This window comes from Kitasatospora sp. NPDC054768 (genome assembly GCF_053612025.1).
The window spans coordinates 1-42,034 of record NZ_JBSHBN010000076.1 but is presented as its reverse complement, the minus strand read 5'-3'; the positions used below and the strand labels follow the sequence as shown (position 1 = coordinate 42,034).

Here is a 42,034-nt window from a genome sequence, read left to right as displayed (position 1 = left end):
GGCCCCCCACCCCGGCCGGGCGCCGCCCGTCCCCGCTCCCGGTATCCGCGCGGTCCCCGCCTGCGGCCCCCGCCGGGGCCCGGGCCGACCGTTACGGCTGTCCGGGCCGCCCGAGCAGCCCCGCCACGTGCTCCGGCGTGGCCACCGGGCAGACCTTGTGCACGAAGTCCCGCCGCAGCGCGTGGTACGGCTCGCCCGCCCGGTAGAAGTTGGCGTGCATCCGGCGCAGTTCCTCCGCCCGGTACTCGGCCAGCGGCTTGGCCTCCTCGTCGACCGCGCGGCGGCGCTTCTTGTCCACCAGCCGCCCGGTGAGGTCCGGCGCGGCGGCGATCCGGGCCGCCTCGCGCGCCACCCAGCGGCGGAACCCGGCCGCGTCCCCGCCGACCGTGCGGTCCACCAGGCCGATCCGGCGGGCGTGGTCGGCGCCGACCGGCAGCGCCTCGGCGGTGAGCCGCTCGGCCTGCTCGGCGCCGACCCGGCGGGGCAGGGTGTACGTCCAGTACTCGGAGCCGTACAGGCCCATCAGCCGGTAGTGCGGGTTGAGCACCGCCGACTCCCGGCACCACACCTCGTCGGCGGCGAGCGCCGCCATCAGCCCGCCGGCGGCCGCGTTCCCGGCCAGCGCCGCCACCGTCACCTTGTCCGTCGTGGTCAGCACCGCCTCGACGAAGTCGTCCATCGCGTTGATGTTCTCCCAGGACTCCAGCGCCGGGAAGGGCGCGCCCTGGATGACGTTGAGCTGGATCCCGTTGGAGTAGAAGTCCCGGGGCGCGCCGAGCACCAGCACCGAGGTCGGCCGGTCGGCCGCCTCCCGGTAGGCGGTGAGCAGCCGACGGCACTGCTCGGTGCTCATCGCCCCGCCCGCGTGGGCGAATTCGAGGAAGCCGACCTCGCCCTCCTCCCGGTAGCGCAGCTCCGACCAGGTGTCCCGGCGGCCCGCCCGCTCCGGGCTCACCGGCACCTCGCGGACCCGGTACAGCTCGTCGGCGAGCACCGTGGCGGCCGGCAGCTTGAAGGTGACCGGCCCGCCGGGGGTGCGGCGCGGGCGCAGTTGCGGTATCCACACCGCGCCGTCCACGGTGGCCCGGCAGATCGCGCCGTCCCGGGTGGCCAGCACGGCGCCGGGCACCGGGCCGCGCAGTTCGTCCTCGGGGTGGCCGCCGTGCAGGAAGAACTCCCGTCCGTACAGCTCGTCCAGGACGCCGGGCTGGGAGTCGGCGGCGCGCAGCCTGCGCAGCACGGTGGCGGTGTCGTCCCGCTCCCAGTCGATCCGGCGTTCCTCCTGGCGCAGGAAGGGGCGCGCTTCGCCGTGCACGTCCGGCCGGGCGTAGTCCAGCGGCTCGGGGGTGAACAGCCCGCCCTCGTACCGCTGGACGGCCAGCAGGACGGCCTCGGTGGCGGCGTCGGCGAGCTCGCCCCGGTACAACTCGCTCTTGCCGCAGGCGGGGACGGGAAACTCGACGGACGCCCAGATGTCGCCGGCGTCCATCTCCGCGACGGCCTGCAGCACGGTGACGCCCCAGCGCTCCACCCCCTCGGTGATCGCCCGGTCGAGCGAGGAGGGGCCGCGGTCGCCCTTGGGGCCCGGGTGCACGATCAGGACGGTCCGGGTGGACCAGATGTCCTGCGGGACGGCCTTGGTGAGCATCGGGCAGACGATCAGCTCGGGGTCGGTGCGGGCCACCGCCGCCCTCATCCGCTCGTCGTCGAGGGCGAGTTGGACGGCGACCTGGTGGCCGCGCTCGCGCAGGGCGGTGTGGACGCGCTGGGTCAGGCTGTTGAACGCGCTGGCGATCAGGAGAATGCGCAAGGAGGGCCTCCGGCGGGAACTGGGGTCGCGCGCAGGCGATGAAACCAGGGCATGGACACGTAATGATTACGGTCCGTACCTGGGCGCTCTACCCTCACGCACCCCGCACACCTGCGCCCCGCGTTTCGCCGGATCTCCCCAAGTCCCCGCTCCGGTCGAGTACTCTTCCCCGCCCGGCCCGGCTCAGCGCGGGAACGCCCTGCGGGCCCGCCAGGTGGTGTGCTCCCGGGAGACCGCGTCCTCGGCCTCGGCGGCCAGCCGGGCCCAGTCCGCCTCGGCGTCCGGCGCCCGGAGGTCGAGGTCGGACAGCTGGTTGCCGACGTTCTCCAGCTCGCGCGCGGCCAGTTGGTAGGCGGCGGCCAGCGGGCCGAGCTGCTTGAGCTGCGTCCAGGCGATGATCGCCGCGGCCGCGGCCGAGGTGGCGCCGAACAGGTGCACCGGCAGCGCGCCGGTGGCCTGGGCGACGGCCGCCGCGGCACCGACGATGATCAGCACCGCGACGCCGAGCCCCCAGGAGACCGCCTGCGAGTCGCAGGCCTCGGCCCGGGAGCGGTACCAGGTGCGCTGGCCCTCGACCCGGGTGCGCAGGTAGAGGGTGCGCCGCGCGGTCAGGCTCTCGGCGCGCCGGCGGCGCATCTCCGGGGTGATCTCGGCGACGCTGCCGGGCGGCACGATCTCCGGGTCCTCGAAGGCCCGCAGCACGTCCTCGACCTGGAGCAGGTAGCCGCGGTCGACGTCCGCGGACTCGGCCGGGCCGTCGAACGGCCAGGCCCGGACGGTGTACTTCCAGGCCAGCGTCTTGACCGACTCGGCCGCCGCCCGGGCCTGGTACCAGCGGCCCTGCGGGTTGCTGCGGCGCAGCCGGGACCAGAAGTAGCCGGCCACCAGGAAGGCGGCGACCGAGAACAGCGGCCAGACGTCGAAGTCACCCTTGTCGTCCGGGCCCGGGAACGACCCGATCACAGCGGCGACCACCAGCATCGCGATCAGTCCGCGGTACCAGCGCAGCGTCTCGCGCTGGCCGTCCAGCGAGGCCTTGTCCGTCGTCCGGAACAGCTCCGGAAGCAGCTGTGCCTCGACGCCCCCCGGCGGATCCTGTTGCACCATCGGTCGAGTCCCCTCCCCCTTCTCCGTCCAGGCAGTATTCCCACCGCCAACTCGCCTACACGAGTGCCTTTTTGACAACTTCTGACGGCCGGTCGTTGCCCGCCCTCCCGGTAACCGGTACAAACGGTTACATGCCGCTGCACTGGAAGCTCGTCATCGACTGCGCCGATCCGCACCGCCAGGCCGCCTTCTGGGCCGCCGCCCTGGAGTACAGGCAGGAGGACCACGGCGCGCTGATCACCCGGCTGCTCGCCGCCGGCGCGGTCGGCCCGGAGGACCTCACCGAGCTGGACGGCCGCCCGGCCTGGCGCTCCCTGGCCGCCGTCCGCCACCCCGAGGACCCGTTCGATCCGGCCTCGGACACCGGCCTCGGCCGCCGTGTCCTGTTCCAGGCCGTCCCCGAGCCCAAGCGGGGCAAGAACCGCCTGCACCTCGACGTCCACCCCGGCCCGGGCGAGCGCGAGGCCACCGTCGCCCGCCTCGGATCCCTCGGCGCCGCCGTCCTGCGGCACGTCGAGGAGCCCGGCGGCTCCTGGACCGTCATGCGGGACCCGGAGGGCAACGAGTTCTGCGTCCACTGACCGGACGGCCGCCCGCGGGAACGCCGGAGCCCCGCCCTCCCGGAACCGGGAGGACGGGGCTCGGTCGGCGTACGGCGTCAGAGCAGGCCGAAGGCCGGCATCAGGTAGTAGAAGGCGAACACCGTCGCCACCGCGTACATCGGGACGGGGACCTCCCGGCCGCGGCCGGCGGCCAGGCGCATCACACAGAAGACGATGAAGCCCATGCCGATGCCGTTGGTGATGCTGTACGTGAACGGCATCATCACGATGGTCACGAAGGCCGGGATCGCGATCGTGTAGTCGGCCCAGTCGATCGCCTTGATCGAGTTGGCCAGGATCAGGAAGCCGACGGTGACCAGGGCCGGGGTGGCGGCCTGGGCCGGGACCATGGTGGCGAGCGGGGTGAGGAAGAGCGCCACCACGAAGAGCAGGCCGGTGACGATCGAGGCGAAGCCGGTCCGGGCGCCCTCGCCGACACCGGCGGTGGACTCGACGAAGCAGGTGTTGGCGGAGGCCGAGGTGGCACCGCCGGCCGCGGTGGCGATGCCGTCGACCATCAGGACCTTGTTGATGCCGGGCAGGTCGCCCTTCTCGTCCAGCAGGTGGGCCTCGTCGGCCACGCCGAGGATGGTGCCCATCGCGTCGAAGAAGCAGGACATCAGCACGGTGAAGACGAAGAGCAGGCCGGTCAGCACGCCGACCTTCTCGAAGCCGCCGAACAGGCTGACCTTGCCGACCAGTCCGAAGTCCGGCGCGGAGACCGGGTTGCCCGGCCAGGTCGGGACGGTGAGGCCCCACTTGGCCGCCGGGACGTCGGCCACCTTGTCGATGACCGCGGCGAGCGCCGTGGAGACCGCGATGCTGATCAGGATGGCGCCGGGCACCTTGCGGATCAGCAGGACCAGGGTGAGCAGCAGGCCGACCACGAAGATCAGCACCGGGAAGCCGAGCAGGTGCCCGTTGCCGCCGAGCTGGAGCGGGACGGTGGTGTGGGCGGCGTCCGGGATGCGGCTGACGAAGCCGGAGTCGACCAGGCCCACCAGGCTGATGAACAGACCGATACCGATCGCGATGGCCTTGCGCAGGCCGAGCGGGACGGCGTTCATGACGCGCTCGCGCAGACCGGTGGCGACCAGCAGCATGATCGCGAAACCGGCCAGCACGACCATGCCCATGGCGTCCGGCCAGGTCATCCTGGGAGCGAGCTGGAGCGCCACGATCGTGTTGACGCCGAGGCCGGCGGCCAGGCCGATCGGGACGTTGCCGATGACGCCCATCAGCAGGGTGGTGAGACCCGCGGTGAGGGCGGTGGCGGTGACCAGCTGGCCGCTGTCCAGGTGGGCCCCGGTGACGTCCGTGCCGCTGGCCAGGATGATCGGGTTCAGCACCAGGATGTACGCCATGGTGAAGAAGGTGGCGACACCACCGCGGATCTCGCGCGGCAGGGTGGAGCCTCGCTCGCTGATCCGGAAGAAGCGGTCGACGGCGCTCGTGGGGGGCTTCGGCGCGGCGTCGGCGGGTTCGGGCGACTCGGTGGTCGGCTGGACCACAGGCATGCGTGCGTCCTCTGTGGGGGAGCTGAGGAGAGGGTGGGGGACGCCCGGGGCGACGGTGGCCGGGCGCAGATCTTTAAGTATGGTTTCCCGATCGCACACGCGCTATCTTCGCGCGTAGAGCCTGCGGGGGGCCTGCGGGGGGTCCCGGCACCCGCGCAGCCGCCCCACCGCACCGTACGCTAGACCCCATGCCCAAGACGCCACTGCACCCCTCGCCCCCTCCGCTGGAGGCCAACGACGTCGCCATCGTCGGCGGCGGCACGGTGCTGTGGTTCATCGCCTTCCTCGCCCTGCTCCCCTTCCAGGGCAGCCTCTCCGCGCACGGCCACGGCACCTGGCCCTGGATCTGCCTCTCCGGCGGCCTGCTCGGCCTGATCGGCCTCTGGTACTGCCGCGCCCGGCGGGACGCGATCGCCCGCAGCCGCGCCGCCGAGGCGGCCGGACCGGCGCCGGGGCACACGGCCGAACGGGCGACCGGGGACGACGGCCAGGGTCCGGCCACCCGGTCGGACTGAATGGTCCTTTAGTAGCACGCACCGGACATAAGGCGCCCGTAGAGTCGGTGCCATGACGCAGCCTGCCCAGCCAGCGGAAGAGCGGCCGACCGACGAAGACCGCCCGGACGGAGCGCACCCCCTCGGCCTGCTGCCCGGCCGACGCGGCGGCCTGACGGCCTCCGAGGTGGCCGAGCGGGTCGCGAAGGGTCAGGTCAACGACGTCCCCGTACGGTCCAGCCGGTCCACCCGGGAGATCGTCCGGGCCAACGTCTTCACCCGCTTCAACGCGATCATCGGCGTGATGTTCGGGATCATCCTGATCGTCGGTCCGATCCAGGACGGCCTGTTCGGCCTGGTCATCGTGGCCAACACGGCGATCGGCATCATCCAGGAGCTGCGCGCCAAGAAGACCCTGGACAGCCTGGCCCTGATCGGCGAGGCCCGACCGCAGGTCCGCCGGGACGGCGCCGTCCAGCAGATCGGCGTCTCCGAGATCGTCCTCGACGACACCGTGCTGCTCGGCATCGGCGACAAGGTGATCGTGGACGGCGAGGTCACCGAGGCGGACGGCCTGGAGGTCGACGAGTCGCTGCTCACCGGCGAACCCGATCCGGTCCTCAAGCAGCCCGGCGCCCAGGTGATGTCCGGCAGCTTCGTGGTGGCCGGTGCCGGCGCGTTCACCGCCACCAAGGTCGGCCGCGAGGCCTACGCGGCCCAGCTCGCCGAGGAGGCCAGCAAGTTCACCCTGGTGAAGTCGGAGCTGCGCTCCGGCATCGACAGCATCCTGCGGATCATCACCTACCTGCTGATCCCCACCGCCCTCGGCCTGATCATCAGCCAGCTGGCCGTCGAGGGCCGGGACTGGCGGGAGGCCGTACGGCGCATGGTGGCCGGCATCGTGCCGATGGTCCCCGAGGGGCTGGTGCTGCTGACCTCGGTCGCCTTCGCGATCGGCGTGGTCCGGCTCGGCCGCAAGCAGTGCCTGGTCCAGGAGCTCCCGGCGATCGAGGGCCTGGCCCGGGTGGACACCGTCTGCCTGGACAAGACCGGCACCCTCACCGAGGGCGGCATGGACGTGATCGACCTGCGGGTGCTCTCCGACGGGGAGCCCGGCGCCGTCGCCCCGGAGACCGTCCAGCACGCCCTGGCCGTGATGGCGGGCGCCGACGCCCGCCCCAACCCGTCCATGCAGGCGGTCATCGACGCGTACGGGCGCGGCGACGACGGCGCCCGCTCCGGCCACGACGGCTGGCGGGTGATCGAGGCGATGCCCTTCTCCTCCGCCCGCAAGTGGAGCGGCGTGCAGTTGCTGGAGCCGCAGGGCGGCGAGGCCAGCTGGCTGCTCGGCGCGCCCGACGTGCTGCTGCCCGCCGGACACCCGGCGCTGGCCGAGGTGGACGAGCTGGGCGCCCGGGGCCTGCGGGTGCTGCTGCTGGGCCGCACGCCCGTCCCGCTGGACTCCCCCGACCCGGCGGCCGACCTCACCCCGCTGGCCCTGGTGGTGCTCCAGCAGCGGCTGCGCTCGGACGCCGCCGAGACCCTGCGCTACTTCGAGAGCCAGCGGGTCCGGGCCAAGGTCATCTCCGGCGACGCGGCGGTCTCGGTCGGCGCGGTGGCCGGCCACCTGGGCCTGCCCGGCGCCGACCACCCGCTGGACGCCCGCTCCCTGCCCGCCGACCCGGAGGAACTCGCCGAGACCGCCGACCGGACCAGCGTCTTCGGCCGGGTCACCCCGCAGCAGAAGCGCCAGCTGGTCGGGGCACTGCAGTCCCGCGGCCACACCGTGGCGATGACCGGCGACGGCGTCAACGACGTGCTCGCCCTCAAGGACGCCGACATCGGCGTGGCGATGGGCACCGGCTCCGACGCCACCAAGGCGGTCGCCCAGATCGTGCTGCTGAACGACTCCTTCGCCTCGCTGCCGTCGGTGGTGGCCGAGGGCCGCCGGGTGATCGGCAACATCGAGCGGGTCGCTTCACTCTTCCTGGTGAAGACCGTCTACTCGGTCCTGCTGGCGCTCCTGGTGATCTTCACCCATTCGCCGTACCCGTTCCTGCCCCGGCACTCCACCGTGCTGTCCTCGCTGACCATCGGCATCCCGGCCTTCTTCCTCGCGCTCGCCCCCAACGACGAACGGGCCCGCACCGGCTTCGTGAAGCGCGTGCTGCGGCTGGCGATCCCCGGCGGGGCCATCGCCGGCACCGGCACCTTCGTCGCCTACTCGCTCGCCCGCGCCGACCACGCGACCGACCTCAAGGCCGACACCAGCGTGGCCACCCTGACGCTCTTCCTGATCGCCCTCTGGGTCCTCGCCATCGTCGCCCGCCCGTACAACTGGTGGCGCCTGCTGCTGATCGGCAGCATGGGCGGCGCCTTCGCGCTGGTGCTGCTGGTGCCCCCGCTGAAGTCCTTCTTCGACCTCTCCCTGGTCGGCTTCCGCGACCCGCTGATCGGCGTCGCCATCGCGGTGGTCTGCGGCATCGCCCTGGAGATCACCTGGCGCTTCATGAAGCGCCGCGCCTGGGAGTCCCCCGCCCCGGGGGCCGGCGGGGGGGGGGGGGCCCGCGGGGGGCGCTCAGCCCTCGAAGTCGCGGGCGGCCGAGAGCTCGTAGGCGCGGTCCGGCTCGCTGAGGGCGGCCAGCACCTCGAAGCGGCGGTGCCACTGCCCGACCGACCAGGCCAGCCCGGCGGCCAGGCCCTCCGGAGTGGCCGCGTGCAGCAGACCGGGCACCGGCGGGACCTCGAACTCGTCGTCCTCGTCGGCGGCCTCGGCCAGCTCCGGGTCGTACGGCGGCTCCGGGGCGTCCGCCCCGGTGTCCCAGCGCCAGTCCACCGCCGCCTCGCCGCCGTCCGGCCCGACGACCAGCAGCTCCTCGTGCTCCTCGTAGGCGACCGGGCAGCCGGGCAGCAGTTCCCGCACCACCGCCGGGACCCGGTGCAGCACGCCCTCGGAGAGCACCCGGCCGCCCGCCACCTCGCTGGCCAGCGACACGTGCAGCCGCTCGGCGAGGTCGGCGGCCAGCGCCGGGGCGACCGGCAGCAGCGGGTACGGGTGCAGCAGCTGGACCAGGTCGGGGGCGTCGGCGACGACCGCCTCGGTCGCGTCCACCACCACGGTGTGGTCCGGCCGGCGCCCGGTGTCCGGGTCCAGCGGCGGCAGTGCCCGCACCACGTCCAGCGGCTCGATCCGCCCACGGTCCACCCGGGCCAGCGCGGTGTGGATGCCGTGCAGCTGACGGTGGCCGACCTCGGCCTCCGGGTCGGTCATCCGGTCCAGCACCTCGTCCGGCCCGTGCGGCTCGGCGAGCAGCGCGGCCAGCGTCGTGCGCACCCCGAGCGCGTGCAGGAACTGGTCGTCCAGGGTGGTGCGGGCCTCGTCGTACAGGCCGCGCAGCAGCGGGTCGGCCCCGGCGGCGCGCAGACCGGCCGGCTCCCGGCCCGCCAGCACCGGGTGGTCGCGCAGCCACCACGCGGTGTACGGCGGCAGGTCGGCGTACGAGCCGTCCGGCAGCAGGGTGCGCACCGGGGCGACCACGGCGTCCCGGTACGGCGGGCGGGCCAGCGCCGCGAGCGCCTCCGGCCAGGCGTCGTCGTCCACCAGGTCGAGGTCGCGCACGGCCAGCAGCTCGGCGGCCACCGGCGGGACGCCGACCGCCTCGTCGGCCTGCAGCGCCTCCAGCGCGTCCTCGGCCCACTCGGCGAGCCCGTCCGGCGCCTCGTCCAGCAGGCCGGTGGGGTGGCCGCCGGCCGCGCGGTCGGCCGGGACGGTGGGGTCGAGCCGCTCCAGGTCGTCCGGGTCGAGCACCACGTCCTCGGCGCGCACCAGCACGAAGTCGGCCAGCACGCCGACGGCGGTCAGCACCTCCGGCCCCCAGCGCTCCAGCAGCTCGTCGTCCACCCAGCCGGCGTCCTCCTCGCGGGCGAGCGCGGCGAACGGGCTCCCGGGCAGCACGAGTTCGCCGGCCCGGGCGGGCTCGCCCTCGTCGTCGAGCAGCGCGAGCCGGGCCAGCCAGGGGTGGGCGCCCGGCTCCGGGGCGGCGGCCTTCACCAGGGCCAGGACGGCGTCGGCGAGTTCGAGCGCCGCGTCCAGGTCGTCCTCGGCCAGGTCGTAGGAGCGGGCGACGGCGGCCCGCACCTCGGGGGTGTCCAGCACCCCGGCCGGGGTGGCGGTGCCGGCGCCGAGCTTGGCCAGCAGCGGGTGGGCGGCCTCGGGGTGGGCCAGACGCAGGTCGAGCGCGGCGAGCGCGCCCGCCAGCGACTCGGGGTAGCCGGGGAAGGCCGCCCAGTCGGCGTCCTCGGAGGGCAGCAGGACGCGCCGCGGCCCGGTGACCGTCCGCCCGTCGGCGAGCGGGACGGGCAGCGCGCCGAGCGCCTCCGGGTCGGCCGCGCCCAGCGCCGCGTACAGGTTGCGCCACCAGGCGGGCTCGCGGTCCAGCCCGCCGAGCTGGTCCACCACCTCGGCCAGCGGCACCCGGCGCACGTTCAGCACCCGCAGCTCGGTGCGCCGCTCCAGGCCGGCCGGCAGCAGCCCCGGGAAGATCGGCGAGAGCGCCTCGACCACCGAGCCGTCCGCGCCCTCCAGCAGCGTCGCGTCCCGCGGCCGCAGCGCGGGCGTGCCCTCCTCGACCGGCGCCGGGTGCGGCAGGAACGGCGTCCCGGGCAGCCGGGAGAGCACCTCGGCGCGCAGCGCGTTGTCCAGCGCCCCCTGGCCGAGCGGGGCCGGGACGAGGCCGAGCGAGCCGAGGTCGGCGCCGCGGGCGCGCAGCAGCTCCGCGTAGCTGTCGGCGGCGCGCTCGGTGAGGAAGTCGGCCAGCGGGCCGGGGGCGACGTGCCGGCGGGTGGAGTCCAGCGGGTACGAGGCGATCAGCAGCGCGGGCAGACCGACCGGCTCGTCGCTGGGGGTGGGCGCGTGCAGCACGGAGGCGATCTTGGGCCGCTGCGGGACGCCGTCCGGGCCGACCGGGACGGCCCAGGTCACCGTCCAGTACGGGCGGGCGCGCTCCTCGGTGGGCCGGTCGCCCAGCAGCTCGGCCGAGAGCGTGCCGGAGGCGCCGACGGTCTGCCAGACCGTCTGCCGCAGCCGGCCGCCCGCGTCGTCGGTGACGGTGACCTCGGTGACCCCGTCCGGGCGGGTCTCCGCGGCGTCCCGGGTGAGCGTCCGGGTGCCGTCCGGGGTCTCCACCACGACCTCGCGCAGGCCGGGCAGGGTGAGCAGCAGCGCGTCGTCGATCCCGGCCAGCAGGCGGCGGGTCAGGTCCTCGGCGGCGGCGTCCCGCAGCGGCAGCACCACCACCGTGTCGTAGCCCGCCGGGGCCGGGCCCTCGGCCGCGAACGGCAGCCGCAGCAGCGGCACGTGGCCGTCCCGGCGGCGCAGTTCGTCGGCCAGCTCGGGCTGGGCCGCGGCCAGCGCCCGCGCCTCGCCGAGCGACCAGCGCACCCCGCCGGTCGCGCTCAGCACGGCGGGCTCGTCGGTGACCGCGAGGACGGCGGCGAAGCCGACCCCGAACCGGCCGACGGCTGGCGTCTCACCGCGCTTGGAGGAGGCGCGCAGGGTGGACAGCGACTCGACGGCGGCCTCGTCCAGCGGGGCGCCGGTGTTGGCGGCGGCGAGCACGCCGTCGGCGAGGGTCAGCCGCAGCCGGCCGGGGCCGTGCCCGGCCCGGACCGCCGCGTCGGCCGCGTTCTGCGCCAACTCGACCACCAGGCGGTCCCGGTAGCCGCCGAGCGCCAGCTCCTCCTCCGCGTTGGCGTCCTCCCGGAACCGGGCCGGCGAGGCGGCCCAGGCGGCCAGCACCCGTCGGCGCAGCGCGGCGCTGCCGAAGGGGTCCGCGAGGTGCTCGTCCGTGCCGCTGCCGATGATCCGAGGTTCCACTGGACCTGCCGCCTTCCGCTGCCCTGTTCGTCGTAGGGCATTCTTCCCTGCCCCACTGACTGCTCCCGACCACGGGCCCCGCCGCCGGCGGGCCGGGGACGGCGCCGGCGGCGGACCTGACGGCCTTTCCGCCGCCCGCCCGGCACCCGCCGTCCGCCGGCCGGAAAGCAGCGCGGCCCGCGCCGGTCGTTGACCGGGCGGGCCGCTGGAGCCTGGGCGCGTGCCCGGCTCAGGAGTGGCCGAGCTCCTCGGCCGGGGCGTCGGGTTCGACCGAGCCGGAGGTCCGGTCGGGGTGCAGCGGGAGCGGCTCGACCACCAGCTCGTCCAGGATCAGCTCGGACGGCGCCGGCGGGGCCGGGATGACGGCCGCCTCGGAGTGCCCGCCGCAGCCGTACGCGAAGGAGACGATCTGGCCGTCGGCCGGGCCGAACTCGTTGCCGCACACGCCGAAGGCCTGTCCGAGCGAGCCGCCGATCGGGACCAGGAAGCCGCAGCTCGCGCACGAGGCCGGGGCGGCCTGCGCCATCGGGGTCTGCGAGCCGTGGGACTTCTCCCAGCGCTCGGCGGCCAGGTGCAGGCCGAGCCGGGAGAGCACCCGGCTGCGGCCGAGGCCCAGCTCCTCGGCGACGGCGTCGATCCGGGCGCGGGCCGGGGCGGGCTGGACGTGCGGATCGGTGACGACCAGGTCCTCGTCCTGCGCCAGGGCGACCGCGGAGTTCGGCGCGGGCTCGTCCTCGCCGGTCCAGCCGGGCTCCAGCCGCAGGTCGTCGGCGCCGGTGGGCAGCAGGTCGCCCGGGCCCATGTCGCCGGGGCGCAGCCGGTCGCTCCACGGCACCCACTGGGGCGCGAGCACCGCGTCGGGGCCGGGCAGCAGCACGACCTCGTCCAGGGTCACGTTCTTGGCGCGCGGCGCACGGGCGACGGTGACCGCCCAGTGCCAGCCGCGGTAGGCCGCGTCGAGGCACTCGAAGGTATGGGTGACGACGCGGTCGGCGTCCGCCTGGACACCCAGGTGCAGTCCGACGGCCTCCGCACCGACGGCCTCCTCGGCGGCCTGACGGGCGAGTTCGACGGCCTCGGCACAGAGCCGGTCGGGGGTACGGCTTCGCATCGCAGCACTCACGGCGTCGATTCTCTCCCAGTTCTTCTGTCGCCCACGGCGTGTTGCCTGTTCCGTCGCGGCTCGGTGTCCCTCGTCCATTCTGCGTGACCGGGAGCCCCCTCGGGTACCGGCCGCGCCGCTCGACCGGCCTGCCGGCGCCCCGGCGGGTCGGCGGGTCGACCTTGGGCAGGCTACCCGTCGGTCGGCGCCCCGGCACAGTCCGGGGCGGACCCGGCCCTTCCGGGACCGCGCCGAGCCGGGCCCGCTCCCGCGTCGGCTCGGCGATTCTGGGGCAGGATGGGCTTGTGGCGGACCACGACCCGTCGCAGCACGCACTGCGCGACCCACAGGCCGGCAGCCCCGACCCTACGGACGCCGTGCCGCGACAGCAGCCCCCGGTCCCCGGCGCGGACGAACCGCGGCCGGCGGACGGCCCCGGGGCGCCCGCAGACACCGTGGACCCCTCCGCGGCCGAAGCCCCGGACGGCCCCGACCGGGCCCCGCGGGAGCCGGACGGGGACGAGGACGAGGCCCCCGAGCCCCGCCGGCACTTCCTGATCCGCACCGCCTCCGCCGCCGGCTCCCGCACCGGCAAGGTGGTGCACGGCACCGGCCGCCGGATCCGCCGGGCCACCGCCGCCGAGGGCGCGGGCGAGTCCGGCCTCGCGAAGCTGATCGAGCTGCACGCGCTCAACTCCTTCGGCGACATGCTGATCACCGTCGCGCTGGCGTCCACCATCTTCTTCTCGGTGCCCACCGGCGAGGCCCGCGGCCGGGTCGCGCTCTACCTGCTGATCACGATGGCCCCGTTCGCCCTGCTGGCCCCGGTGATCGGCCCGCTGCTGGACCGGCTGCCGCACGGCCGGCGGGCGGCCATGGCGATGGCGATGCTGGCCCGGGCGGTGCTGGCCTGGACGATGGCCGGGGTGATCGTCGGCGGCGGCATCGCGCTCTACCCGGAGGCGCTCGGCGTGCTGGTCGCGTCCAAGGCGTACGGCGTGGTGCGCAGCGTGGTGGTGCCGCGACTGCTGCCGAGCCGGCTGTCCCTGGTGAAGGCGAACTCCCGGGTCACCCTGGCCGGACTGCTGGCCACCGGCGTGGCGGCCGGGGTGGGCGGGCTGCTGCACCTGGTCGGGCCCGGCTGGCCGCTGCGCGGCGCCTTCCTGGTGTTCGTGGTCGGCACCCTGATGGCCTTCCACCTGCCGCCCGCGGTGGACTCCGCCAAGGGCGAGCAGCGCGCCGTCCTGCACGCCGAGGTGCACGGCGAGGGCTCGCACCTGATCCACCACAGGCCGCCGCCGGTCAAGGCCTCGCTGCGCACGGTCGGCCCCTCGGTGATCCTGGCGCTGCGGGCGATGTCGGCGATGAAGTGGCTGGTCGGCTTCCTGGTGATGTTCCTGGCCTTCCTGCTGCGGGAGGAGCCGATCGGCGGGCTGCGGCCGACGGTGGCGCTGGGCCTGGTGGCGCTGGCCGCCGGGACGGGCAACGCGCTGGGCTCGGTGCTCGGCTCCTGGCTGCGCACCCGGGGCCCGGAGAAGACCATCAGCGCGATGCTGCTGCTGGCGACCTGCGCGACGGCCGCGGCCGCGCTCTGGTACGGCGTGGTGACGGTGGTCGTGGTCGCCGCGGTGGCCGGGATGGCGGCCTCGCTGGGCAAGCTGGCCCTGGACGCGCTGATCCAGCGGGACGTCCCGGAGGCGGTGCGGACCTCGGCGTTCGCCCGTTCGGAGACCCTGATGCAGCTGTCCTGGGTGGCGGGCGGCGCGGTCGGCATCCTGCTGCCGCTGAACGGGAAGCTGGGCCTGTCGATCGCCGCCGGGGTGGTCGGCCTGGCGCTGCTGTGGACGCTGCGCTCACTCCTGCGGGTGGGGCCGCGGCGGCACCCGGCGACGCCCCGGGTCGCCTGACCGCGCCGGCGCGGCAACACGCGGTGCCGACCCCCGCGTCGCGTGATCGGCCGGGCCCGGTAGATTCTGACGCATGAGCCTCAATTCCCGTGCCATCGCCGCCCTCGGCGCCGTCGTCGTGGTCGGCGCCGCCACGGTGGGCACCTCCGTCGCCATTGCCGCCGGCCAGACCGAGCACATCTCGCACCGTGCCACCCTCACGGTCGGCAACTCCTCGATCGTCGCGGACCCGCTGTGCTGGAACGCCGGCAGCCCGCTCACCGACGACCAGCAGCAGAAGTGCCAGGAGGACGCGACCAAGGCCCTGCACGACGGCACGCTGCCCACCTCGGACGTCGTGGGGAGCGACCGGGTCGGCGTCGGGGTCTCCCCCAACGTGGCCGACACGGGCTGGTGGGCCTTCACCAACGGCGGCTCGTCCAACCAGGGCGGTCGCTACACCCTGTTCTCGGCCGCCAAGGGCCCGACCTGGTCGGGCGCCCAGTCGGCGAACAAGGTGCTCAACTCCAGCGGCAAGACCGTGGTGACCGTGGTCGAGGGCGACCCGAACCAGGAAGCCCCGATCGCCGTCTGGTACTTCCAGCTGAAGACCGAGGGCAACAGCTCCGACAACGGCTGACCGGTCCTGCGATGACCGCGCCCGCCGTCACCGACGGCCGCACCGAGCAGTCGGGCCCCGCACGGGCCCGGCTGCTCGTCGTCGTCGCGGTGGCCGCCGAGGCCGAGGCCGTGCTGCGCGGCCTGCCCGGTGCGACCGCCGCGCTGCCGCTGCCCGGCGGCACGCTGCACCGGGCCCAGGAGGTGCCCGTGGACGTGCTGGCCGCCGGGGTCGGCCCGGCCGCCGCCGCCGCCGGCGCCTGCGCCGCGCTGGCGGCCCACCCGTACGCGCTGGCCGTCTCGGCCGGGATCGCCGGCGGCTTCGCCCCGCTCGCCCCGGTCGGCTCCACGGTGCTGGCCGACGCGATCGTGGCCGCGGACCTCGGCGCCGAGACCCCCGAGGGCTTCGCCGACGTCACCGAGCTGGGCTTCGGCACCGTCCGGCACGCCCCGCCCCCGGCCGCCGTCGCGCTGGTCGCGCGGGCGCTGGGCGGTCCGGGCCTCGCCGTCGGCCCGGTACTGACCGTCTCCACCGTCACCGGCAGCGCCGCGCGGGCCGCCGAACTGGCCGCCCGCCACCCCGGTGCCGTCGCCGAGGCGATGGAGGGCTTCGGGGTGGCCGAGGCCGCCGCCCGGTACGGCGTGCCGGCCCTCGAACTGCGCACGGTGTCCAATCCGGTGGGCCCGCGCGACCGGGCCGCCTGGCGGATCGGCGAGGCGCTGGCCGCCCTGGAGCGGGCCTTCGCCGCGCTGCCCGTGCACGACCTGGCCGCGCGCCACGAACCGGACCCGGCCGCGCGGCACGAACCGATTGAGGAGGCCGGCCGTGGCTGAACGGCTGAGCATCGCGTACTCGCCCTGCCCGAACGACACCTTCGTCTTCCACGCCTGGGCACACGGCCTGGTGCCCGGGGCGGACGCCCCCGAGGTGACCTTCGCCGACATCGACGTCACCAACGGCCGGGCCGAACGCGGCGAGCTGGACGTGCTGAAGATCAGCTACGGCGCGCTGCCCTGGGTCCTGGAGGAGTACGCCCTGCTGCCCTGCGGCGGCGCGCTGGGCCGCGGCTGCGGCCCGCTGGTGCTCACCCTGCCGGGCGTGGCCTCCCCCGCCGACCTGGCCGGGAAGACCGTCGCGGTGCCCTCCGAGCGCTCCACCGCCTACCTGCTGTTCCGGCTCTGGGCGGCGAAGGCGGTGCCCGGCGGCTTCGGCGAGATCGTCGTCCTGCCGTTCCACGAGATCATGCCCGCCGTCCGGGACGGCCGGGTGGACGCCGGCCTGGTGATCCACGAGGCCCGCTTCACGTACCAGCAGTACGGCCTGCACAGCCTGGCCGACATGGGCGAGGCCTGGGAGCAGGAGACCGGCCTGCCGATCCCGCTGGGCGCGATCGTCGCCCGGCGCTCGCTCGGCGCCGAGCGGCTGCGGGCGATCGCCGACGCGATCCGCGCCTCCGTGCGGCAGGCCTGGGCGGACCCGGCGGCGAGCCGCGAGTACGTGCTGGCGCACGCCCAGGAGATGGACCTGGACGTCGCCGAGCAGCACATCGGGCTGTACGTCACCGAGTTCAGCGAGGACCTCGGCGAGGAGGGCTACGCCGCCGTCCGCGCGCTGCTCACCCGGGCCGCCGCGGAGGGGCTGGTGCCCCCGCTCGACCCGGGTGCGCTCGCGTTCTAGCCGGCGGCCGGCCGACGGTCAGAGGTCGAACTGGTCGGCCACCGCGCGCAGCAGGCCGGCCAGCTTCTGGCCGGTCGGCTTGGCGGGGTAGCGCCCGCGCTGGAGACCGGGCAGCACCGCGTCCAGCGTGGTGATCAGGTCCTGGACGATCGGTGCCATGTCGTCGGCGCTCCGGCGCTGGGCGGCGGCCACCGAGGGCAGCGCCTCCAGCAGCTGCACCGCCATCGCCTGGTCCCCGCGGTGCCCGGCGACCACGCCGAACTCGACCCGCTGGCCCGGCTTCAGCGACGTGACACCGGAGGGCAGCGCCTTGGTGTGGACGAAGACGTCGCCGCCGTCGTCGCGCGACAGGAAGCCGAAGCCCTTCGTCTCGTTGAACCACTTGACCTGGCCGGTGGGCATCTCGAACAGTCCTCGAATGGGTGTGGGGGATCCCGGCCCGGGCCGGGGATCACTGGGTGGTGGGAAAAAACGACCGGCCTCGACTCGGCGCCCGTGGGCGCTCATGGCCGGCACGCGGTCAGGAGCAGACTAACCGTCCGTCACTGCCTCATCCGCGTTCCGCGAGGGATCCGCGTTCCGAGGCCCGGTCGGGGCGGCGGGACCGGGATCTCGCGGTCACGGGCAACCCGGCGCCGGCACGGCCGGGGCGCGGCTCCGCGCGGTCCATCGGCTGACACCCCCCGGGTCTGAGGACGCGGGGCGCACCTGTAGCGCCCCTCGGCACCCCGTGCATACCCCCGCTCAACAGGGATCAAAACGTTCAGCTGCCGGGAAACTGCGCAACGTGACCGACCCGCTCCGGTGGCGGCCCCCGGCCGCCGCTCTGCCAGACTGGGGACAGTGCCGACCGGCCCGGAGGAGTGAGCAGACGTGAGCAGCCAGAGCACCGACCCCGGCGACGTGTACGTCAAGGCCGGGGCGATCGTCTTCGGTGTCGGCGCACTCGCCACCCTGGTCACCTTCGTCCCGCTGTTCCTGCACCTGACGCCGCTGCCGACGGCGGCCTACTGGCTGAGCATGCTGATGCCGGCCGGTTTCCTGGCCGCGCTGACCGGGCTGCTGCTGAACGCGCGGTCCCAGCGCCGCCGGAGCGCGCCCGTCGAGTCCTGAGGACGGCCGGGACGGCCGCCGAGGACCGGCTGCGGGCCGCGCGGACCGCTACGGGCCCGCCTGACCGCTACGGGCCGCTGCGGGTCGGCGCTAGCGTTCGGCCAGGTGCGCGGCGAGCCAGTCCGGGAAGTCGGTGAGGTCCGCCAGCACCACGTCCGCACCCGCCTCGCGCAGCTCCTGCGCGCTGTACGGGCCGGTGGGCACGCAGACCGCGACGGCGTCCGCGTGCCGGGCGCCCCGGATGTCGCCCAGGTGGTCGCCGACGTAGACGCTCGCGCCGTGCTCGCGCAGCGCCTCGCCCTTGGTCTCCGCCCACAGGTCGCCGATCACGGTGTCCGCGGCCAGCCCGGCGTGCTCCAGGTGGAGGCGGGCGTTCGGCTCGTACTTGCCGGTGATCACCGCGACCCGGCCGCCGTGGGCGCGGACCGCCTCGACGGCGGCGTGCGCGCCGGGCAGGGCCACGGTCGGGGCGAAGGCGTGGTCGCGGTAGAGCTCGCGGTAGCGGTCGGCGACCCGCTCCACGTCGGCCTCCGGGAACCAGTTGCGGATCTCGTCCAGCAGCGGCGGGCCCAGCCGGGTGACCACCAGGTCGGCGTCGACGTAGGTGCCGGTCTCGGCGGAGAGCGCCAGGTAGGTGGCGCGGATACCCGGCCGGGTGTCCAGCAGCGTCATATCGAGGTCGAAGCCGACGGTGAGCGGAGCGGGTGGGGTCGCGGACATACCGTCAGGCTACCCAACCGGCGCCGCGGACCACGAGGCGATTTGCCCGGGCTTCTCAGCTGAACTTAGGTTTACCTGAGTTGTCTGCGGAGAGGGCCCATGACCGACACCAGCGCACCGCCCGGCTCGCCGTACCGCGCGCCTCGGCGCCGAGCACTGTGGCTCGCCGCCGCCCTCGCCGTCCTGGCCGCCGCGGTGCTGCTGAGCCTGGCGGTCGGCAGCCGGACCATCCCGTTCGGCGACACGCTCGACGCCCTGCTGCACGGCGGCGACACCGCCAACGCCGTGGTGATCCGCGAGCTGCGGGTGCCGCGCACCGTCGTCGGCCTGGCCGTCGGCGCCGCGCTCGGCCTGGCCGGGGCCGTCATGCAGGGCCTGACCCGCAATCCGATCGCCGACCCCGGCATCCTCGGCGTCTCCCAGGGCGCGGCGGCCGGCGTGGTGGTCGCCATCTCCGGCTTCGGTGTCTCCACCCTCACCGGGTACGTCTGGTTCGGCTTCGTCGGCGCCGTGATCGCCACCGCGCTGGTGTACGGGCTCGCCGGGCGCGGCCGGGGCGGGGCCACGCCGATCAAGCTGGCGCTGGCCGGCTCGGCGACGTCCGCCTTCATCGCCTCGCTCAACACCCTGGTGCTGACCACCGACGCGGCCACCATGGACCAGTTCCGCTTCTGGCACGTCGGCTCGCTCTCCGGGCGGACCTCGGACGTGGCCTGGCAGCTGCTGCCGTTCCTGGCCGTCGGCACGGTGCTGGTGGTCGCGGTGGCGCGCGGACTGGACGCGCTGGCGCTCGGCGACGACACCGCGAAGGGGCTGGGCGCCAAGACCGGCCTGGTCCGGGCGGTCGGCGCGCTCGGCGCGACCGTCCTGACCGGTTCCGCGGTCGCGGCGGCCGGTCCGATCGCCTTCGTCGGCCTCGCCGTCCCGCACGCGGCCCGTGCGGTGGCCGGCGCCGACCACCGCTGGATCCTCGCCTTCTCCGCCGTCCTCGGCCCGGCACTGCTGCTGCTCGCCGACACCCTCGGCCGGGTCCTGTTCCCGCCGTCCGAGGTCCCGGCGGGCGTGATGACGGCCCTGGTCGGGGTCCCGGTGCTGGTGGCCCTGGTCCGCCGCCGGAAGGTGGTGGCGGCATGAGTTCCGTCCCCCTGCGCGGGTACTCCGTCGTCCGGGCCGGACGGGCGTCGTTCCTGCTGCACCGGCGCTCGGTGGCCGTCGCCGTCGGGCTGCTGGTGGCGCTGGCGGCGACCGTGGTGGCCTCGCTCTGCCTGGGCGAGTCCACCGTCCCGCCGGGCGAGGTGGTCAAGGTGGTGCTCGGACGGCCCAGCCCGCACGAGCTGGTGGTCGGCGAGTTCCGGCTGCCCCGGGTGGTGGTCGGGCTGCTGGTCGGCCTGGCGCTCGGGCTGGCCGGGGCGCTGATCCAGACCGTCGCCCGCAATCCGCTGGCCAGCCCCGACGTGGTGGGCGTGACCTGGGGCGCGACCGCGACCGTGGTCGGCCTGATGGCGTACGGCGTGGTCGGCTCGACCGGCCAGGCCCCGTACGCGGCGGTGGCCGGCGGGCTGGTGGCCGGGCTGCTGGTGTACGCGCTGGCCTGGCGGCGCGGCCTGCACGCGCAGCGCTTCGTGCTGATCGGCATCGGCATCAGCGTCGCGCTGTCCTCCCTCACCTCCGTCTTCCTGACCAAGGGCGACGGCTTCCAGGCCCAGGCCGCCAAGGTCTGGATGACCGGCAGCCTGAACGGCGCCGGCTACGACCAGGCCGGATGGCTCGCCCGGGTGCTGCTCGCCGCCCTGCCGGTCGCGCTGTGGGCCGCCCGCGCCCAGCGGTCGATCTCCTTCGACGACGCCACCGCCGTCGGCCTCGGCCTGCGCCTGGACCGGATCCGCCTCGGCATGGCGCTGCTGGGCATCGTGCTGGCCTCGTGCGCGGCCGGGGCCGCCGGGCCGGTGGACTTCGTCGCGCTGATGGCCCCGCAGATCGCGCTGCGGCTGGCCCGCTCGGCGCAGATCCCGCTGTTCTGCTCGGCGCTGACCGGCGCGCTGGTGGTGGTCCTCGCCGACCTGATCGCCCGGCGGCTGCTCGCTCCGACGGAGCTGCCGGTGGGCGTGGTGACCGGCATGGTCGGCGCCCCGTACCTGATGTGGCTGCTGATCCGATCCCGCCGTGGAGGTTCCTGATGTCCGCTCACCGTCTGGAGGCCCGGGGCCTCACCCTGGCCTACGAGGCGCGCACGGTCGTCGAGGGCCTGGACGTGGCCGTTCCGGACGGGCGGGTGACGGTGATCGTCGGCCCGAACGCGTGCGGCAAGTCGACCCTGCTGCGGGCCCTCGGCCGGCTGCTGAAGCCGGTCCGGGGCGCGGTGCTGCTGGACGGCGAGGAGCTGGCGCGGATCCCGACCAAGCGGATCGCCCAGCGGCTCGGCCTGCTGCCGCAGTCGCCGACCGCCCCCGAGGGCATCTCGGTGGCGGACCTGGTCGCGCGCGGCCGCCAGCCGCACCAGAGCTGGTGGCAGCAGTGGTCGCCGGAGGACGAGGCGGCGGTCGCCGAGGCGCTGGAGCGCACCTCCACCGCCGAACTGGCCGAGCGGAGCATGGACGAGCTGTCCGGCGGCCAGCGCCAGCGCGCCTGGATCGCGATGGCGCTCGCCCAGGGCACCGACATCCTGCTGCTGGACGAGCCGACCACCTACCTGGACATCGCGCACCAGGTGGAGGTGCTGGACCTGGTCCGCCGGCTGAACGTCGAGCGCGGTCGGACGGTCGTCGCGGTGCTGCACGACCTCAACCAGGCCGCCCGGTACGCGGACCACCTGGTGGCGATGCGGGACGGCCGGGTGGTGGCGCAGGGCCCGCCCGGGGACGTGGTGACGGCCGAGCTGGTGCGGGAGGTGTTCGGACTGGACTCGGTGGTGGTGCCGGACCCGGTGACCGGCACCCCGCTGGTCGTGCCGGGCGCCCCGTGGGCGGCGCTCACCCCGGACGGCGCTCCCGCTTAACGGCACTTTAGCTGCTATTTCGGACATAATCGACGGCGCCCCGACCCGCCCGCGCCGCCAGAGGACCGCCGATGCCCCGGATCTCCCGCCGCACCCTCCTGACCGGCCTCGGCGCGGGCGCGCTCGCGGCGGCCGCCGGCTGCACCACCGGGCACCCGGCCCCGGGGACCGCGGACGGCCTCGCCACCGGCGCCTGGCCGTCCCCGGCCCCGGTGCCGCCGGTGACGGTGAACGCCGCCACCGGCCCGGTCGTGGTGCCGGGCGCGCCGATGCGGGTGGTCGTGCTGGACACCGACGTGCTCGACTCCGCGCTGACCCTCGGCATCACCCCGGTCGGCGCCGCGCTGCCGGGCCGCGACACCAGCTACCCCGAGTACTGGCCGGCCTCCCGGACGGCCGGGATCCGGCTGGTCGGCCCGGCCGGCGCACCCGACCTGCCGACCGTACGGGCCCTGCGGCCGGACCTGATCCTCTCCAACCAGACCCGCGACGGCGACCGCTACGAGCAGCTGCGGGAGATCGCCCCCACCGTGCTCACCCAGACGTCCGGGGCGCCGTGGAAGGCCGACTTCCAGCTGCACGCCCAGGCGCTGAGCCGGGAGGCGGCCGGGGCGGCCTTCGCCGGCGCGTACCAGAAGCACGCCGGACAGGTCGCGCAGGCGCTGGCGGCGGCGAAGCTGTCGGGGCGCAAGGTGAGCCTGGTGCGGTTCGTGGAGGGCGGCGGCATCCGGCTGTTCGGGCGGCAGAGCTTCCCCGGGACGGTGCTCTCCGACGCCCAGATCGGCCGGCCCGACGCGCAGAACGTCGACCAGTCGGACTTCGCGATCCCGCCGGACCAGCTCGCCCGGGCCGACGGTGACCTGCTGCTGTACGCCACGTACGGCGATCCGGAGCTGTCGGGCGCCACCGCGGCACTCGCGAGCCCGGGGTGGCGGGCGCTGGGAGCCGTCAAGGGGCACCGGGCGTTCCCGGTGGACGACCAGCTGTGGTTCCAGGGGATCGGGTACACCGGGGCCAACTACGTGCTGGACGAGCTGCAGCGCTTCCTGGGGGCGTAGCCGGGGTCCGGCGCGCCCCCGCGTAACGGGCCGGGGAGACGCCGACGGCCGCGGTGAAGTCCCGGGTGAGGTGCGCCTGGTCGGCGTAACCCAGCTCGGCGGCGAGCGCGGCCAGGTCCAACCCGCCGTCCGTACCGGCGCGTTCGGCGGCCTCGTGGAGACGGGCACGGCGCAGCACCCACTTCGGGGAGGCGCCGACGTACTCGGCGAACAGCCGCTGGAGACGGCGGACGGTCAGGCCCGACTCGGCGGCCAGCTCGTCCACCCGGCGAAGGTCCGGTGTGCGGGTGATCCGGTCCACCACGGCGGCGACCTCGGCGGCGACCGGGTCGGGCGCGGGCAGCCGGGGGCGGAGGAAGGCGTCGGCGAGCGCGGCCGGATCGCCGGGCGCCCCGAGGACCTCCGCGTTGAACCGGTCGGCCCCGGGCCCGAAGTACTCGGCGGCGGGCACGGAACGGTCGGCGAGCCCGCTCACCGGGTGCCCGGCGAAGGCGCGGAAGGCGCCGGGACGGAACCGCGCGCCCAGCACGTGCCCGGCGCCCTCCAGCCGGCGGACGAAGAGCGAGCGGTCCACCCCGTACACCCGCGCCCCCGGCGCCTCGAAGACCAGGTGGACGTTGGGGTGGGCGAGCACCTTCTGCTCGTACGGCGGCAGGCCGTGCAGGTCCCAGCGAACCAGCCAGTAGTACTCGACGAACACCGCCACGGCCGGGTCGGGCGCGAGCCGGTCCACGGTGATCAGCTCCGCCGCCCGGGCGGGGTGGAGCACGCCCCGGCCGAGGTCGGGGGCGTCCGGGGAGGCCGGGGAGTCCATGCCCATGCCGCCAGGCTAGTCGTCGCGTTTCTTCAAGACCCGCCGGTGCGGCCCGGCCCAGAATCGAGGCCATGAACGCCCACCCGATGCACCCGTTCCTGACCCGCGCCGCCTCCGCCGCGGCCGGTGTCGCCGCCGCCGTCCCCGCCGACCAGCCGCTGGACGCGCCGACGCCCTGCCCGGAGTTCGACACCCGCGCGCTGATCAACCACTGGGTGCTCTACACCTCGCACGGCCTGGAGCACCGGGCCCGGCGGATCGAGCTGCCCGAGGAGCTGAACGCGCGGGACTTCGCCGCCGACGCCGACTGGCGCTCCGCCTACGCGGCCCAGCTGGAGCGCGCGGTCGCGGCCTGGGCGGACCCGGCCGCCTGGGAGGGGGACGTCGACCTCGGCGGCACCCCGATGCCGGCCGTCGGCATCGCCCGGATGCTGATCCTGGAGCTGCTGCTGCACGGCTGGGACGTGGCCCGGGCGACCGGCGGGCGGATCGAGGTCGACGAGGAACTCGCCCTGCTGACCGGGGAGATCGTGGCGGAGAACGCCGAGCTGTACCGGCAGTACGCGGGCTTCGCCGAGGCGGTGGCTCTGCCGGAGGGCGCCCCCGCGTGGGACCGCGCGCTGGCCGCCTCGGGCCGCGACCCGCACGGGAAGGCCTGAGCCGAGGACACCGGGCCCGACCGGGCCGGGCCGGGCCGGGCCGGGCCGCACGAGCGGTACGGGATCAGCCCTGACGCAGCGCCTCCCTCAGGCGGGCCATCAACAGCCGTACGGCCGGGGAGGGTTGGTCACGGCGGGCGACCAGCCCGAGCCGGGCCCGGATGGCGGCGTCGACCAGCGGGACGGCTCGCAGTCCGTCGCCCGCGGCGGAGGAGGGGCTGAGGACGGCCACGCCCGCGCCGCGCTCGGCGAGCCGGAGCAGGGCGACAGGGGAGCTGGCCTCGATGTCCACCCGCGGGTCGAGGCCGAGCCGCCGGCAGGAGCCCCGGTAGGCGGCACGGATGCCGGTGCCCGGGGAGAGGCAGAGGATCTTCTCGCCCCGCAGGTCCGCGAGCCGCAGCCGCGCCCGGTCCAGGGCGTGCCCGACCGGGACGACGGCGGCGATCGGCTCGTCGATGGCGACGGTGGCCTCCAGGCCCGGGAAGACCTCGCCCGCGTAGCCGATCAGGGCCAGGTCGAGCGAGCCGGCCAGGACCTGCGCCTGGAGGTCCTCGGAGTGCCCCTCGTGCAGGCTGAGTTCGATGCCGGGGTGACTGCGGCCGAGGTCGGCGACGGCGTCCAGGAAGGGCGGGATCGAACAGCCCGTGATCATGCCCAGCCGGACCCGGCCGCGGACGGCGTCCGCGAACTCGGCGGCGGTGTGCTGGATGGCGTCGAGGGTGGCCAGGGCGTTCTTCGCCAGCGGGAGGACCGCTTCGCCGGCCGGGGTGAGGCGCACCTGCCGGCCCGCCCGGTCGAGCAGCAGCTGGCCCAGTTCCCGTTCCAGCTTGGCCACTTGGGTGCTGATGCCGGACTGGCTCACGTGCAGCCGGGCCGCGGCGGCGGTGAAGGTCCCCTCGTCGGCCACGGCGGCGAAGTAGCGCAGCTGGTGCATCTCCATGACCGGTGACGATATTCGACCGGGTGCTCCATCCGCTCGGCCGATCGGTCCGCCGGACGAGCGACCTGACGGGACGACCCGGCGGGGACGGACCGCCTCGAACGACCCGCGGGGACGGACCGCGGCCGCGCGGGGCGGTCACGGCCCGGCCGACGTCACCGGCGGCGGTCCTTGCCCTGGATCTCCTTGCCCTGGACCGCCTTGCCCTGGATCTCCTTGCCCTGGACCGCCTTGCCCTGGATCTCCTTGCCCTGGACCGCCTTGCCCTGGATCTCCTTGCCCTGGATCTCCTTGCCCTGCGTCCGTGCCGTCCCGCCGTCGGGCAGGTCGGCCTCGATGCGCTCCTTGCGCACCCGGCCGGTGACGGTCTGCTCCTCGACGCGCTCCTCGGTCACCAGCCGCACGCGCTCGACCGGGACGGTCTCGGTGCGCACGACCGGCCGCTCCGCGTGCAGGGTGACCTCGTACTCGGCCTCCGAGATGAGCTCGCCGGTCATCGCGGCACCGCGGTCGGCCTCGGCGATGGGTTCGTGCTCGACGTGGACCTCCTCGTGCCGCACCGGCACGGTCTGCCGCTCCTCCTCGGTGACGACGTACTTGTGCAGCTTCGCGTGGCCGGTTTCGTACCGCTCGACGCCGACGCGCATCCGCTCCTCGGAACGGGTCATCACGCCGTCCTTGCCCGGGTGGACACCGGTCCGCCCGGCGGCGGAGGCGGCGCCCGGAGCCGCGGCGGCACGCGTGGTGGCGGTCGGGGTCGCGGCGGCACGCGTGGTGGCGGTCGGGGTCGCGGCGGCACGGCCGGTCTCGGCGGCAGCTCCGGTCATGCCCGCGGGACCGGCCGTGCCGACCGCACCGGTGCGGCCCGTGGTGCCGGTGTGCCCGCTCGCGACGGTGGTTCCGGCAGCGGCGGCCGCGGCAGTGGTGCCGGTGCCCGCGGCGGGCCGGTCGGCCGCCTTCCGGGCCCCGTCCCCGATGCCGTAGTACTGGTAGAGCCGATGTTCCTCGCGCTCGGAGAGGTGTCCGCCACGGTCCACGTCCACCAGCGGCGCGTTGTTGACCTTCTCCTTGGGGTACGGCACCTCCAGGTGGTCGCCGACGACCCGGGCGTCGCGGATCGGCACGAACGACTCGCCCGCCCCGAACCATCCGGTCTTGACGCTGACCCACTCCGGCTTGCCGGTGACGTCGTCGAGGAACACGTGGTCCGCCTTGCCGATCCGGCTGCCCCGTACGTCGCGGACGGGCTGGTGCAGCATGGAGCGGGCCTGCTGTTCGGTGATCACGATTCACGCCTCCTTCGCATTCCAGCGATGAGCGCCTTACCGGCCCGAACGGTCCGAAACCACCTCAGCTGACCTTCACTCAGCGTGACAGTCGTGGCCCACCGGTCACGCAGCGCATCCTTATTTCATCATCAGCAGAGATAGAAGCCATCTGATTCATCTGTTGGACGGATGGTCGTGGTGGCCGGGAGGATGGAGGCATGACGACGACGAAGACCGCGCGTGAGCTCGCCGAGACCTACTTCACCGCCTGGGAGGCGGGCGACTTCGAGACCGTCCGTGGACTGCTGGCCGAGGACGTCGACTTCGTCGGCGCGCTGGGGACGGCCTCCGGGGTGGAGGAGGCGCTGGCCGGGCTGAAGGGGCTCGGGCAGGTGCTGGAGAAGATCGACGTGAAGGTCCGGGTGGCCGAGGGCGACGAGGTGATCACCTGGTTCGAGCTGTGCACGAGCATCGCCCCGCCGGCGCCCACGGCGAACTGGATGCACGTCGAGGACGGGAGGATCGCCCGGATCCGGGTCACCTTCGACCCGCGCGGCCTGCTGGCCGGCTTCGAGCGGAAGGCCTGAGACCGACGGGCCCGGGGCCCGGCAGGGCCCGAGGCATGGGCCCGGCAGGCCCGGGACAGAACCGGCCGCGGCCGGCCGGCCCTACCCGGCCTCGTGCTGCGCGTACCTGGTCGTGAAGCCCAGGACCGCCACGTACCGGCCCTCGGCCGCCTTCGTGACCTCGCTCGGCCGCACGGGCTGCCAGGTCAGGTACTCGGACCGCTGCCCCTCGTCGTTCCGGTAGCGCCGGCTTCCGTACTTCTCGTACCAGTAGTCCTCACCGGAGGTCAGGAGTTCGGGGCCGGGCGGCCGGGTGACGTTCACGGCCAGTTCCGTCCGCACCGCCTCGCCCGTCGCCAGCGCGAACTCCACGGACGGGGCGATCGGCCTGGCCGCCGCCTCCGCCGCCTCCTCCGGGGTCGGGTCGGCGGGTGGCTGGTGGTCGTACTCGTCGGCCGCGACCAGGCTGTTCCACCTCTGTGAGCTGCGCCAGCCCTGGCCGTCCAGGTACCGGTCCAGATCGGCCAGCCGGGAGCGGACGTCACCCCCGTCGAAGGCCAGGTAGACGTTCACGGTCCGCTCGCAGGCCACCGGCAGCCACGTACCCCGGCTGAACAGATCACCGCGGTAGTCGGTGCGGCACACGTCGACCGTCGACCTCCCCAACCCCTGCGCCCACGGCAGTAGTTCGGGCAGCCGGTCGATTCGGTCGGCCATCCGCTCCTCGGCCGCCCGGCGGGCCTCCCCGGTCACCGGGGCCTGTGCGATCCCCGGGACGTCCGGAGGGGCCGGGATGGCCGTGGCGCGGTAGAGCCGCCACCCCGCCCAGCCGCCGAACACGACCGCCGTCCCCAGGACCGCGATCATCACCCACCGCAGCCAGAACCGAACCACATCCACCTCCGGCCTCCGCCCACCCCGCTCGGGCATCGTACGGGCGCGAACGCGCAACCGTACGGGCGGTACCGCAGGACGGCCGGTCCGCACGGGACGTCGGCCGGTCCGAGCTCCCGCGCGGGACAGCGGCGTTCACGCCCTCCCACCCCTCCCGCCGCAGCGGAGGTGACCGCCTCCCGCCGCGGCGGAGGTGACCGCCGGCCGCCGCGGCGGAGGTGACGGTCACCCGTCGGAGCGGAGCGGCTCGCCGGCCCGGTGCAGGTGGGCGAAGATCTCCCGGTAGGAGCGGAACAGGCCGGTCTCGCAGTACGGGACGCCCTTCTCGGCGCAGAACTCCCGGGTGATCCGGGCGGCCCGCCCCAGCGCCGGGGTCGGCATGCTGGGGAACAGGTGGTGCTCCACCTGGTAGTTGAGGCCGCCCATCAGCGAGTCGATGAGCACCCCGCCGCGGACGTTGCGCGAGGTGAGCACCTGGCGGCGCAGGAAGTCGAGCTTCATCCCGGGCGTCACCATCAGCATGCCCTTGTGGTTCGGGGCGAAGACGCACCCCAGGTAGACCCCGAGCAGCGCCTGGTGGACGGCCAGGAAGGCGACCGCCTTGCCGACCGGGAGCGCCGCGAACACCAGGCCGAAGTAGCCGGCGAAGTGGACCGCCAGCAGCACGCCCTCCAGCACCGGGCGCTTCATGACGGGGCTGCGCAGCGCGCGGAAGCTGTTGAAGCTGAGGTTGAGGCCCTCCAGCAGGAGCAGTGGGACGAACAGGTACGCCTGCCGGCGGCCGATGAACCGGGCGAGGCCGCTCGCCTGCCGGGCCTGCCGCTTGGACCACACCAGGAGTTCGGGTGCGACGTCCGGGTCCCGCTCCTCGTGGTTCGGGTTGGCGTGGTGGCGGGTGTGCTTGTTCATCCACCAGCCGTAGCTCATGCCCATCAGCAGGTTGGCGGCGATCCGGCCGCCGATCTCGCTCGGCAGCCGCCGGTCGAAGACCTGGCGGTGCGCCAGGTCGTGGGAGAGCAGGCCGATCTGGGCGAAGACGACGGACATCGCCGCCGCCAGGCCGATCTGCCACCAGGTGTCGCCCAGCGCGAACAGGGCGTACCAGCCACCGAGGAAGGCGGCGAGCACCAGGCCCGCGCGGACGGCGTAGTAGCCGGGGCGCCGGTCGAGCAGGCCCTCGGCGGCTATCCGGCGGGTCAACTGGGCGAAGTCGCTGCCGCCGCTCCCCGGCCGGGGGGAGGGGGCTTCGGGCGCTTCGGTCGTCATCACGGGCTGCGCGGGCATGCCCCGATTCTGGCGGCGGCCCGCCCGCCCGCAGAACGGGGAAAGCACCCGTCCCGTACGGGTGTTAACCCCCGTGCCGCGAGGGGTGCCGGCCCGCCGCCGGGATCGGCGGGGCGGGGAGGTGGCGGGGCCGGGAGGCGGCGGGGTGGGGAACCGGCGGGCGGAGAACCGGCGGGACGGGGATCGGGGAGCCGGGCCCCTCAGCAGGCTTCCGGCCGGCCGAACAGCTCGTCCAGGTGGTACGCGAGGACCGCGAGCGCCTGCTCGCCGGTGCGCTGGCCGCCCAGGACGCTGGAGCCGAGTCCGTTGACCATCGCCAGCAGCCCGGCCGCGACCGTGTCGACGTCCCGCTCCGGCCCGATCTCCCCGGCCTGCTGCGCCGCGCGCAGCTGCTTGGCGAGGAAGCCCTCCAGCACGGCGGGCGGCTGCGCGGCCTGCTTCTCCAGCACCTCGGGGTCGCCGAGGACCAGCGTGTAGTACGCCGCGTACGTCCTGGTGATCCGGCGGCTCTCGGCGTCCGTCGGCAGGATGCAGGACAGGACCGCCGTCACCACCTCCCGGGGGGCGCGCGCCGGGCCGATCCACTGCTCCATCCGGGCCTGGAGCTGGGTGCCGAGCCTGGCCAGGGCGTCCAGGAGCAGGCCCTCCTTGGTCGTGAAGTAGTACTGCACGAGTCGCAGGGAGACGCCGGCCTCCGTCGCGACCGCCCGCATGCTGGCGGACTGCAGGCCCTGGGTGTCGGCGATGCGCAGCAGGGCCTCGGCGATCTGCCGGCGGCGTTCCTCGTGGTCGACCTTCGCGGTCATGTTCCGGCCTCCGTACGTCCGACCCGTTCTCCTGGTACACCCGTATCATGCATGTGATACACATGTACCATGCGAATCAGCGAGTTCAGGAACGGCAAGGCCGAAGCCCGCTTCCGCACCGCCTACGAGCGCGCGCTGACCGAACTGCGGCCCCGGCCGTGGACGCCGCTCGACGTCCCCACCGGCTACGGCACCACCCGCGTCTACCGCACCGGCCCCGCCGAAGGACGGCCGATCGTGCTGCTGCCCGGCTCCGGCGGCAACGCGCTGATGTGGCACGGCCACCTCGACACCCTCGCCGCACAGCACCCCGTGATCGCCGTGGACACCGTCGGCGAACCGGGCGCCAGCGTGCAGAGCGCCCCCATCGCGGACGGCCGCGACGCCGCCGCCTGGCTGGAGGACCTGCTCACCGCCCTCGACCTGCCCACCGCCCACCTGGTCGGCTGCTCCTACGGCGGCTGGATCGCCCTCAACCACCAGATCCACCACCCCGGCCGGACCGCCGGACTCACCCTGGTCGACACGGCGGGCCTGGCCGACCTGGACCGCCGCTTCTACACCTGGATGATCCTCGGCGGCCTCGCCGCCATGGCGCCGCGACCGCTGCGCCCCAGGCTGGCCCGACTGGTCGGCAACAGCGCCGTCCTGGAGACCGAACTGATGGCCCTGGTCCGCGCCTCGGTGGGCTTCCGCCGCCGGCTGCCCCCGGCCGCCACCCTCACCGACGAGGAACTCGGCCGACTCACCGCCCCCGCCCTCTTCCTCCTCGGCGAACGCAGCGCCCTGCACGACTCCCGGGCCGTCGCCGACCGCCTGCGCCGGCTGGTGCCCGCCGCCCGGGTCGAGATCGTCCCCGGCGCGGGACACTCGCTGCCCACCGACGACCGCGCGGCGGTCACCGCCGGGATCCTCGGCATGGCCGCGCGGCAGACCGGCTGACCGGGGCGGCCGCCGGGGCGCGGCTCCCGGCGGCGCCGGGGCCGACGGGCGGCCCGCCGGCGCTACGGCCGCTCCACCGGCCCACCGAGCGCGGCGCGGACCAGACGGATGACGGCCGGGGTGGCGGCGGCCGGACCACCACCACCGCCGCCCGGCGTGCCCGCCGTCCCCGTCCCCGCCCCTGTCTCCGTCCCCTTCCCCGCCTCCGCCTCCGCCTCCGCCTCCAACGCGTCGTAGGTCTCGAAGGCGGTGAGGACGAAGAGCAGGCTCGCCGCGTCCGGCGGGGCGGCGGGCAGCCGGCCGGCCAGGACGGCGGCACCCTCGCGGCGGCGGGCGTCGCGGTCGGCGATGACCCGGCCCACCTCCTCGTCGAGCGCGGCGAGGGCCCGCAGCCGCCGGGTGCAGACCCGGTCGACCGCCCAGAAGCCGCCCATCACCTCGACGAAGCGGTCCACCGCCGCCCAGGGGTCGGCCAGGGTGAAGGCCTCGGCGAGCCCGGCCATGCCGCCCTGCGCGGCGAGGGCGTCGCAGACCGCCTCCAGCAGGCCCGCCTTGGAGCCGAACTGGTAGTAGACGGTCGCCCGGGCGACGTCGGCGCGGCGGGCGACGGCGTCCAGCGAGACCCCGCCGGTCTCGGCCAGGTTCGCGCGGGCGGCCGCGACGATCCGGGCGCGGGTCTCGTCGACCTCCGCCTGCCGCTGTCCCATCCGGTAGGACCGGGGGCTCATCCCGCTCGCCTCCACTCGTTCCGCTCGTCCGCGTGAACTGGCAGTATCGCCGATCGGTTCCCCCGGGCGGGGCCGCCCCGGCATCCGCAGGGACGGCCCCACCGCTCAGAGGATGACTCGCCCCCCGCTGACGTCCAGGGTCTGCCCGGTGATCCAGGAGGACGCGTCGGAGCCCAGGAAGAGCACGGCCGAGGCGATGTCCACCGGCTCGCCGAGGCGGCCCAGCGGGTGCGCGGCGGCGACCGCGGCCTGCACCTCGGGCGGCATCTGCGCCGCCGTCCGCTCGGTCCGGACGGCACCCGGCGCGACGGCGTTGACCCGCACGCCCTCACCGGCGACCTCCAGGGCGAGGTGCCGGGTGAACATCAGCACGCCCGCCTTGGCCGTGGCGTAGGCGGCGGAGGCGCCGCTGGGCAGCCGGCCCGCCGTGGAGGCCATGGTGACGATCGAACCGCTGCCGCGGGCCAGCAGGCCGGGCAGGAAGGCCTGGACGGTGAGGAAGGTGGCGGTGAGGTTGCCGTCCAGCACGGCCCGCCAGTGCTCCTCGGTCTCGCGGACGGTCGGCACCGGGTAGCCGTCGCCGCCGGCGAAGGCGGCCAGGACGTCGACCGGGCCGAGGTCCTGCTCGATCCGGGCGGCGGCAGAGCCGAGCGCCGTCGCGTCCGTGCAGTCGGCGACCAGTCCGAGTGCCCGGGCGCCCTCCGCCCGCAGTTCCCCGGCCACCTCCTTCAGCGCCGCCTCGTCGCGGCCGAGGACGGCGACGGCCGCACCCTGCCGGGCGAAGGCGCGGGCGGTCTCCGCACCGATGCCGCGGCTGCCGCCGGCGATCACGACCACCCGGCCGGCCAGATCGGGGTACCGAGCCTGCAGAACTCCCATGTCCCATCGCTCCTTTGGACTTGCACTCGCGGTGTGCTGTGGTTCACTTGGTTTCATTCATACAGTCCGTCTGAATGAATGACAAGCACCGACCCGACCCGGACACCGGCCGAGCACCGACCCCGGACCGTCCGAGTCCCGAAGTCCCCGAGTCCCGGAATCCTGAGGAGGAACCGATGAGGATCGCAGTCGTGGGCGCCACCGGACGCACCGGCCGCCTGGTGGTCGACCTCGCACTGGCGGCCGGACACACCGTCACCGCCGTCGCCCGCGACCCCGCCCGGCTACCGGCGCACACGCACGGCAGCGCGCTCACCGCGCGGGCCGACGTCGGCGAACCCGGCTCCCTGCACGGCCCGTTGAACGGCCAGGACGCCGTAGTCGCCACCCTCGGCAGCACCGGCCGCGGGGCCACCACCGTCTTCTCCGACGGCGCCCGGGAGCTGACCGCGGCGGTCCGGGACGGCGGCGTCCGGCACCTGGTGACGATGAGCTCGGCGGGCCTGGACACCAGCCGGCTCCCGTTCGCCCAGCGGGTGGTGACCAGGCTGGTGGTCGACCGGCTGTACCGGGAGATCCATCACGACCTCGCCCGGATGGAGGCGGTGCTCGCCGGCTCCGACACCGCCTGGACGGTCGTCCGGGTACCGATGCTCAAGGACGGACCGCCGTCCGTGGGCCCGCAGATCTCCTACGACCGGCCGCTTCCCCGCGCCGGCACCGCCACCCGCGCCACCGTCGCGCACTGGATCGTCGGCCACCTCGGCGACCCGGCGACCTTCCGCCGCCTCGTCCACCTCGCCGACGACTGACGCCCGGCCCGTGCCCCGTCGGCCGCGTCACCCGAGCCATGGAGCCGCCGAGCCGCGAACGGCCGTCACCCGGCGGCCGCCGCCGACCGCCCCCGGCTCAGCCCTGCTGCGGCGGGCGGCGGCGCATGGCGAGCAGCAGCAGGACCACCGCCGACAGCACCGCGGCCAGCCGCAGCACGTTCGGGGCCGACGACCAGCTGATCTGGCCCAGCGGCGAGCCCGACTGGAGGCCGCCGCCCTGCCCCCCGGCCTGTTTGGCCTGCCGCATGGAGTAGAGGGTGGTCGCGCTCATCGTGACCAGCGGAATGCCGAGGATCACGAACTTGCGCATCAGGTCGGAGATCTGGCGGGACAGGTAGCCGAGGCCCCAGCCGGCCAGCATGGCCGGGAGGAAACCGGAGACCGCCCCGCCGACCAGCAGGCCGCAGGAGAGCAGGATCAGCGGGGAGGGCTTGCGGGCGGCCGCGTCCTTCCGCGCCTCCTGGCCCTGGCCCTTGCCCTTCGCCTTCCCCTTACCCTTCGCTTGGCCCGCGGCCTTCCCGGCAGGGGCGGCGGGCGCCGCCGGGGTCTGCTCGATCCGGCCCCTGCGCGGCTTCTTCCTCAGGTCCGCGGCGGGCACCGCCGGCTCCGGCGCGGGCTCGGCCTCCTCCCCGGTGCGCTGCTCGGGGATCGGCTTCGGCACGGGCCGCGGCCCGTCCGAGAAGTCGAAGAGGGTCATCGTCCACGGGCCGGTGCTCGACACCGTGGGCGGCGGGATCGCGTGCGCCCGCGCCTCGGCGGTGGCCAGGTCCGGCGGGTCCAGCGGTACGGACGGGATGCCGGCCGCGCTCGGCGCCGGCGGGTCGTACACGCTGTCGGGGTCGAAGTCCGGCACGGGCCCCGGGGCGGGGACGGGACCGGAGGAGGGGGCGGACGGAGCCTCCGCGGCGCCGCCGGAACCGGAGCCCGCGCCGGCCTCCGGGCCGCCGCCCGAGCGCTCGCTCCACGGCCCGCTCTTGCGCCACCACTCGCCGTCCGTCATCACCGACCACCCCGCCTCGCCCGTACCGGCCGCCCACCGAACCGCCCTCGGCGTGACGCTACCCACCCCGCCCCCGCCCGCGCGAGTCCGTCCGCGGGTCCGCGGTGCGCCGCGGGTGCCGCGGGACGAGGGACACCCCGTCGTCCCCGCGCCCGACTAACCTAGGTCGAATGACCACACAGCAGGGCCCTCAACGCCGGAGCAGGTCCGCCACCGGCCCGCGCACCCTCGCCGAGGAACTGCGCGCCCGTCCGGACGACGCGCTCGCCGCCCTGCTCCGCTCCCGCCCCGACCTGCTGAACCCCGTCCCCGGCGACCTCACCCAGCTGTCCGCCCGGCTCTCCTCGCGCGCCTCCGCGCTGCGCGCCCTGGAGCGGCTCGACCGCTTCACCCTCCAGGTCGCCGAGGCGCTGGCCACCGCCCCGGACGGCACCTCGCTGAGCACCGTCCGCACCCTGCTGACCGGCCCTGCGAAGGTCAAGCCGCACCCCGGCGCGAGCCCGCTCACCCCCGCCGACCGGTCCGCCGTCGCCACCGCCCTGCCGCGCGCGATCGCCACCCTGCGCGACCGGGCGCTGCTCTGGGGCCCGGACAACGGGCTGCGGCTGGTCCTCGCCGTCCGCGAGGCGCTCGCCCCGACCACCGGCAACCCGGGCCGCACCGGCCTCGGCCCCACCCTCGCCGACGCCACCATCGGCATGTCCCCGGCCCGGCTGCAGCAGCTGCTCGCCTCCGCCGGACAGCCCGCCACCCCGGACCCGGTCAGCGCCGTCGCCGCGCTCACCGCACTGCTCACCGACCGCACCCGCTGCGCGGCGCTGCTCGACACCGCGCCCGAGGCCGCGCGGCGGCTGCTGGAACGGCTGGTCTGGGGCCCGCCCACCGGCACCGTCCCGGACGCCGCCCGCCCGGTCACCGCCGAGGACGCCCAGAGCCCGGTCGAGTGGCTGCTCGCCCGCGGTCTGCTGCTGCCCAACAGCCCCGGCAGCGTCGTGCTGCCCCGCGAACTCGCCCTGCACCTGCGCGGCGGCCGCACCCACCGCACCGTCGAACCGGTCCAGCCCGAGCCCGCGCCCGCCGCCGCCCCGCGCGACCCCCGGGCCGTGGACGGCGCCGCGGCCGGCCAGGCGCACACCGCGGTCAAGACCGTCGAGGAACTGCTGGACGGCTGGGGCCTCACCCCACCGCTGACCCTGCGCGCCGGCGGCCTCGGCGTGCGCGACCTCAAGCGCACCGCCCAGGCCCTGGAGAGCACCGAGCGGCAGACCGCCTTCTGGCTCGAACTCGCCTACACCGCGGGGCTGCTGGCCCCCGACGGCGAGGTGGACGAACGCTGGGCCCCCACCCCCGGGTACGACACCTGGCTGCACCTGGACACCGCCGAGCGCTGGTCCGTGCTGGCCTCCGCCTGGCTCGCCGCCACCCGCGTCCCCGCCCTCACCGGCACCGCGGACGGCCGGGGCAAGCCGCGCGCCGCCCTCGGCCCCGAACTCGACCGCACCCTCGCCCCCTCCGTCCGCCGCGCCGCCCTCGCCCTGCTCGCCGAACTCCCGCCGGGCACCCCGGCCACCGCCGAGGAACTGCTCCCCACCCTGCGCTGGCAGCGCCCGCTGCGCGGCGGCCCCACCGGCCCGGACGGCCGCGAACTGCGCGACGAGCTCACCGCCTGGACCCTCGACGAGGCCGAACTCCTCGGCATCACCGGCCGCGGCGCCCTGGCCGCCCCCGCCCGTGCCCTGCTCACCGCCGAGTCCGACCCGGCCGAGGTGCTCGCCCCGCTGCTCCCCCAGCCGCTGGACCACGTGATCCTCCAGCCGGACCTCACCGCGATCGCCCCCGGCCCGCTGCTCACCCCGCTCGCCCAGGCCCTCGCCCTGTGCGCCGACATCGAGTCCAAGGGCGGCGCCACCGTCTACCGCTTCACCCCGGCCTCGGTGCGCCGTGCCCTCGACGCCGGCCGCACCGCCACCGACCTGCGGTCCTTCCTGGAGCAGCACAGCCGCACGCCCGTCCCGCAGCCGCTCGCCTACCTGATCGACGACATCGCCCGCCGGCACGGCGTCCTGCGGGTCGGCGCCGCCTCCTCCTACCTGCGCTGCGACGACCCGTCGCTGCTCGGCGAGGTGCTCGCCGACCGCCGCTCCGCCGACCTGCGGCTGCGGCTGCTCGCGCCCACCGTCCTCGCCTCCCAGGCCGCCCCGGACGTGCTGCTCGCGACCCTGCGCACCATGGGCTACGCCCCGGCCGCCGAATCCGCCGAGGGCGACGTGCTGATCACCCGCCCGGACAGCCACCGCACCCCGCCCCGGACGGCCCCCGTGCCCGTCCCCGACGGCCCGCCCGCGCCCGACGACACCCTGCTCGCGGCCGCCATCAAGGCCATCCGGGCCGGCGACCGCGCGGCCACCGCCACCCGCCGCGATCCCGCCTCCGACCCGCGCCGGCTCCCCCGCACCGCCGCCGCGGAGACCCTGGCCGCCCTGCAGACGGCCGTCCTGCTCGGCGAGCGCATGTGGATCGGCTACCTCAACGCCGAGGGCATCGCCAGCCAGCGCATCATCGACCCGGTCAAGGTCGAAGGCGGCTTCGTCACCGCCTTCGACCACCACGCCGACGAACTCCGCACCTTCGCCCTGCACCGCATCACCGGCGTCGCGGAACTCGACGAGTGAGTCCGGGGCCTCAGTGCCCCTGCTGCGCCTCCTTCATCTTGTCCTGGACGGCCTTGTCCGCCAGGCTGCCGATCTGCCCCTGCCCGACCGGCATCGAGCCCCCGGTGACGGTGTCCGCCAGCAGGAACCCGGGCGCCGCGAGCAGGCCGCCGGGCCCCTCGCCGATGCCCGCGAGGGCGTGGGCCGAACCGGCCGAGGAGGCGGTGGCCGCGAAGGCCGAGCCCATCAGGGCGAGGGCGGTGAGAACACGCTTCGACTTCTTCATGGCCATCTCAACGAGCGAGTACGCACCGTGGTCACTCGAAGTAATTGACGGGCCGGTCCCATCGGCGTAGTCCGGAAGCAGGGGATTCCGACAAGGAGGCACCCACCATGCTCGGCGAACTGATCGGTGAGATCCAGGGCGAGGAGACCGGCCGACGCGTCCTCTCCGCCGGAGACGGGCACCCGGTCGTCGAGGTGTCCATCAAGGGCACCGGCAGCTACTACGGCACCGCCGTCAGCACCATCGCCACCTACGAGTCCGAACTGCGCTCCGACGGCTCCCTGTTCGGCGAGGGCCAGGGCGTCGACATGACCGCCGACGGCCAGGGCGTCGGCTGGCACGGCAGCGGCATCGGCCACTTCACCGACGGCGGAGGCACCGGCTTCCGCGGCGCGATCTTCTTCTCCACCGCCTCGCCCGCCCTCGAACGCCTCAACGGCGTCGTCGGCGTCTTCGAGTTCGAGACGGACGCCGGAGGCAAGATCACCGGCAAGTTCTACGAGTGGAAGTAGCCGCCCGGAACCGGCCCGCCCACGCTCGCGGCGGAATGCGCGACACTGGAGGGTCTGCGTCAATCCACCCTGTCAGCCAGTGGAGGGCTTCCCCGCGTGAACGACGGACCGCTCATCGTCCAGAGCGACAAAACTCTTCTCCTGGAAATCGATCACCCCAAGGCCGGCGACTGCCGTCGCGCCATCGCGCCGTTCGCCGAGTTGGAGCGGGCACCCGAGCACGTGCACACGTACCGGGTGACGCCGCTCGGCCTGTGGAACGCGCGGGCGGCCGGGCACGACGCCGAGCAGGTGGTGGACGCCCTGGTGACGTACTCGCGCTACCCGGTGCCGCACGCGCTGCTGGTGGACGTGGCGGACACCATGGGCCGGTACGGCCGCCTCCAGCTGCTCAAGCACCCGACCCACGGGCTGGTGCTCACCACCACCGACCGGCCGGTGCTGGAGGAGGTGCTGCGCTCGAAGAAGATCGTCCCGCTGGTCGGCGCCCGGGTCGACCCCGACACCGTGGTGGTGCACCCCTCCGAGCGCGGGCAGATCAAGCAGGTGCTGCTCAAACTCGGCTGGCCCGCCGAGGACTTCGCCGGCTACGTGGACGGCGAGGCGCACCCGATCGACCTGGACGAGGACGGCTGGCAGCTGCGCCCGTACCAGGCGCAGGCCGTCGAGGGCTTCTGGCACGGCGGCTCGGGCGTGGTCGTGCTGCCCTGCGGCGCCGGCAAGACGCTGGTCGGCGCGGCCGCGATGGCGCACGCCAAGTCGACGACGCTGATCCTGGTCACCAACACCGTCTCGGCCCGCCAGTGGAAGCACGAGCTGGTCAAGCGCACCTCGCTCACCGAGGACGAGATCGGCGAGTACAGCGGGACGAAGAAGGAGATCCGCCCGGTCACCATCGCCACCTACCAGGTGATGACGACCAAGCGGAAGGGCGTCTACGCCCACCTGGAGCTGTTCGACGCCCGCAACTGGGGCCTGGTCGTCTACGACGAGGTGCACCTGCTGCCCGCGCCGGTGTTCAAGTTCACCGCCGACCTCCAGGCCCGCCGCCGGCTCGGCCTGACCGCCACGCTGGTGCGCGAGGACGGCCGCGAGGGCGACGTGTTCAGCCTGATCGGCCCCAAGCGCTTCGACGCGCCGTGGAAGGAGATCGAGGCCCAGGGCTACATCGCGCCCGCCAACTGCTGCGAGGTGCGGGTCACCCTGACCGACTCCGAGCGGCTCGCCTACGCGACCGCCGAGCCGGAGGAGCGCTACCGCTTCTGCGCCACCACGGCGACCAAGCGGCGGGTGGTGGAGGCGCTGGTCAGGAAGCACGAGAAGGACCAGACGCTGATCATCGGCCAGTACATCGACCAGCTGGACGAGCTCGGCGAGGCCCTGGACGCCCCGGTGATCAAGGGCGAGACCAGCAACGCCCAGCGCGAGAAGCTCTTCGACGCCTTCCGGAACAAGGAGATCGGCGTCCTGGTGGTCTCCAAGGTCGCGAACTTCTCGATCGACCTGCCCGAGGCCACCGTGGCCATCCAGGTCTCCGGGACCTTCGGCTCCCGCCAGGAGGAGGCCCAGCGCCTCGGCCGGGTGCTGCGCCCGAAGGCGGACGGCCACGCGGCGCACTTCTACTCGGTGGTCGCCCGCGACACCGTGGACCAGGACTTCGCCGCCCACCGGCAGCGCTTCCTGGCCGAGCAGGGCTACGCGTACCGGATCATCGACGCGGACGATGTGCTGTAGGACGGCTGTCCGGCACCGGTTCCGTACCGGACACCGTCGCGTTCAGTACCGGACACCGTCGCGCCCGAGGAAGATCACGCGCGCGGCGGTGTCCAGGGCGATGCCGACGTTGCGCACGACGGTGCTCAGCGGATTGCGGTGACGCCCGGAGACGGCGGTGGCGCCGGCCGGGCCGGATCGGGGGATGCGGTTCGTGGTGCTCATGTCTTCAACGGTAGGCACCCGGACGGCCGACGGCATCACTCCAAAGGCCGTATCCGCAGGTGCACGGGTCGTCCTGCCGGTGTACGGCGGTCCCCGACGCCCCGCAGGGAGGAACCCCGACGCCCCGCGGGGAGGAACCCCGAGACCCCGCAGGGGCCGACCCCGGGAGCCACCGGGCTGGAACCGCCGGGCGGACGGGTCTAGGATCGTCCGTCTGCCCCCCTCCCGAACCGTGGTACCTGCTGAAGTCCCGCAGGCAGCCGGGGGAGGTGCCGACCGCACGGCAACCGGTCGGCGTGCCCACCGTGAGCTCCTACGATCCGCTGCGCCCGCCACCGGGGCAGCCGGGAAGGTTCGCTGTGCCCGCCACCCCCATCACCGACCCCCTCCAGCGCGAACGCGACCACCTGGCCGCGTCCCGGGCCGCGCTGCGCGCCATGCGCGAGGACGTCGAGTCGCTCGACATCCGCGACGTGACCGGCACCTGGGTCACCGCCCTCGTGCTCCAGAACCAGATCGAGGCCAGGATCGCCGCACTGGCCGACCTCTCGCACACCCCGCTGTTCTTCGGCCGCCTCGACTACCTCCACGCGATCAGCGAGGAACTGAGCGAGGGCGGAGGCGGGGAGAACTTCTACATCGGCCGCCGGCACGTCCACGACGCCGACGGCGACCCGATGGTGATCGACTGGCGCGCGCCGGTCTCCCAGCCGTTCTACCGGGCCAGCCGCACCGCGCCGATGGACGTCGAGCGCCGCCGCCGCTTCGGCTACACCGGCGGCGAGCTCACCGCCTACGAGGACGAGCACCTCAGCGATCCGGCCGAGGACGACACCGCCTCCGCCCTGCTGGCCGCCGAGATCGAGAAGCCCCGCGTCGGCCCGATGCGCGACATCGTCGCCACCATCCAGCCGGAGCAGGACGAGATCGTCCGCTCCGACATCACGGGCACCATCTGCGTCCAGGGGGCGCCGGGTACCGGGAAGACCGCCGTCGGCCTGCACCGCGTCGCCTACCTGCTGTACGCGCACCGCGAGCGCCTCGCCCGTACCGGCACCCTGGTGATCGGGCCGAACAACGCCTTCCTGTCCTACATCGAGCAGGTGCTCCCGGCCCTCGGCGAGCTGGACGTCGCCCAGGCCACCGTGCAGCAGCTGGTCGGGCACGTCGAGGTGAGGGGCGAGGACGACCCGCGGGCGGCCCGGCTGAAGGGCGACGCCCGGATGGCCGAGGTGCTGCGCCGGGCGGTGCGCTCGGGCATCACCCTGCCCACCGAGCCCTGCGTGGTGGTCCGCGGTTCCCGCCGCTGGCGCGTGCCGGTGTACGAACTGGCCGAGATCATCGAGGAGTTGAAGGGCCGTGAGGTCCGTTACGGCGCGGCGCGGGACGCCCTGCCGCAGCGCATCGCGCACGCCGTGCTGCTGAAGATGGAGCAGGGCGGCGAGGCCCCGGACGACCGGGTGCAGGACGCGGTGGCCCGCAACAGCGCCGTCAAGGCGGTGGTCAAGGAGTGCTGGCCGGCCGTGGATCCGGCGAAGGTCGTCCTGCGGCTGCTCTCCGAGCCGGAGTTCCTGGCCGCGTGCGCCGAGGGCGTGCTGACGCCCGAGGAGCAGCAGGCGGTGCTCCGGCCCAAGCCCGACCGTTCGGTGCGGACCGCCCGCTGGACGGCGGCCGACGCCGTCCTGGTGGACGAGGCGACCGACCTGGTGCAGCGCACCCCCTCGCTGGGGCACGTGGTGCTGGACGAGGCCCAGGACCTCTCCCCGATGCAGTACCGCGCGGTGGGCCGGCGCTGCACCACCGGCTCGGCGACCGTCCTCGGCGACCTCGCCCAGGGCACCACCCCGTGGGCGACGGCGAGTTGGCCGGAGGCGCTGCGTCACCTGGGCAAGCCGGAGGCGCACATCGAGGAGCTGACCAAGGGCTTCCGGGTGCCGGAGGAGGTCATCGCGTACGCCTCCCGGCTGCTCCCGGCGATCGCCCCCGGTCTGGCCCCGGCCTCCTCGGTCCGTGAGGCCCCGGGCTCGCTGACGATCCGCCGGGTCGCCGACGGGGACACCACGGAGGCGGTCCTGGCGGCCTGCCGGGAGGCGCTGGGGCACGAGGGATCGACCGGCCTGATCGCCGCCGACGCCCGCATCCCGCGGCTCGCCGAGGCGCTGACCGCCGCGGGCCTGCCGCACCTCTCCCCCGGCGCCGAGACCAGCGCGGAGGCCCGGCTCACCCTCGTCCCGGCCTCGCTGGCCAAGGGCCTGGAGTACGACTACGTGGTGCTGGACGAGCCGGCCGCGGTGATCGCCGGGGAGCCGGACGAGCGGACCGGCCTGCGGCGGCTGTACGTGGCGCTGACCCGTGCCGTCTCCGGGCTGACGGTGCTGCACGGCGAGCCGCTGCCGGAGCAGCTGCGGTAGCGGGCGAAAGGGCCGGTCCGGGGACGCGCCCGTTAGCCCCGTGGGCGC

General features: G+C 74.9%; 37 protein-coding genes and 1 pseudogene. 20 read left to right on the top strand and 18 right to left on the bottom strand.

The window, feature by feature from the left end; all coding sequences use genetic code 11:
* Window positions 1-91 precede the first annotated feature (91 nt).
* Together ACWGKU_RS22580 and ACWGKU_RS22575 are read right to left on the bottom strand one after the other, a co-directional pair.
* Window positions 92-1,810 (bottom strand): hydrogenase maturation protein, encoded by a 1,719-nt coding sequence (locus ACWGKU_RS22580; protein ID WP_401052466.1) that lies wholly within the window; start codon window positions 1,808-1,810, stop codon window positions 92-94.
* 183 nt (window positions 1,811-1,993) lie between these two features.
* Window positions 1,994-2,917 carry a DUF4231 domain-containing protein gene (locus ACWGKU_RS22575; RefSeq protein ID WP_401052469.1) on the bottom strand — a complete coding sequence of 308 codons (924 nt, stop codon included), beginning with the start codon at window positions 2,915-2,917 and terminating at the stop codon, window positions 1,994-1,996.
* A gap of 131 nt (window positions 2,918-3,048) precedes the next feature.
* Between ACWGKU_RS22575 and ACWGKU_RS22570 the strand changes: the two genes are divergently transcribed.
* A complete protein-coding gene (locus ACWGKU_RS22570; RefSeq protein WP_401052472.1) occupies window positions 3,049-3,498 on the top strand; it encodes a VOC family protein in 450 nt (149 codons plus the stop codon).
* Window positions 3,499-3,575: 77 nt separating this feature from the next.
* Here the strand turns inward: ACWGKU_RS22570 and ACWGKU_RS22565 are convergent, their stop codons facing one another.
* Entirely contained in the window at window positions 3,576-5,036 is a 1,461-nt protein-coding gene (locus ACWGKU_RS22565; protein ID WP_401052474.1) for an NCS2 family permease, read from the bottom strand.
* 188 nt (window positions 5,037-5,224) lie between these two features.
* Between ACWGKU_RS22565 and ACWGKU_RS22560 the strand changes: the two genes are divergently transcribed.
* Window positions 5,225-5,551, top strand: coding sequence for a DUF2530 domain-containing protein (locus ACWGKU_RS22560; RefSeq protein WP_359905737.1), 327 nt, complete (start codon window positions 5,225-5,227; stop codon window positions 5,549-5,551).
* A 52-nt stretch (window positions 5,552-5,603) separates the two neighbouring features.
* Window positions 5,604-8,051 (top strand): annotated as a pseudogene (locus tag ACWGKU_RS22555) (cation-translocating P-type ATPase); the annotation flags it as partial.
* Between the two features lie 57 nt (window positions 8,052-8,108).
* Here ACWGKU_RS22555 and ACWGKU_RS22550 read toward each other — a convergent pair.
* Window positions 8,109-11,405, bottom strand: a complete 3,297-nt coding sequence (locus ACWGKU_RS22550) for a sacsin N-terminal ATP-binding-like domain-containing protein (RefSeq protein WP_452179015.1) — start codon at window positions 11,403-11,405, stop codon at window positions 8,109-8,111.
* 229 nt (window positions 11,406-11,634) lie between these two features.
* Window positions 11,635-12,516, bottom strand: a complete 882-nt coding sequence (locus tag ACWGKU_RS22545) for a DUF3027 domain-containing protein (protein WP_452179017.1) — start codon at window positions 12,514-12,516, stop codon at window positions 11,635-11,637.
* A 548-nt stretch (window positions 12,517-13,064) separates the two neighbouring features.
* Between ACWGKU_RS22545 and ACWGKU_RS22540 the strand changes: the two genes are divergently transcribed.
* The 4 genes from ACWGKU_RS22540 to ACWGKU_RS22525 all read left to right on the top strand — a co-directional run bounded on the left by ACWGKU_RS22540 (window position 13,065) and on the right by ACWGKU_RS22525 (window position 16,689).
* Window positions 13,065-14,414: an MFS transporter gene (locus ACWGKU_RS22540; protein ID WP_380349138.1), complete on the top strand. Its 1,350-nt coding sequence runs from the start codon at window positions 13,065-13,067 to the stop codon at window positions 14,412-14,414.
* 73 nt (window positions 14,415-14,487) lie between these two features.
* Window positions 14,488-15,033, top strand: coding sequence for a hypothetical protein (locus tag ACWGKU_RS22535; protein WP_359905746.1), 546 nt, complete (start codon window positions 14,488-14,490; stop codon window positions 15,031-15,033).
* 11 nt (window positions 15,034-15,044) lie between these two features.
* Window positions 15,045-15,845 (top strand): futalosine hydrolase, encoded by an 801-nt coding sequence (locus ACWGKU_RS22530; RefSeq protein ID WP_359905749.1) that lies wholly within the window; start codon window positions 15,045-15,047, stop codon window positions 15,843-15,845.
* Complete coding sequence (locus ACWGKU_RS22525; RefSeq protein ID WP_359905752.1) at window positions 15,838-16,689, top strand: 1,4-dihydroxy-6-naphthoate synthase; 852 nt, start codon at window positions 15,838-15,840, stop codon at window positions 16,687-16,689. The genes ACWGKU_RS22530 and ACWGKU_RS22525 overlap by 8 nt, the downstream gene beginning before the upstream one ends.
* 18 nt (window positions 16,690-16,707) lie before the next feature.
* On the opposite strand, the gene ACWGKU_RS22520 is transcribed toward ACWGKU_RS22525, so the two are convergent.
* The gene (locus tag ACWGKU_RS22520; protein ID WP_401053585.1) at window positions 16,708-17,091 is read right to left on the bottom strand and encodes a cold-shock protein; all 384 of its coding nucleotides are present in this window, start codon (window positions 17,089-17,091) and stop codon (window positions 16,708-16,710) included.
* 471 nt (window positions 17,092-17,562) lie between these two features.
* Between ACWGKU_RS22520 and ACWGKU_RS22515 the strand changes: the two genes are divergently transcribed.
* Window positions 17,563-17,802 (top strand): hypothetical protein, encoded by a 240-nt coding sequence (locus ACWGKU_RS22515; RefSeq protein ID WP_401051325.1) that lies wholly within the window; start codon window positions 17,563-17,565, stop codon window positions 17,800-17,802.
* A 90-nt stretch (window positions 17,803-17,892) separates the two neighbouring features.
* Here the strand turns inward: ACWGKU_RS22515 and ACWGKU_RS22510 are convergent, their stop codons facing one another.
* On the bottom strand, window positions 17,893-18,522 hold the full coding sequence (locus ACWGKU_RS22510) for an HAD family hydrolase (RefSeq protein ID WP_401051322.1): 630 nt from the start codon (window positions 18,520-18,522) through the stop codon (window positions 17,893-17,895).
* Window positions 18,523-18,621: 99 nt separating this feature from the next.
* Between ACWGKU_RS22510 and ACWGKU_RS22505 the strand changes: the two genes are divergently transcribed.
* The 4 genes from ACWGKU_RS22505 to ACWGKU_RS22490 all read left to right on the top strand — a co-directional run bounded on the left by ACWGKU_RS22505 (window position 18,622) and on the right by ACWGKU_RS22490 (window position 22,575).
* Window positions 18,622-19,656 (top strand): FecCD family ABC transporter permease, encoded by a 1,035-nt coding sequence (locus ACWGKU_RS22505; protein ID WP_452179014.1) that lies wholly within the window; start codon window positions 18,622-18,624, stop codon window positions 19,654-19,656.
* Window positions 19,653-20,699 carry a FecCD family ABC transporter permease gene (locus tag ACWGKU_RS22500; protein WP_452179013.1) on the top strand — a complete coding sequence of 349 codons (1,047 nt, stop codon included), beginning with the start codon at window positions 19,653-19,655 and terminating at the stop codon, window positions 20,697-20,699. The genes ACWGKU_RS22505 and ACWGKU_RS22500 overlap by 4 nt, the downstream gene beginning before the upstream one ends.
* Entirely contained in the window at window positions 20,699-21,517 is an 819-nt protein-coding gene (locus ACWGKU_RS22495) for an ABC transporter ATP-binding protein (RefSeq protein ID WP_401051315.1), read from the top strand. Before ACWGKU_RS22500 ends, ACWGKU_RS22495 begins: the two co-directional genes overlap by 1 nt.
* A 71-nt stretch (window positions 21,518-21,588) precedes the next feature.
* Complete coding sequence (locus tag ACWGKU_RS22490) at window positions 21,589-22,575, top strand: ABC transporter substrate-binding protein (RefSeq protein ID WP_401051313.1); 987 nt, start codon at window positions 21,589-21,591, stop codon at window positions 22,573-22,575.
* Here ACWGKU_RS22490 and ACWGKU_RS22485 read toward each other — a convergent pair.
* Complete coding sequence (locus ACWGKU_RS22485) at window positions 22,466-23,395, bottom strand: DUF6597 domain-containing transcriptional factor (RefSeq protein WP_452179012.1); 930 nt, start codon at window positions 23,393-23,395, stop codon at window positions 22,466-22,468. The genes ACWGKU_RS22490 and ACWGKU_RS22485 overlap by 110 nt on opposite strands.
* Window positions 23,396-23,460: 65 nt before the next feature.
* Here ACWGKU_RS22485 and ACWGKU_RS22480 point away from each other — a divergent pair, with 65 nt between their 5' ends.
* Window positions 23,461-24,048, top strand: a complete 588-nt coding sequence (locus ACWGKU_RS22480; RefSeq protein WP_452179010.1) for a TIGR03086 family metal-binding protein — start codon at window positions 23,461-23,463, stop codon at window positions 24,046-24,048.
* Between the two features lie 64 nt (window positions 24,049-24,112).
* Here ACWGKU_RS22480 and ACWGKU_RS22475 read toward each other — a convergent pair whose 3' ends face one another.
* Together ACWGKU_RS22475 and ACWGKU_RS22470 are read right to left on the bottom strand one after the other, a co-directional pair.
* Window positions 24,113-24,988, bottom strand: a complete 876-nt coding sequence (locus ACWGKU_RS22475) for a LysR family transcriptional regulator (protein WP_452179009.1) — start codon at window positions 24,986-24,988, stop codon at window positions 24,113-24,115.
* A gap of 155 nt (window positions 24,989-25,143) precedes the next feature.
* On the bottom strand, window positions 25,144-26,274 hold the full coding sequence (locus ACWGKU_RS22470) for a PRC and DUF2382 domain-containing protein (RefSeq protein WP_452179008.1): 1,131 nt from the start codon (window positions 26,272-26,274) through the stop codon (window positions 25,144-25,146).
* Window positions 26,275-26,474: 200 nt separating this feature from the next.
* Between ACWGKU_RS22470 and ACWGKU_RS22465 the strand changes: the two genes are divergently transcribed.
* On the top strand, window positions 26,475-26,843 hold the full coding sequence (locus ACWGKU_RS22465; protein WP_360348212.1) for a nuclear transport factor 2 family protein: 369 nt from the start codon (window positions 26,475-26,477) through the stop codon (window positions 26,841-26,843).
* A gap of 81 nt (window positions 26,844-26,924) precedes the next feature.
* Here ACWGKU_RS22465 and ACWGKU_RS22460 read toward each other — a convergent pair whose 3' ends face one another.
* The 3 genes from ACWGKU_RS22460 to ACWGKU_RS22450 all read right to left on the bottom strand — a co-directional run bounded on the left by ACWGKU_RS22460 (window position 26,925) and on the right by ACWGKU_RS22450 (window position 29,806).
* Entirely contained in the window at window positions 26,925-27,722 is a 798-nt protein-coding gene (locus tag ACWGKU_RS22460; protein ID WP_401045515.1) for a hypothetical protein, read from the bottom strand.
* Window positions 27,723-27,941: 219 nt separating this feature from the next.
* Window positions 27,942-28,982: a fatty acid desaturase family protein gene (locus ACWGKU_RS22455; RefSeq protein WP_452179016.1), complete on the bottom strand. Its 1,041-nt coding sequence runs from the start codon at window positions 28,980-28,982 to the stop codon at window positions 27,942-27,944.
* A 218-nt stretch (window positions 28,983-29,200) separates the two neighbouring features.
* Window positions 29,201-29,806: a TetR/AcrR family transcriptional regulator gene (locus ACWGKU_RS22450; protein WP_401052838.1), complete on the bottom strand. Its 606-nt coding sequence runs from the start codon at window positions 29,804-29,806 to the stop codon at window positions 29,201-29,203.
* Between the two features lie 69 nt (window positions 29,807-29,875).
* On the opposite strand from ACWGKU_RS22450, the gene ACWGKU_RS22445 reads away from it, so the two are divergent.
* A complete protein-coding gene (locus tag ACWGKU_RS22445) occupies window positions 29,876-30,748 on the top strand; it encodes an alpha/beta fold hydrolase (RefSeq protein WP_452179007.1) in 873 nt (290 codons plus the stop codon).
* Between the two features lie 62 nt (window positions 30,749-30,810).
* Here ACWGKU_RS22445 and ACWGKU_RS22440 read toward each other — a convergent pair whose 3' ends face one another.
* Both ACWGKU_RS22440 and ACWGKU_RS22435 read right to left on the bottom strand, forming a co-directional pair.
* Window positions 30,811-31,476 (bottom strand): TetR/AcrR family transcriptional regulator, encoded by a 666-nt coding sequence (locus ACWGKU_RS22440; RefSeq protein WP_452179006.1) that lies wholly within the window; start codon window positions 31,474-31,476, stop codon window positions 30,811-30,813.
* A 105-nt stretch (window positions 31,477-31,581) separates the two neighbouring features.
* Complete coding sequence (locus tag ACWGKU_RS22435; protein WP_401052847.1) at window positions 31,582-32,355, bottom strand: SDR family NAD(P)-dependent oxidoreductase; 774 nt, start codon at window positions 32,353-32,355, stop codon at window positions 31,582-31,584.
* A gap of 176 nt (window positions 32,356-32,531) precedes the next feature.
* Here ACWGKU_RS22435 and ACWGKU_RS22430 point away from each other — a divergent pair, with 176 nt between their 5' ends.
* A complete protein-coding gene (locus ACWGKU_RS22430) occupies window positions 32,532-33,167 on the top strand; it encodes an NAD(P)-dependent oxidoreductase (protein ID WP_452179005.1) in 636 nt (211 codons plus the stop codon).
* 97 nt (window positions 33,168-33,264) lie between these two features.
* On the opposite strand, the gene ACWGKU_RS22425 is transcribed toward ACWGKU_RS22430, so the two are convergent.
* Window positions 33,265-34,188, bottom strand: coding sequence for a hypothetical protein (locus ACWGKU_RS22425; RefSeq protein ID WP_452179004.1), 924 nt, complete (start codon window positions 34,186-34,188; stop codon window positions 33,265-33,267).
* A gap of 170 nt (window positions 34,189-34,358) precedes the next feature.
* Here ACWGKU_RS22425 and ACWGKU_RS22420 point away from each other — a divergent pair, with 170 nt between their 5' ends.
* The gene (locus tag ACWGKU_RS22420) at window positions 34,359-36,860 is read left to right on the top strand and encodes a helicase-associated domain-containing protein (RefSeq protein WP_452179003.1); all 2,502 of its coding nucleotides are present in this window, start codon (window positions 34,359-34,361) and stop codon (window positions 36,858-36,860) included.
* 10 nt (window positions 36,861-36,870) lie between these two features.
* Here the strand turns inward: ACWGKU_RS22420 and ACWGKU_RS22415 are convergent, their stop codons facing one another.
* Window positions 36,871-37,125: a hypothetical protein gene (locus ACWGKU_RS22415; RefSeq protein WP_049652328.1), complete on the bottom strand. Its 255-nt coding sequence runs from the start codon at window positions 37,123-37,125 to the stop codon at window positions 36,871-36,873.
* 107 nt (window positions 37,126-37,232) lie between these two features.
* Between ACWGKU_RS22415 and ACWGKU_RS22410 the strand changes: the two genes are divergently transcribed.
* Window positions 37,233-37,637 (top strand): hypothetical protein, encoded by a 405-nt coding sequence (locus ACWGKU_RS22410; RefSeq protein WP_401053818.1) that lies wholly within the window; start codon window positions 37,233-37,235, stop codon window positions 37,635-37,637.
* A gap of 96 nt (window positions 37,638-37,733) precedes the next feature.
* Window positions 37,734-39,371 carry a DNA repair helicase XPB gene (locus ACWGKU_RS22405; RefSeq protein WP_359905817.1) on the top strand — a complete coding sequence of 546 codons (1,638 nt, stop codon included), beginning with the start codon at window positions 37,734-37,736 and terminating at the stop codon, window positions 39,369-39,371.
* 42 nt (window positions 39,372-39,413) lie between these two features.
* On the opposite strand, the gene ACWGKU_RS22400 is transcribed toward ACWGKU_RS22405, so the two are convergent.
* Entirely contained in the window at window positions 39,414-39,575 is a 162-nt protein-coding gene (locus ACWGKU_RS22400; protein WP_359905820.1) for a hypothetical protein, read from the bottom strand.
* A gap of 359 nt (window positions 39,576-39,934) precedes the next feature.
* On the opposite strand from ACWGKU_RS22400, the gene ACWGKU_RS22395 reads away from it, so the two are divergent.
* Window positions 39,935-41,986 carry a HelD family protein gene (locus ACWGKU_RS22395; protein ID WP_452191539.1) on the top strand — a complete coding sequence of 684 codons (2,052 nt, stop codon included), beginning with the start codon at window positions 39,935-39,937 and terminating at the stop codon, window positions 41,984-41,986.
* Window positions 41,987-42,034: the final 48 nt, after the last annotated feature.

What these genes read in the sequence shown, in the direction of transcription:
- ACWGKU_RS22575 (WP_401052469.1), bottom strand. Translation starts at nt 2,917, where the DNA reads ATGGTGCAACAGGATCCGCCGGGGGGCGTCGAGGCACAGCTGCTTCCG.
- ACWGKU_RS22570 (WP_401052472.1), top strand. Translation starts at nt 3,049, where the DNA reads ATGCCGCTGCACTGGAAGCTCGTCATCGACTGCGCCGATCCGCACCGC.
- ACWGKU_RS22565 (WP_401052474.1), bottom strand. Translation starts at nt 5,036, where the DNA reads ATGCCTGTGGTCCAGCCGACCACCGAGTCGCCCGAACCCGCCGACGCC.
- ACWGKU_RS22560 (WP_359905737.1), top strand. Translation starts at nt 5,225, where the DNA reads ATGCCCAAGACGCCACTGCACCCCTCGCCCCCTCCGCTGGAGGCCAAC.
- ACWGKU_RS22545 (WP_452179017.1), bottom strand. Translation starts at nt 12,516, where the DNA reads ATGCGAAGCCGTACCCCCGACCGGCTCTGTGCCGAGGCCGTCGAACTC.
- ACWGKU_RS22535 (WP_359905746.1), top strand. Translation starts at nt 14,488, where the DNA reads ATGAGCCTCAATTCCCGTGCCATCGCCGCCCTCGGCGCCGTCGTCGTG.
- ACWGKU_RS22530 (WP_359905749.1), top strand. Translation starts at nt 15,045, where the DNA reads ATGACCGCGCCCGCCGTCACCGACGGCCGCACCGAGCAGTCGGGCCCC.
- ACWGKU_RS22520 (WP_401053585.1), bottom strand. Translation starts at nt 17,091, where the DNA reads ATGCCCACCGGCCAGGTCAAGTGGTTCAACGAGACGAAGGGCTTCGGC.
- ACWGKU_RS22510 (WP_401051322.1), bottom strand. Translation starts at nt 18,522, where the DNA reads ATGTCCGCGACCCCACCCGCTCCGCTCACCGTCGGCTTCGACCTCGAT.
- ACWGKU_RS22505 (WP_452179014.1), top strand. Translation starts at nt 18,622, where the DNA reads ATGACCGACACCAGCGCACCGCCCGGCTCGCCGTACCGCGCGCCTCGG.
- ACWGKU_RS22500 (WP_452179013.1), top strand. Translation starts at nt 19,653, where the DNA reads ATGAGTTCCGTCCCCCTGCGCGGGTACTCCGTCGTCCGGGCCGGACGG.
- ACWGKU_RS22495 (WP_401051315.1), top strand. Translation starts at nt 20,699, where the DNA reads ATGTCCGCTCACCGTCTGGAGGCCCGGGGCCTCACCCTGGCCTACGAG.
- ACWGKU_RS22490 (WP_401051313.1), top strand. Translation starts at nt 21,589, where the DNA reads ATGCCCCGGATCTCCCGCCGCACCCTCCTGACCGGCCTCGGCGCGGGC.
- ACWGKU_RS22485 (WP_452179012.1), bottom strand. Translation starts at nt 23,395, where the DNA reads ATGGGCATGGACTCCCCGGCCTCCCCGGACGCCCCCGACCTCGGCCGG.
- ACWGKU_RS22480 (WP_452179010.1), top strand. Translation starts at nt 23,461, where the DNA reads ATGAACGCCCACCCGATGCACCCGTTCCTGACCCGCGCCGCCTCCGCC.
- ACWGKU_RS22475 (WP_452179009.1), bottom strand. Translation starts at nt 24,988, where the DNA reads ATGGAGATGCACCAGCTGCGCTACTTCGCCGCCGTGGCCGACGAGGGG.
- ACWGKU_RS22465 (WP_360348212.1), top strand. Translation starts at nt 26,475, where the DNA reads ATGACGACGACGAAGACCGCGCGTGAGCTCGCCGAGACCTACTTCACC.
- ACWGKU_RS22455 (WP_452179016.1), bottom strand. Translation starts at nt 28,982, where the DNA reads ATGACGACCGAAGCGCCCGAAGCCCCCTCCCCCCGGCCGGGGAGCGGC.
- ACWGKU_RS22450 (WP_401052838.1), bottom strand. Translation starts at nt 29,806, where the DNA reads ATGACCGCGAAGGTCGACCACGAGGAACGCCGCCGGCAGATCGCCGAG.
- ACWGKU_RS22445 (WP_452179007.1), top strand. Translation starts at nt 29,876, where the DNA reads ATGCGAATCAGCGAGTTCAGGAACGGCAAGGCCGAAGCCCGCTTCCGC.
- ACWGKU_RS22440 (WP_452179006.1), bottom strand. Translation starts at nt 31,476, where the DNA reads ATGAGCCCCCGGTCCTACCGGATGGGACAGCGGCAGGCGGAGGTCGAC.
- ACWGKU_RS22435 (WP_401052847.1), bottom strand. Translation starts at nt 32,355, where the DNA reads ATGGGAGTTCTGCAGGCTCGGTACCCCGATCTGGCCGGCCGGGTGGTC.
- ACWGKU_RS22430 (WP_452179005.1), top strand. Translation starts at nt 32,532, where the DNA reads ATGAGGATCGCAGTCGTGGGCGCCACCGGACGCACCGGCCGCCTGGTG.
- ACWGKU_RS22425 (WP_452179004.1), bottom strand. Translation starts at nt 34,188, where the DNA reads ATGACGGACGGCGAGTGGTGGCGCAAGAGCGGGCCGTGGAGCGAGCGC.
- ACWGKU_RS22420 (WP_452179003.1), top strand. Translation starts at nt 34,359, where the DNA reads ATGACCACACAGCAGGGCCCTCAACGCCGGAGCAGGTCCGCCACCGGC.
- ACWGKU_RS22415 (WP_049652328.1), bottom strand. Translation starts at nt 37,125, where the DNA reads ATGAAGAAGTCGAAGCGTGTTCTCACCGCCCTCGCCCTGATGGGCTCG.
- ACWGKU_RS22410 (WP_401053818.1), top strand. Translation starts at nt 37,233, where the DNA reads ATGCTCGGCGAACTGATCGGTGAGATCCAGGGCGAGGAGACCGGCCGA.
- ACWGKU_RS22400 (WP_359905820.1), bottom strand. Translation starts at nt 39,575, where the DNA reads ATGAGCACCACGAACCGCATCCCCCGATCCGGCCCGGCCGGCGCCACC.